We start from the raw sequence: 57,227 nt of genomic DNA, 5'->3' as shown, positions 1-57,227 counted from the left end.
AGCGGACGTCGCGGCCACCCGTACGCGCATCGAGTAGTGGCGCTCATCGCCGCCGGAAGTACTCGCTCGGTGGCACGCCGAGCGCCTTGCGGAACATCGCCGCGAACGCGCTCGGGCTGTCGTAGCCGTGCTCGAGCGCGAGTTCGAGGATCGGCATGCCGGCCGCGAGGCGCGGCAGGCTCAGCAGCAATCGCGCATGGCGGCACCATGCGCCGTGCGTCATGCCCGTCTCGCGCTTGAACGTGCGGGCGAGCGTGCGCTCGTTCATGTGCGCGTCGCGCGCCCACGACTGCAGCGTGACGGCCAACGACGGGTCGTTGATCAGCTGCGTGCACAGCGCGGCGAGTGCCGGATGGCGCGGCATCGGCACATGCAGCGACAGCAGCGGCGCGATTTCGATCTCGTCGAGGATCAGCGAGGGCAGGCGCGGGACGGGCGGGATTCGATGTGCCGCTGCCGCAGGTCGACCGCTTACGGCAGCGCGCATCCGTTCCGCTACGCGAGCGATGCGGGATTCGGCGCCGCTCTCCTCGCATGCACGCGCAACGCCAGCCAGCATACGCCGACGCCGAGCCCGCCGACGATGCCGCCGAACGTGCCGATCCACGCGAGTCCGAAGTCGCGCGCGATGTGGTTGCCCAGCAGCGCCCCTGCACCGATCCCGACGTTGTAGAGCGCGGAAAAGATCGAGACGGCGAGATCGGTCGCGTCCGGCGCCAGTTTCAGCACCCATGCCTGCATTGCAAGGCCGAAGCAGATGATCGCGCCGCCCCAGACCACGGTGTGAACCGATAGCGTGACGACGCTGAGCGCGCTGGGGAACAGGATCAGCAGGCAGGACGCGATGACGACGATCGACGCCAGCAGGAATTGCGCCGGCCGGTGCGGATAGAGGCGGTTGAAGCAGATCGCGGCCGGTATGCCGGCGATGCCGAACAGGATCAGCAGGGTCGTGATGCCGCTTTCGCTCGCATGGCCGACGTGCTGGAGGAACGGTTCGATGTACGTGTACGAAGTGAAGTGCGCGGACACGACGAGAATCGTGAGCAGGTAGAGCAGGATCAGCGTCGGGTTGCGCAGCAGGGAGGGCAGGCTGGCGAGCGAGCCCGTCCGCTGGCTCGGCAGCGCGGGCAGCGTCGTGCGCAGCAGCAGCAACGCGACGCCCGCCGCGCCGGCGATGATCAGGAACGTGACCCGCCAGCCGAACGTCTCGCCCACCACGCGCCCGAGCGGAATGCCGGCCACCATCGCGATCGATGTTCCCGTGGCAAGCAGGCCGAGCGCGCGGCTCTTTTTCTGCGGCGGCGCCAGCCTCACCGCCAGCGAGATGGAGATCGACCAGAAGATCGCATGCGCGCACGCGATGCCCAGCCGGCCGACCATCAGCACCGCGAAATTCCACGCGACGCCGGTCACGACGTGACTGGCGATGAACAGCACGAGCACCCCGGCCAGCAGCTTGCGACGTTCGATCGTGCGGGTCACCAGCGTCAGCGGCAGGGACGTCACGGCCACCGCCCACGCGTAGATCGTCAGCATCAGGCCGACGTCGGTCGCCGGCATGTGCAGGCTGTCGCCGATCGCGCTGAGCAGCGCGACGGGCACGAATTCGGTGGTATTGAAGATGAAGGCGGAGAGCGTGAGTGCCCATACGCCCCACCACGAATGTTCGGAGGAGACCGGTTCGGACGTCGACATGCTGGGTTCCGGCAAGGATCGGGAACCGCCGATTATCGCGTATGACTATTGCAATGCAGAACGCAACGTAATGCCGGGCCATTTCCCGGATTCGTGCAACTCGAACACGAGCTCGGCAATGCACCTACGCACCGCCAGCGCTGCGGGACTGACCGGCAGGGTATTCGACCAGCACAAGCTGACCGGCCGACGGATCTCCGGATCGACGATTCGCCTGGCTGGCGGCCGGTTTCCCGCGTCTCGCGTCGACAGAACGGACGACGGCAGGATTGCATACGCGTCGCCCGTATGCGCGATTTCGAGCTCTGCCGGCAATGAATCGATGTCGGCTGCAATGTTCAATTCGACTCCGGCCTGCGCAAACGCCCGTTCGATCAACAATCGCAGCCCGTTCGGCGAGCTCGGCGCAACGATCGGGAGATTCGCCAGTTGCGACAATGGGCACGAGCCATCGTCTTCTCCCGGCAGGCCGTGTCCGATCACATAAAGGCTCTCGTCGAAGAGGGGGGAAACCGACATGCCGGCGGTCTCGGACTCCCGAAACAGCACGGCGAGATCCAGGCGCCCGTTCAGCAGCAGCTCGCTGATGTATCCGCTCAGGCTCTCGAACATCTGGAACCGAATGCCCGGGTAGCGCTGCCGCAGGCGCTTGAAGAGCGGAACACCCAGGATCGTGGCAATCGTCGTCGGGAACCCGACAGAAACACTCCCGGACTCGGCATTCCCGCCTTCCTTGACGTCACGGCGGATGTGCTCGATCTGCCGCAGTACGTTCCGCGCATGACGATACAGGGTCATGCCGCCGTCGGTCGGCGTGACCCCTTGCGCGCTCCGTTGCACGAGTTGCGTCCCGAGCTCCTCTTCGAGGGCACGGAGCTGCTGACTTAAGGACGGCTGAGCGACCGCGAGAATATATGCTGCCCTGGACAAGCTGCCGCTATCCACGATAGCGACGAAATTGCGCAATTGTTTGAGGTCCATGAAGGCGATGCCGAATCCGATTTTCTATTTACAAAAAGTGAATAAATCGAGCCATTGACTACGCTCGTCTATTTTTGTGGAGGGATATTGGTTTTTTCTATACCCCTATCCAATAACAGTATTTCCGCTCCATCGCTCATTCGGAATATTATGCGCTCTTAAAAAAATTGGCCTGGGAATAATAATGAATGAAACCACGAAAGTCCGAGGAGTCTATGTTCAGCAAGCCGCAAGCCGGGATCGCGAAATCGGGCGTGTTTCGCGCCTGAGCGGGATTGGCGAAGCGTGGCGCAAGCTGATGAACGTGCGAATTGGAGTCATTCCTCTACCCGTTCACATCGTGCTTGCGTTCTCCATATTCGCTTTCGCGGCAATGGGCAAGCTATCGGCCGAACTCGCGCCGATGATTGCCTGTCTCGCGGTTTGCGGCTTTACCTGTTTCGAGCTCGGCAACCGCATTCCGGTATTCCGCAGCATCGGCGGGCCGGTCATTCTGTCGACCATCCTGCCGTCGTACCTGGTGTTCTCGAAGGTGCTGCCGCTCGCGCTGCTGAAGCCGATATCCGAGTTCTGGAAATCCGCCAACATCCTCTATCTGTTCATCGCCTGCATCATCGTCGGAAGCATCTTGAGCATGGACCGCAAGGTGTTGATCGGCGGATTCCTGCGGATCTTCGCACCGCTCGCGGCGGGGTCGATCGTGGCGATCATGGTGGGTGGAGCGGTAGGGACGCTGCTCGGCATGGATCCGTTTCATACGGTCTTCTTCGTCGTGATTCCGGTGATGGCCGGCGGCGTCGGCGAGGGCGTCATTCCGCTGACGCTCGGTTACGCCGCTCTGCTGAATCGTCCGGCCGGCGAATTGCTTGCCCAGGCCCTGCCGGCCGTGATGCTCGGCAACATCTGCGCGATCGTCTTTTCGGGCCTGCTCGACACGCTCGGCAAGCGATATCCCGCTCTGACGGGAAACGGGCAATTGATGCGCGCCGGAGACGACGCGCTGACCGGCGGCAACGTCGGCCAAGACGACACGCGAGTCGATATCGCGGACATCGCCGCGGCCGGCCTGATTGCGGTGTGCCTGTATTTCCTCGGGATGCTCTCGCAAAGCGCATTCGGTTTGCCGGGGCCGGTCGCGATGTTGACGCTCGCGGTCGCCGCCAAGATCGGATACGTGTTCTCTCCGTCTCTCGAGCGAGGCGCAGGATTCGTCTACCGGTTTTTTGCGAAGGCCGTCACGTATCCGCTCCTCTTTGCCGTCGGGGTAGTCATCACGCCGTGGCAAAAGATCGTCGACGCCTTCAACGTTCCCACGATCCTTACCATCGTCGCAACCGTCGCCTCATTGATGGGTGTGGGCTTCTTCGTCGGACATCGCATGAAGATGTTCCCGATAGACGTCGCGATCGTCACGGGGACGCATAGTGGAATGGGCGGCACAGGAGACGTCGCGATACTTGGCGCGGCGAATCGGATGCGTTTGATGCCGTTCGCCCAGATCGCAACCCGCATCGGCGGCGCGATCACGATCACGATCAGCCTTCTCGTGCTCGCCCGGATCGTCTGATACAACGCAGCAATCCCGGGAGAGTACCGAAATGCATCCGCTTGAAGGGGTTACCGTGATAGCGCTCGAGCACGCGATCGCGGCGCCATTCTGCTCGCGTCAGCTCGCGGATCTCGGCGCACGCGTGATCAAGATCGAGCGACCGAATGCAGGTGATTTCGCTCGTGCGTACGACGAGCGCGTATCGGGCATGTCTTCGAGCTTTGTCTGGGCGAACCGCTCCAAGGAGAGCCTGACGCTCGATCTGAAACAACCCGTCGCGCACGAAGTGCTGATGCGTCTCCTCGCCGGCGCCGACGTGTTTATCCAGAATCTTGCCCCTGGGGCCGCCGATCGCCTTGGTCTCGACTACGAAACCCTGAGCGCGAGCTTTCCCGATCTCATCGTCTGCGGGATCTCGGGCTATGGTCCGGACGGGCCCTATCGCGACAAGAAGGCCTACGATCTGCTGATCCAGAGCGAAGCGGGTCTCCTGTCGATCACAGGCACGCCGGATTCGCCTGCAAAGGCGGGATGTTCGATCGCCGACATTGCGACTGGAATGTATGCGTACACGAACATCCTCTCTGCGCTGTTCAACCGTCAAAGGACCGGGCGCGGGTGCCGTATCGACGTTTCGATGCTCGAATCGATGGTCGAGTGGATGGGTTTCCCGATGTATTACGCCATCGACGGCCAGCCCCCGCCTTCGCGATCAGGCGCATCCCACGCGACGATTTTCCCGTACGGGCCGTTCGCCACCGGAGATGGGAAGACGGTCATCCTCGGTTTGCAGCATGAACGGGAATGGAAGGCGTTCTGCAGCGATGTGCTCGATCTTCCGCTGCTCGCCGATGACCGTCGGTTCGCATCGAACTCGCAACGTATCGAGCATCGCGCGGAGCTGGCCGCCCTCATCACGGAAACCTTTTCGTCCCTGACCGCGGAAGAATTGACCAATCGGCTGGACGCGGCCGGCATTGCAAATGCACATCTGAACGACATGCAGGAAGTGTGGACGCATCCGCAGCTTGCGGCCCGGAATCGCTGGGCAAGTGTCTCGACTGAAAAAGGGCTCGTCCCGGTTCTCCTGCCGCCTGGCGCGGATGCGTCCAGCCCGCCTGCGCTGCGTGCCGTTCCATCGCTCGGTGAGCACACCGATGCAATCTTGGGAGAGCTTGGCTTCACCGGCAGCCAGATTCGGCAAATGCGCGCAACGAGCGCAATCTGACAGACAGAGGGAGAGAGATACATGCGGTCCCGTTCCTGGCTATTTGTTCCGGGGAATCGCCCCGATCGTTTCGCGAAGGCGGTGCAGTCCGGCGCCGACGTTGTCGTGATTGATCTGGAAGACGCCGTTCCATCGGATGAAAAGGCGGTTGCACGAGCGGAGATTCAACAGTGGCTATCGCCAGCGGCTCGTGCCGTCCATGTTCGAATCAACGCCGACGAAACCCCGTGGTTCGACGAGGATGTCGCTGCGTTCGCGTCCGATGAACGCGTCTGCGGCCTCGTCATTCCAAAGGTGGAGTGTGCCGATGCCATCCGCCGCGCAGTCGGGAATGCGCACCCGGCATTGAGGGTCGTGCCGATCATCGAAACCGGCCGCGCCTTCGCGTCGTTGAACGAGATCGCGCGCGCGCCGCACGTCGACCGACTCATGTTCGGAACCATCGACTTTCAACTCGATGTCGGAATCGAAGGCGACGGCGACGAACTGCTGTACTTCCGATCAAAGCTGGTGCTCGTCTCCAGAATTGCCGGCATCGCGCCACCCATCGACGGTGTCGTCACGTCGATCAACGATGCCGGTGTGCTGGAGCGCGACGCTAGACGGGCCCGCAGCCTGGGCTTTCGAGGAAAGGCGTGCATTCACCCGGCGCAGATCCGGGCCGTGCATGCGGGGTTTGCCTATTCCGAGGCGGAAATGGAATGGGCGCATCGAGTCGTAGGGGCGGCTCGGGCAAGTGGCGGAGAAGCGATCGTGGTGGATGGAAAGATGGTCGACAAACCGATCGTTCTCAAAGCCATCGAAATCGCGGCGGCATCCAGCCAATGACGCACCGCCGAAATCGCAATGGCCGAATGGCGGCGAATTGAAAGAGTTTATTAATTCAGGGGAAGTGATATGTCTGCCTATCTGGATCTGAAAACCAGGATACGAACGCTTCAAGCCCAGGCTGAAATTGCGCGCAAGAAGGAAGTGCAGGGTGCCGTAAATGAAATTCAGAAAATAATTGCCGAGTTCGATCTGAGACCCGAAGATCTGTTTGCTGATATTCAACGCAGGTCACGCCGGGTCAAGCGTCGCGCTCCGGCCACGGCAAAATATCGTGACCCTGTATCCGGCGCCGTCTGGAGCGGACGCGGACGGGCGCCTCGCTGGATCGCCGGCCGCGATCGTGAGTTGTTTTTGATCGAGACGTCGTCATAGAGGAATACAGATTTTGTGCGATCGAGCAGTCTGACCGTCAGAGGATTCACACGCACCGCTCCGTGACAATTTCCGACGTCAGTTCCAAATATGGATTGGCGTCGCTCATAGCCGCTTCGACCGCCAATGCAGGCGCTTGGAAGGCAGTGGCTGCGGCGGCCTTGTGCTCGTGTCGTCGGCGCAACGGCTTGCGGGGCATTGCGCGCTCGACGCGCGCGCAGGGGCCTTCCTCGGCGCCGTCGATTTCGCGCCGCCGCCAACCGCGCCGTTCCTGCGCCGGCGGCGGCCATCGGGTGGTGTTCGGCTCGTCGGTGTCCAGATCGCGTTCATACAGTTCAGCATTGTCGTCACTCCCCGTGTGATTGGCGAAGCCTCGTGCGTTGCGCACGACGCGGCGATCGCCGATGCGGACGCCGCCCCGCGTCGATCGGCATGGAATAAAAGGTGCCGTGAGCGCATCTCGCCGGAGTAGCGCCCGCGGCGAAGCCACCGGCCAATAGAGAGAGCCAAACGGGAATTTGGCGGTGGTGTGAAGCGTGGAAAGAGAAAGCGGCCCTCGACGGGAGCGTGGTTGTCGAAGGCCGTAAGCCCGTCTGGCTTATCCGAGGCACGCGGCTGGATCTGATCGCGTGTCCAGACGGGACTCCGGGGGAGTCCGGGATGGGCGAGGCGTCGCGCGAAGAAAATGCCTGATGCATCATACGTTTCTTTGTCGAATCAATTTGCCGATTCGCTATGGAGAGCGAATCAATGCGAATCTGGCAAGGCTCGTTGAACCTCGATCGAGCGATGGTCCGCCGACCGGCCGGTCGGCGGACATGGAAACAGCCTCAGCCTTTCAGCTTGACCCACACCTTGTCGCGCAGCGCCATCGCGGCCGGTGAGCAGATCTTCATCGGCTTCAGGCGCTTTTGAAACTCGGGCGGCGGGTTGATCGTCGGGTCCTTCTGCAATTCGGGCGTCAGGAACTGCGTCGAGCCGACGATCGCATCGTGATAGCGATTGAAGTTCGATGCCTCGGCAATGTTGCGCGGCTCCATCATCCAGTTGATGAAGCGATACGCGTTGTCGCGATTCTTCGCCGCGCTCGGGATGACGAAATTGTCGACGTATTGATGCACCCCTTCCCGCGGATACATGAAGACGATGGTCGGCAGCACCTTGTGATACTTGGCCGCGTCGGCGCTCCAGTCGTGATTCATGATGACTTGCCTGGACTGGAAGCGCTCGACCACGCCGTCGTTCGCGTAGGCGAGCAGCGACGGCTTCTGCTTCTCGAGCACCGCGAGCACACGCTTCGCGTCTTGCGGGTTCTCCGAGCATTCGTCCTGCCCGAGGTACCACGAGGCCGCCATGTACAACTCCTCCTGGACGTTCAGCGCGACGATCTTGCCCTTCAGGTATTCCGGCGGCTCGAAGAAGGTCTTCCACGTGTCGGGCAGCACCCCGTTCGGGACGCGCGACGTGTCGTAGACGAGGCCGGTCGTGATCACCTGGTACGGCATCCCGTAATCGCGATTCGCGTCGCCGGCAGGATGGGCGTACTCGGGCCGGATGTTTTTGGCGTTCGGCAGTTTGGTCTTGTCGAGCTTGTCGATCAGGTTCTGCTTGCCCAGCATCGATACGTAAAGGTCCGAAACGATCACGACGTCGTAGTCGCTGCCGCCGGCCTTCATCTTCGTCGCCACCGCGGCATCGCTGTCATACGCGGTGAGCGTGACGTCGATCCCGGTTTCCTTCTTGAACTTCTTGAGCAGCTCCACCGGGTAATAGCCCGGCCAATTGCCGAAACGCAGCACTTGCTCGGCTTGCGCGGATTGCATCATGGCCATGCCGGCCAGGACGACGGTTGCTACGATCTTCATGCTCGCTCCAGGATTGACAGTTGTTTTTCGCTGTTGGCCGCCCGCGAAAGCCAGACCGACAGCAGCGCGGCGCCGAACGAAAAGAACAGCACGATCGTCGCAAGCGCATTCACGTTGGGTTTGACGCCCCGCGTAATGAGGCCGTAGATGTACATCGGCAGTGTCGTCGTCGCCGTCCCCGACAAGAAGTACGTCGTCACGAAATCGTCGATCGACACGACGAACGCGAGTGCGAAGCCTGCCGCGACCCCGGTGCGGATCAGCGGCCAGACGATCTGCCGAAACACGCGCCAGCGATTGGCGCCAAGGTCGGCCGCGGCCTCGAGATACGACGGGTCGATCCTCGACAGCGAGCCGCGAATCGGCAGATACGCGAACGGGAGACAGAAGACCGTGTGACCGAACACGATCGTCCAGAAGTTGAGCTTGACCGCCACGATCGAAAACAGGATGAGCGTGCCGAGCGCGAGCACGATCTCGGGCACGAGCAGCGGCGACGCGACCAGGATTCCCGTGAAGTGCGCGGTTCGCCGCGTGTTGTTCCATAGATGGAGTGCGGTGGGAATGGCGATCAGTGACGACATCGTCGCCGCGAGGGCGGCGATCGCAAAGGACGTGCGGGCGGCCGCGAAAGCGGCGGCGTCGTGCAGCACGGTCACGTATCCGCTCAGCCCGAATCCTTGCCATACGGTCGCCGATCCGCCGTTGTTGAAGCTCAGCGCGACCAGCGCGACGATGGGCGCGTACAGGAACAGGAAGAAGACCCAGGCGAGCGGGCGCAGTCCCGGGAACTCAAGCATAGTGCGCACGCCGGCCTCCCGTCCTTGCATTCATGAGCACGCGTTTCGCCAGCACGCAGAGCAGCACCAGCGCGTACATCGCCATCGCCAGGGACGCGCCGAGCGGCCAGTTGTGTGCATCGCCGAACTGGAGATTGATCAGGTTGCCCAGCATCATCGACTTCGCGCCGCCCAGCATGTCCGGAATCAGGAACGCGCCGAGTGACGGCACCAGCACCAGCATGCACCCGGACACGATGCCGTGCCGCGCCGAAGGCGCAATGATCCGCGTGACCACCGTCCAGGGTGTCGCACCGAGATCGAATGCGGCGTCGACGATGTTCCAGTTCATGTGTTCGAGGCTCGTGAAGATCGGGAGCACCATGAACGGGATGAATGCGTAGACCAGTCCGATTACCGTGGCGATGTCGGTATACAGGATCGTGGGAACGTGGGTGCCGAACAGGCCGCCGAGCACCGTCGAGATGACGCCGCCGCTCCTCAGAAGCAGGATCCACGCATACAGGCGGACGATCAGGCTGGTCCAGAACGGCACGGTGACGAAGATGAGCAGCCACGTCCGGCGACGGGCGGGTTGCATCGCGATATAGAGCGCGGCGGGGAAGCCGAGCGCGAGGCACCCGATGGTCGCTGCGATCGACAGCGCGAAAGTCCGAACGGCGATTGCCGCGAGCCCCGTGTTGAGCGTCCAGTTGCCGTCGAAATCCTGCTCGAACAGAATCCGCCAATAAGCATCGGCGCTGAAGCTTCCCCAACGCACGCCACCCCATTCTTCCGGCGCGGAAATCGACGCGAATGCGATGACGGCCATCGGGAACACGACACCAGCCACGAGCAGCAGCAGCGCAGGCGCGGCCAGCGACTGCCCGAGCCAAGCGGAATTCACCCGGAACCGGGGCAGGAATGCAAAATCGGTCGCGCTCGGTCGAGGTTCCGTCGCCCCGGACACATGGTTTCTCATAACACGTTCGGCCCGCTTTATTATGCTTCGCAACAGGGTTCGTTCGCTTCGCCCCGGTGGTTTTGTATTCAGATCATGTCGATCGTACTTTTGCGGTTTTGTCCCGGATAGTCAATAGGCACTTGGCGACATTCTTAGGCATTTCACGACAAACCGAGCATATACTCTCGTGAAATCCGGCACCCGATACCGATGCATTCGGATGGAGCACGCGATGAACGGCTCGATGGATTCAACACTTGACCCTGTCGATGAAATTCAAACTCCGGTTTCGCTTCACACCGTCTCGATCGTCGTCGATCTGCTTGGCGAGGCCGGCATCGCTGCGGAGGCGGTATTGCGAGGCGCCGATATCTCCGTTCAGCAGCTCGAGAACGACGAAGTGTCGATCACGTATGCGCAGGAGCTCGCCGTGCTGGAGAACGCCAGGCGCCTGTCGCGGGACCCCGCGCTTGGCTTGAAGATCGGGCAGGCGATCCACGTTTCGATCGGCGGGGTGCGCGGCTACGCGATGCAATGTGCGCCGACCTTTGGCGAGGCATGGCAATTCGCATGCGACCATCCGCTTACCGGCGAGTCGTATTTCAGAATGAGAGTGGAAGAGCATGGGGATCTGGCGTCGATCGTCGTGGACGGATATCGCTTCAACGAAAACCTGCGGCGGTTGAATACGGAAATCTGCGTGGCCGCGATTCGGACCGAGTCGGAAGACATGCTCGGTTATCCGGCGCCATTTACGAAAATTGAATTTTCTCTGCCAAAATCAAAAGTCCCGAAACGAACGTTCAAGAAAATATTCGGCTGCCCGGTCGAATTCAATGCGCCGCATACCCGGATCATTTTTCCAGCCTGGTTGCTGATGTCGAAGCTCCGGTTCTCGAATCGGGCGGTCTTCCGGCAATTGTTGCCGCGCTGCAATCAGCTGGAATGGCAGCTGGCCAATCACGCGAAGCAGTCGATCACGGCGCGGGTGACCCAGCTCCTCTATCAGTCGTGGGCCCGATACCGAAGCCTGAATGCGGTTGCCGACGCGCTCGGCATGAATGCGCGCACGCTGCAGCGCCGGCTCGAGATCGAAGGCGCGAACTTCAATGCGCTGGTGAAGAGCGTGATGATCGATCTCGCGAAGAACTTCCTGCAGAACCCGGCGATCGCCTTGTTCGACGTCGCCGAAAAGCTGGGCTATTTCGACGTCGCCACGTTCAGCCGGGCGTTTGCCCGCATTTCAGGTGAGAAACCCGGCGCCTACCGGAAGATGCTGTTGTCGGGGCAACGAGAGGGGTTGTAGCAGGGGGGCGGCTGCCTGGTCCGCCAGCCTTCAATCCCGGCATTGACTGGTCGGATGGCTTTCGCAAATTCCGGAACATCGCGCGCAGCAAAGCTGCTTGAAATTTCGGGTTCGAATTCATAGCATTGTCGAAAGCCATGCTCGCCAGCGCCACAAGCAGAACAGCACCGATCAAGGACAGGAAAAACGGGCCGCAGCCGCCGCGCATGTCCACATTCCGGGGAATCATGAACGCGCGCTCCACTGCGCAACGGCAGCCTGATGCCGCTGTCCCGATCTCCCTGCAAGCGGCGCATGCGAACACGCGCCGGACATTGATCCGCGTTTTCCCTGATGCAGAAACGGCGGCGCAGGCCGATGTTGCAGGCAAGGCGTGAGAATTCAATACGAGGGCCATCATGACGACGCCGGCAACCCACAGCGCAACAGGCGGCAGCACGACAGTCGATGCGACGCAGCCGGCCGACGAGTCGCCCGCCGCGCCGGTGATCCTGCTGGTCGACGACGAGCCCGCGGTGCTGTCGGCGCTCAAGCGCCTGCTCAGGCCGGCGCGCTATGAGGTGCTGACCGCCGACGGCGGCGAGGCCGCCCTCGAGGTGCTGGCGTCGACCGAGGTCGACCTGATCGTGTCCGACATGCGGATGCCGGGCATGAGCGGCGCGGCGTTCCTCGCCCGCGCGCGGGACTTGCAGCCCGACACGATGCGCATCCTGCTGACCGGTTATGCGGAGATCGCGTCGGTCATGCAGGCCGTCAACGACGGCGGCGTCTATCGCTACCTGAACAAGCCGTGGGACGATCACGACCTGCTGCTGACCATCGAACAGGCGCTGGAGCAGCGCCGTTTGCGGCACGAGGCGGCGCGGCTGACGGCGCTCACGCAGGCGCAGAACGAAGCGCTGCGCCGCTTCAACACGGAACTCGAAACGCAGGTTCGCGCACGCACGGAGGAGCTCGGCCAGACCGTGATGTTCCTCGAAGCCGCGCAACGCGACCTGAAAAGCAGTTTCACCGCGATGGTCCAGGTGTGCGCGAGCATGATCGAGATGCGCTGCGGGTCGGCCAGCGGGCAGTCGATGCGCATCGGCGAAATCGCGCGGCATCTCGCGTCCGCGTCCGAGATGTCCAGCCTTCACGCGCAGGACGTCTATTTCGCGGGGCTGCTGCATGGCATCGGCAAGCTGTCGCTGCCGGACGAATTGCTGCACAAGCCGCTGAGCCGCATGACGACGGACGAGGCGCGGCTGTTCCAGCAGCATCCGCTGCGCGCGCAGATGGTGCTGACGCCGGTCGCGCAATTGCACAAGGTCGCGTCGATCGTGCTGCACCAGTACGAGCGCTTCAACGGGCGCGGCACGCCGGACGGCCTCGCGGGCATCGATATTCCGCTCGGCTCGCGGATCGTCGCGATCGCGCGCGATTTCGAAGGGCTGCGCAACGGCGACATCGGTGCGCCGCATTCGGTCGAGCAGGCGCTCGACGCAAGGCGTTCGCAGGCCGGCGTGCGTTACGACCCGCAGATCGTCGAACGCTTCGTTGCGCTGATGCAAAGGCCCGCGACATTGGGCATTGCATCGTCCGTGTCGGAAGTGAAATCCGGGCAGCTGCGCGAAGGGATGCAGCTCGCCGACGACCTGCGCACGCATCGCGGCGTGCTGCTGATGACCAAGGGCAGCGTGATGTCCGCGCACCAGATCGAGCTCGTGCGCCGCTTCGAAGCTCGGGAAGGGACGCCGTTCGACATTCTGGTGCTTGCCGCCCCGAGCGCGCGGGAGCCTGCGCCGGCGGCCGGCGGCCCGGCCGGGTAACGGCGGCGCGTTGCATGACCGGAAGCACGACCTGCCGCACCACGCGGCAACGGCACCTTCACCTGACCGGGCGCGACCATGCACGGCACCTACAATCTTCCGCTCGTCCTGCTGTCGGTCGCGATCGCGACGCTGGCCTCCTATACGACCCTCGACCTCGCGGCCTTCATTTCGCTGCTCGACAACCCGAAGCTCAGGCGCATGTGGCTGGGCGGCGGCGCGGCGGCGATGGGCACGGGCATCTGGTCGATGCATTTCGTCGGCATGCTCGCGTTTTCACTGCCGATTCCGCTCGGCTACGACCTGGTCGAGACGGGCGCGTCGCTGGCGATTGCCGTGCTCGTGTCGTACTTCGCGCTGAGCGTGGTGACGCGCGCCACACTGACGCGTTCCCGGCTGCTTGCGGGCGGCGTGCTGATGGGCGGCGGGATCGCCGGCATGCATTACGCGGGGATGGCCGCGATGCGCATGGAACCCGGCATTCGCTACGATGTCGCGCTGTTCGCCGCGTCGATCGGCATCGCGGTGATCGCGTCGACCGCCGCGTTGTGGATCGCGCAGGCGCTGCGCACGCGGCATGCGGGATTTGCGATCGCGCGACGCGCGGGCGCGGCCACGCTGATGGGCATCGCGATTACCGGCATGCACTACACGGCGATGGCGGCCGCGCATTTCGCGCCGGACGCGCGCTGCGGCGCCGCGAACGGGGTCGACACGCCGTGGCTCGCGACGACGGTCGCGCTGTTCACGCTGGCGATCCTGATCGTGACGCTGATGATCTCGCGCTTCGACGCGCGCACGATGTTCCTGCGCGGCATCACCGACATGCTCGAGGACCTCGTGCAGGTGCGGACGGCCGAGCTCGAACAGGCGCTGCGCCGGTACGAGCTGACGACCGAGACGCTGCAGCGCACCCGCGCGCACATGGCGCGCGAGATCGACGAACGCAAGGCCGCGCAGGCGCGGCTCGAACAGGAGAAGGACGAGCAGCGGCGCCTGTTGCATGCGCTCGAGGAAACCCACGTGCAGCTGCTGCAGTCGGAAAAGCTCGCATCGATCGGCCAGCTCGCGGCCGGTGTCGCGCACGAGATCAACAATCCGATCGGGTTCGTCAGCGCGAACCTCAATACGTTGAAGACGTGGGTGCGCAGCCTGCTCGACGTGATCGCCGCGCATGAAGCCGCGCTGCCGAGGCACGACGCCGAAACCCGCGTTGCGCTGGCGGCCGCGGGACGCGCGGCGGACCTCGACTACGTGCGCGGCGAGATCGCGACGCTGATCGACGAGTCGATCGACGGCGCGCTGCGCGTGCGGCGCATCGTGCAGGACCTGCGCGATTTCTCGCGTCCGGCCAGCGACGAGTGGAGCGTGGTCGATCTTCGCGCGGGGCTGGAAAGCACGCTCAACGTCGTCCACAACGAACTCAAGTACAAGGCCGAGATCGTGCGCGATTACGGCGACGTGCCGCAGGTCGAATGCCTGCCGTCGCAGTTGAACCAGGTCTTCATGAACCTGCTGGTGAACGCGGCGCACGCGATTCCCGAGCGCGGCGTGATCACGATCCGCACGTCGAGCGACGGCGAGCAGGTGTCGATCGCGATCAGCGATACCGGCACGGGCATGACGCCCGACATCGTGCGGCGGATCTTCGATCCGTTCTTCACGACGAAGCCGGTCAGGCAGGGCACGGGGCTCGGTCTGTCGGTGTCGCACGGGATCGTCGAGCGCCATCGCGGCACCATCGACGTGATGAGCGAGCCGGGGCGCGGTTCGACTTTCTCGATCCGATTGCCGATCCGGCATGAGCGCGACGAGGCGAATGCCGCCGTGTTAAGGGATGAGGCGTGAATGTTCGGCTTGTATCGCGTATTGCGCAACTAACGGTCTAGCCGCCCCTAACCCGCCAACCGCGCCCCGGATTCCCGGGGCGCGGTAAAGGCTTGCCATCCGGCGGGGAGGGCTTCCGAAACGTCATGGTAGGACGTGCCCCATGCTGTATCATTCCGAGCCGTTAGCAAAATGAAGCGTGCGAGGGAACGAGCCTCACGCCGGCAGTAAGTCATGGCATTTATTAACGGGCTGCCATGAATAATTGATTCAAACAAAACACAAATAGTATTGAAAGTGCGTGAGACCAGAGATTTACCGCTTGTCGTCGATCTCGACGGCACGCTGACAACAACCGACACGCTGGCTGAATCCGTCATCCGTGCCGTCCGGCGCAAGCCGGCGAGCCTGCTGCGATTTCCGTTCTGGCTCGCCAGCGGCCGCAGCACGTTCAAGGCCAGGATTGCGGAGCAGGCCGATCTGCGCGTCGAACATTTGCCTTATCGAGCGCCGTTGGTCGAGTATCTCGAACAGGAGCAGCAGCGAGGCCGCAAGATCATCCTCGCGACGGCCGCGCATCGCTCGATTGCGGAGCGTGTCGGCGAGCATCTCGACCTGTTCGACGAAGTCATCGCGACCGATGGCGAGACCAACCTGAAAGGCGAAGCGAAGCTGGAGAGCATTCGCAAGCACGTCGGCGAGCGTTTCGTCTATGCGGGCGACAGCAAGGCCGATCTTCCTGTCTGGGCCGCGGCGCAGGGCGCGATTCTCGCGGGCGCCGCACCGGCCGTGACCGCGACGATTCGCGACACAGTTCGCGTCGAACGCGAGTTTTCGAACGAGTGCGCCAACGTCGCGACCTGGTGCAAGGCGCTGCGCGTGCATCAATGGCTGAAGAACCTGTTGCTGTTCGTGCCGTTGCTCACGGCGTTCGCATTCTTCGATGCCGACAAGATCGGGACCTTGGTGCTGGCGTTTTTTGCGCTGTCCCTTGGCGCGTCCGCGACTTACATCGCCAACGATCTGTGGGATCTCGACAACGACCGCCGTCATCCGCGCAAGCGCAATCGCCCGTTCGCGAAAGGCACGCTGTCGATCGCGCAGGGGATAGGCGGCGGCGCCGTCCTGCTGACGCTGGCATTTGCGCTCGCCTGCGCGGTGTCGGCGCAATTCGCGGCGATGTTCGTCCTGTACCTGATGTTGACCACCGCGTACAGCTGGCGGCTGAAGTCGATCGTGCTGCTCGACGTCATCGTGCTGTCGCTGCTGTACACGCACCGAATCGTTGCCGGCGCCGTGGCGGTCGGCATCGCCGTCAGCCACTGGCTGCTCGCGTTCTCGGTCCTCACGTTCCTGAGCCTCGCGCTGGTCAAGCGCTGTTCGGAGCTCGTGCTGCTGCGACAGAGCGACAAGCGAGAGTCCGCCGGTCGCGACTACCGGGTCGGCGACCTCGAAGTGCTGTGGCCGTTCGGCATCGGCGCATCGCTTGCCGCGGTAGTCGTGTTCGGGCTCTTCATCAGCGCCCCCGAAACGGCCGCGCGTTATGCGTCGCCGCATTTGCTCTGGCTCGTGCAGATCGCGTTGATCTATCTGTTCGGTCGGCTGTGGGTCACGACGGTGCGCGGGGCGATGCACGACGACCCGATCGTGCACCTGCTCGAGAATCGCGGCAGCCTCGGGGTGCTGCTCGTGATGGTGGCGATCGTGCTGGTCGCGCATTTCCTGCCGATCCTGTAATTGGAACAATCAATACCCATGACGGAAAAGAATCAAAAGAGAGTGGCGGCGTTCTGCCGTTTCGCGATCGTCTACGTGATGCTGTTCATCTGCGCAGGCAACATCATCAACAGCATGATGCTGAAATGGGGGTTCCGCGACGACCAGGGCGGGGAATTCGCGACCAGCTACAGCTTGGTCGGCATGATGAACGGCGACGCGCCGAAGCCCTGGGTCTATCGCTCGTCGTTTCCGAAGGCCGCGAAATGGCTGGCCGAGCGGATCGATCCGGACAAACAGCAGAAAATCTACCGTTCGATCACGCGCCACGACACGCTGCACAATCTATTTTTTGCGGGCGTGCCGAGCGAGTACTGGACGCCGGCGGTCGCGATCACCTATCACCTGACCTACATCGCGATCGTGTTGTCCGCGCTGTTCGTGCTGCTGCTGGTCTACAAGCTCGCACGCCTGCACGGACTGAATTTCGGCCAGTCGGTCGGCTTTCTCGCCGCATTCAGCTTCATCTATCCGCTGACGTTTCAGCGAGGCGGATACTACTACGATTTCTTCGAGATTCTCGGCGCGCTCGGTGCGTGCTATTTCCTGTTGCGACAGCGCATGGTGGTATGCACGCTACTGATCGCGATCTTCTCGCTGAACAAGGAAACGTTCTTCCTCGTTCCGCTGGCGCTGTTCTTCCTGCATGACAGCGACGTCGCGTTGTCGAAGCGGTTCGGCTGGCTCGCGGTGCAGCTCGCGATCTGCTTCGCGACGCGCCACTTCATCATGAGCGGCTATGCCGCCAATGACGGGGACTTAGTCATCTTCCAGTTGTGGAACAACCTGAAATTCTGGGTGAATCCGGCGTCGTATCTGTCGTTCTACAACCTGATCGGCAAGGGGATTTACACGCCGAGCCTGCAGAATCCGCTGATGCTGGTGCCGCTCGCGGTGTACTTCCGCGCGGCGTGGCGCAATACGCCGGCGCGCTATCGCCGGTACTTCTTCGCGGCATTCGTGCCGGTGCTGCCGCTGTTCATGCTCTTCGGCTACTGCGACGAGTCGCGCAACTTCTCGGTCGTGTTTCCGGCGATCATCCTGATCGCGCTGCATGGTGCAACCCGGTTCGACGCGATCTTCGGCGGTCGGGCAGCGGCCGACCATGGCGGAGCGACGCGTACGCCGCGTGTATCCGGCATTGCCGAGGTGAGGGAGACCGCGTGATGAACTGGCTGATCCTCGCCGCAAGCGGCGCGTTCGGCGGATTGGCAAGCGTGCTGCTGCGCATCGCCGCGGTGCAAGGCGCGGCGGCCGGCGCTTCGGCGCTGTTGCCGTGGGTGCTGCGCGGTGCGGCGATCGGCGCATACGGCGCCGGTTTCGTGCTGTATGCGTTCGCGCTGCGCAAGGCGAACCTGAGTGTCGCTTATCCGTTGATGGTCGCGATTTCGATTCTTGTCGTGCTCGGCTTTACGGCATTGCATGAACACGTGCTGCGTCCGACGCAGGTGGTGGGTGCGCTGGTCATTCTCGTCGGCATCTGGTTGGTGACCCGGTCCACGTAAGACAGCAGCGTGCAGGCCGGCGCCCGGTTCTCGAACCATCGATGATCGCTGCCGTCGATCTGGATCAGTTCGCCCAGACACGCCCGGCGCGCACGCGGCTGATAGACCTTCGGCGGGCGCATCGACAACTTTGAGTCGATCCAGCTCGCGCATCGTCATCGTGATCTGTGCCACGGTCCTTCGCAGACCGACGGCCCGGTTTGCGGGGTTGTTGTTCCTGTCGACGCTGCGCCAGTTCCGCAATCACATCCTCAACGTCGGCTTGCGTGATTTCGCGTTGCTTCTTCTTGCCTGGCTGAGGTTTGTTTCGGTTGGTCTGGGGGCTCCATCGGGAACTGGTCGCTGAGCCGGACTTGACCAGGTCCGACGATCTTGACTACCAACAGGACACGAGTGGCTGATCAGTCATTGAGATGGAAGCCACGGATCCATTACCGTGTGTTGCCGGGCGCCATGCCTGGCCACTCGATCTCATCGACCAAGTATCCTCGATGGCGCAGAAACGCAATCGACCCGTTCGGCCCGCCAAATTTGTCGCATCAGCGCCGGATCGTTTCGCAGCTCACCACGACACCGCACTCGAACAGCAATTCTTCGACATCGCTCAGGCTGAGCTGGAAGCGGAAATACCACCGCACGGCCTGAGCAATGGTGGCCGCAGGAAACCGGCGTCCACGATAGAGCGACGTCGTTTTCATGGCGTTATCCTACGCCAACGTGACAATGCCGGTGCGTCGTTAAAAGACCGCGTACCTTGAGCGAGGGATTGGGCACGCGGACCGGCATGCTGGACTCCAGCTAAAAATGCTTTGCTAGCATTAACGGTTCGGCGTCACCCCGGCGGGCTTGGTGGCGGCGGTGGCGCTGCGCAACTCGCTCATGGTGGACAGCAGTGAGCCTTGCATATCGTCGCCATCCAATGACCAGCTGAACACGCCGCCCAGCTGCTGGGCTTTGACATAGCCCAGCTTGGCGCGGATCACATCCGGTGTGTCATAACTCCAGAACTGCGTGCCGTCATAGCTCCACAGCTGCTTGGTGACGGGATGCACATAACGCGCGCCTGCGCGGCCCGCCAGCACGCGATAGTCCTCGTAACCCGCCTCGTAAGTGCCGGGCGCGGGGCCGGTGGCGCTTTGATACAGGCCATTGCCACTAGGGCCGGCGGCCACGCCGGTCCAGCCGCGGCCATAGAAGGGGATGCCCACATTGATGCGGTTGCGGGCCAGGCCAGCGCTGACCAGGGCATTCACCGCGTCGTCGATATCATAGAACTTGGCGTCGTTCTGGGCCGGATTGGCCGGATCCGGGTAGAGGTTGGAGTGGAAGTTGGTGGGGCCTTGCGCTTCCCAGCCGCCATGGAAGTCATAAGACATCACATTGGCCCAGTCCAGGTAAGCGCCGTAGTTGCTCGGTTCGGTATTGCGGATTTTGTCCACTCCGGCGCCCAGCGCGGCGGAAAGGTAATAGCGACGCTTGTTCTGCTGGCCCAGCGCATCCAGCTGACGGCGGAACTCCGCCAGCAGCAGGGTGAAGTTTTGCTTGTCCGCCGCGCTGTAATGATTGGTGGGCAGGCCACCGGCCACCGGGTATTCCCAGTCGATGTCAAAGCCGTCAAACACGCCCAGCGCCACACCCTGTCCCCCAGCGTTTTCTTGTTGCGGCAGGTTGCCCTTGATGTAGAGGTTGATGCAGGAGGAAACCAGCGCCTGGCGGCTGGCGTCGCTGGCGGCTGCGGTGGAGAAATTCTTGGACCAGGTCCAGCCGCCCAGGGCGATCAGCACCTTGAGCTGCGGATTTTTCAGTTTCAGCTTACGCAGTTGGTTGAAGTTGCCGCGTAGTGGGGTGTCCCAGCTGTCTGCCTGGCCGTCCACGGACTCCGCCGCGGAGACGGTGCGCTGGTAATCCGCCCAGGCGTCGCCGCCATCGCCATTGCCGTTTTCCGCGACCGTGACCATGCCGCACTGACCGTTGGCGTAGACATTGCCAAAAGCGTAGTTGAGCACGGTGAGTTTTTTATCGCCTCCGCTGGCCATCAGGTTTTTCACAAAGTACTGGCGCTGATAAATGCCCCATTGGGTGAAATAAGAGCCCACGTTGTAGCCCACGGTGGGCGTGGGTTCCGGCGGCACGCCGCTGCCTGAGCCGCCGCCGCTGATAGGCGCGCATGAGTTGGCGGCGCGCTGCTGCCAAACGCCCCCTTGGCTGGCTGTAGGCGTTTCCCCTCGCGTCCACCATTGCGCTTGCCAGGTTTGGCCGTTGTACAAGGCGTAATCGCCCGCGTTATAGATCTGGCTGGATTGCCAGGCGCTGCAGCTGGGCAGGGCATAGGCCGCAGAGCTGGCCACGATGAGGCTGCTCGCGCCGATCAGGGGCAGGCACAGGCGGTGAATCGAACGTTGCATTACATTCTCCTTTGCTTTACGGCGGATGCCGGTGATGAAGCCTGGCTTACTTTGGTATGTATTTGGTATTAAATTGGTATCAGTATTGGCCAGGATTTGGGAAATGCAAGGAGAATCTCGGGGCGCTTCAGAAAATCTATGGTCACCCCTTTTTTGCAAGACTGATTTCGATGTCGTTGTTGGCTTGCGTAAGTCTATTCGGCGCCGTTTAGGGGAATGACTCCCCGCGCCACGATGAGATTCGCGCCTGGCGGTCCTAAAACCGGGGGGCAGGTCAGTCTGGCATAGGTGCTTGGAAAACGATTATTTAGAAAAATCCCTCTTGATCGGCTGCAGATGTCAGGGTAATCGATATCCCAAAAAATCCGGCGATGACAATGTGATAACGGTTAAGTCAACCTGAATACGCTGTTGAAGCGCATCGTATTCTTGAACATCGGCACGGATATGCATTTAAATACGTAACAATGTCCACGGCGGGGCCCTGCGCGAGATCCGCGCTCGCATCGCTCTCCATACCCGAAGCAGGGCGCGGAGGGCTGCGAGTCTCGTTGAGACGTCGCAGCCCGAGCACGCTCGAGGGCTGGTTCGACCCCAGCTCATTGCGCGGCTCACGGCCGCCGACGTCGCTACGTGTGCCGATCTGCTCACCCTGATTCGCAAGCGGCGTCAGCGCTGGTATCGCGCGGCGCTGTACTTCGGCCCGCCCGGCGCGCACCTGGCAAACCACGGTCCGTGACGGCCTTACGAGGATGGAGTAGGAGGCGCCACGGGCATCACCCAGCAATGAGTATCAGCCTCCCGAGCGAGATGGCCGACGGCGTGCGGCAGCGGGTCGCCAGCGGCACCTATGCCACGTCAGAAGTAATGAATCCGCAACGCGCTGCGCTGCGCGGGCTCGCCGGCCACAAGCCGAAGTGACCGACCGCCATTCGATTCGGCCGCGCCTTGGCACCCTTGTATCTGGTATCATGTGAACTGCACTCTGGTATCAATTGATACTTTATGGAGGGATCCGACATGTTGCTTGTGACCCCTGAAGCGGTGGCCGACGTGATGGAGCTTCGGCCGGTACCGCATACGCTGGCGGAGCTCGAGGCCCGTGTGCGCGATGGCCTGCCGAAGGCCGCGCTGAAGGCCGGCGTTGAGCACGCGACCGACGGCGCCGATGCGCGCCGCGCGCTGCTGGCACGCATCATCCCCGAGGCAACCTACAAGCGTCGGCGCGACCGGCTCACGCAGGACGAATCCGAGAAGACCGAACGGCTAGCGCGAATCGTCGCGACCGCGGCGTACGTGTGGGATGACGCAGACGCGGCCCGCCAGTTCCTGGCTGCGCCGCACCCGGAGCTCGAGGGGCGTGCGCCGCTGGACGTCGCGCTCACCGAGCTCGGCGCGCGTCGCGTCGAGGAAGTGCTGTGGAAGCTCTTCTACGGGCTTCCGGCATGAAGTTGTACCGCATCGCCGACACGCGGCACACGATCTGGAGCGGCACCGGCGCGATGCTGATCGGCGGACGCTTCAACAGCCCGGGCCGTCCGGTCATTTACGCGGCGCTGACGTTCGCGGGTGCCATGCTCGAGGTGCTCGTCCACGCGCGTATCGGCAGGGTGCCGAAGACGCACGCATGCGTCGAGTCGACCGTGCCCGATGACGTGAGCATCGAACGACACACCGCCGAATCGTTGCCCGAAGGGTGGGACGCCCCGGCGCAGCAGATCGCCCGTCGATTCGGCGACGCATGGCTGACGGAAGCGCGCAGCGCGATCCTGGTAGTGCCGTCGGTCGTCGCGCGCGCGGAATACAACGCGCTGGTGAATCCCGCACACCCGGACGCCGTACGGATTGTAGTTGCGGAACCGCGGCCGGTCGTATGGGATGAACGACTGTTTGTCATGCCGGCGGGCGGCGCATCGTAACCCGGCGGCGTGGCACGCGCCGCGGCGCGACGCCGCGCGCGAAATTCGCGATCGGCGACGGCTACGCGGAAGTCAGCGTTCGTGACGTTGACTGCAGCCGCCCAATATCAACCGGACCCCATTAATGTCAAAGCCAGATTCAAATGTCGTAGCGCCAGCTAAATAGAGATGTCGCATCTTTCATTGGTTTGCCGTCACTCAGCGTAGAAGGTCAGGGGTGAAGCAGCAGGGCGCTGGTGCCCGTTCAGATCGGGCTAGCAGACCGACGACCTGGTTTGCGAGGTTGCGGTGGCGCCTGCCTGCGCTCGGCCAACTCCACGATCACCTGTTCAACGTCCGCCTGCGTGAACTCGCGCGGTTTCTTCGTCCCCGGCCGGCGTTCCGATTGGCGAGCCTCGATGCCTCGGTTCGTGCGTGACGGGGAACCCGACGCCCGCCGGTTGTCACGCTGCGCCTGGATCGCTTCGGCCACTTGCAGCGCATGGCTCAGGCGCTTGTGGTCGATCACCGCGCCTTGATCGACCTCCGCCAGCTTGTCGTACTGCCGGCAGGACAGCACGGCGCCGTCGGCGCGAATCTCGATGCGTCCGTCCGGGTACTCCCACACGTCGATGTAGCGGTGAATCAGCTTGCGGTTCGCCGGCGTGTCGTCCAGCAAGTAGAGCACCCGGTCATACAGCACCGTCAGTGACTTCGTCACGCGACGCGTCTCGCGCCAGGTCAGCAACTGGTCCAGATCCTCGTCGTCCCGCAGCGGCCGGTGCGCGTCGAAGCCGGTGCGCGGCGGCTTCGCAAACCGCGCATTGTAGGCCGCGATGAAGGTGGGCGCGTACGCATTGGCGTCCTCGATGGTGTTGATGCCTCGCAGCCGCATCTCCTTCACCAGCCGGTCCTGCAAGGTCAGATGGGCACGCTCGACACGCCCCTTGGCCGGGCTGCTGTTCGCGCAGAACGTGTCGATGTTCAGCTCGTACATCGCGCGGCCAAAGTGCGTCACGCTGCGGCCGGTCTTGCTCGCAGTCGTGCTGCGGAACACGCTCGCCTTGTCGCTGTAGAGCGCCACCGGCTTGCCGTAGCGTTCCAGATACGCGCGCGTCGCCTCGAAATAGCTGAAGGTCGATTCCGTCGCCGTGAAGTGCAGCATCATCAGCCGGCTGGTCGCGTCGTCGACGTACACCAGCAGTGTGCACTGCGGCGCCCGCGCCTCGAACCAGCGATGCTCGCTGCCGTCGATCTGCACCAACTCGCCCAGGCATGCGCGCCGCGCTCGCGGCTGGTAGACCTTCGGCGGGCGCTGCCGGCGCGGAATCCATAAGCCGGCGTCCGTCATCAGCCGGCGAACTGTCTCTGCTGCAAGTCGGATGCCGTGGCATTCGTGGAGCTTCTCGCAAGCCAAGGTCGGCCCGAAATCCGCGTAGCGCTCGCGGATGATCGCCAAGGCTCGATCAGCCAATCCGGCCGGCAACTGATGATTGCTCGATTGACCTCGCTTGCGCGACACCAGGCCAGCCGCGCCCTGGCTTCGATAGCGGTTCGCCAGCCGTTCCACTTGACGTCGGCTGATGCCGAGCCGTTCCGCGGCCCGCCACGGCATCAGCCGTCCGTCAACGACCGCTTCGACAACTTTGAGTCGATCCAGCTCGCGCATGCTCATCGTGATCGTGTTGGTGTTATTGGCCACGACGGACTCCCGTTTGAGCGTCAGGAGCCGCCGAGCATGAACCAATCAGGCGCCAACTACGACATTTCTATTTGGCTCAGCTACGACATTACTACTTGGTTTCTACAATTAAAACTTCGCTAATTTAGCTTATGTCAAATAACACGAGGAGTATCGACGCGCTCAACGGTCAAACCCTACTTTTTCATAGCGCTCGCTGATTCGCACAACACCATTGCAGTGACATCCCGCAACCGCGAATCAAATTGAGTCTGGCGGCGTGCTTGCCACCGAACACGATAGTGGTACCGCCTCGTTGCCCAACTGGATCGGCCGGACCTGCATCGGCGGCAACCAACCGTCAACTGCTCTGCGCGGCGGTGAAGTCGCCGGGCGGCAATGGTCGGTTCGCCACGTCCTTTGCCTCGGCGCGCGTCAGGCCGAGCGTCTGCAATACCATCGCCGCGGCCCGCTCGGGAAGCCGGCCCTCGTCTCCCACCGGCTTCCTCGCCCCGCCCGCAGCCGCGTCGGCCGCGTAGGACTCCGCCGCGATCGCTGCCAGGATCGTCCCCGTCATCGCGAGCACGCTCATGAACGGATCGCCGACGACGAAGCGGCGTGCCGCGATTCCGTGCTCGCTGTCCCGCCGCAAACGCCGGCCCAGCCCGTGATCGAGCGCACGCGCAGAAAAGCCCTCCCGTATCAGGAACCGTCCCCAGAGCCGCTCGCGGCGCGCGCGCAACAGCGTGTGACGCACGCAGACCGATACGACCTCGGCCGGGTCCGACAAACCGCTCGCAAGACGCTCGAGCCCGTCCGCGAAATCGTCGAACACCCATTCCGTCAGCGCGGCGAAGATGCCGTCCTTCGATTCGAAGTGGTAGTAAAACGAGCCGAACCCCACATCCGCCGCCTCGGTGATCTCGCTGATCGCGACGTTGTCCCTGCCCTTTTCCGCCATCAGGCCGAACGCCGCCCGCAGCAAGCGCATACGTGTCGCCTGCTTGCGCCGGGCACCGCGCGGCTGGCGCTGTTCCGCTTCGCCCGCTGACGCGTTCGGGCGACGCGGCCGGACCGGTTTGTTGTCCACGAGCGCGCCTTCCCTTTCCAAAAGAATTTTTTGCATGGCGCAATTCTAGATTGATCGCTCATACTTGACAACATTATCAGTTATGAGTCTAATCTCGAAAATCGCAGAACCGGTTCCTGTCCAGACACTGTGCCGGACCCACGCCAGCGAGCGTCGGTGACGTGCGGACGGCCCCGTCGGCGCGCTCGGCGGCCATCGCCGCGCGCAAGCCGTGCCATGTCGGCAATCGGAACGAACTGCACATCAAACGTCGGAGTACTGATTGATCGTCATGCGAACCATAGGCGGAGACGCTCGCGCGCGCCTGCATATACCGGGGCGACCCGCCGTGGTCGCCGAACCCTTTTCAGTTGGCCCCCTCACTTGTCTTGGAAACATCGTGAAATCACCCGGTCTTGACGCGCGGACTTCAACGCGCCCGTTTCTGACACGCATCGCGCCGCCGCTTCGGCGAGCCCCGATCGCGTTCGCCTGCTGTGCGATTCTCCTCACGGCGTGCCACTCGCACGAGGCCCCCGCGCCCGAACTGCAGCCGGTGGTCGCGCTGCCGGTTCATGCGGACAACGGCGCAGTGCAGCGCGTGCTGCCCGCGCAGGTTCAGGCGCGATATTCGACGCCGTTGTCGTTCCGGGTCGGCGGCAAGATCGTCGAGCGGCGCGTGAGAATCGGCGACGCCGTCAAGGCCGGCCAGGCCCTCGCGATGCTCGATCCGGCCGATCTGCGCAACACTTTGCTGAACGCGCGCGCGCAGTTCGATGCCGCCGAGCATCGCGTCGCCTACGCAAAGCAACAACTGGATCGCGACCGTGCCCAGGCTCAGGCCAACCTGATCGCGCCCGCGCAGCTCGAGACAACGCAGGACGCGTATGCATCGGCGGTCGCGCAACGCGATTCCGCGCTCGCACAAATAGGGCTCGCGGAAGATCACCTGCGCTACGCGACGCTAGTTGCGGATCACGACGGCGTCATCACGTCGGAGGATGCCGATACCGGACAGAACGTCGAGCCCGGCCAGGCGGTGTTTCATCTGGACTGGAGCGGCGACCTCGACATCCTCTGCGACGTCTCGGAGCGCGATCTGCGCGATCTCTCGGTCGGCCGCACCGCGCACGTCAGCCTGACGGCGCTGCCGGGCAAGGTGCTCGACGCACGCGTGCGCGAAGTCGCGGCGGCCGCCGATCCGCAGAGCCGCACCTGGCGCGTGAAGCTGACCCTGCTGTCGCCGGGCCCGGACGTCCGCTCCGGCATGACCGCCAGCGTAACGTTCGACGGCGCCGCCGACGCCGCCGCGGACCGTGCGATCACACTGCCGGCCACGGCGCTCTTTCATCGCGGCGAAGCGCCGGCGGTCTGGGTCGTTCGCAAAGGCAGCGACACGCTGGAACTGCGCCCGGTAACGGTCGGACGCTACGACGAGCGCACGATCACCGTCACGTCGGGCCTCGCGGACGCAGAGCGCGTCGTGATGCAAGGCGTCCATACGGTCAGCGCCGGCCAGCACGTGCGCGTGGTGCCGCCGCTGCATGCGGGGGACTTCACGTCATGAACGCTCCGGAACACCGGCATTCGAACGACGGCGGTCACGGCGCACAAGCCGATGCCGCGTCGCGCGACGACGGCCGTTTCAATCTCTCCGCATGGGCGCTGAAGCATCAGCAGCTGGTGATCTTCCTGATCGGCCTCGCGACGATCTTCGGCGTGATCGGCTATACGCGCCTCGCGCAATCGGAGGATCCGCCGTTCACGTTCCGCACCATGGTGATCCAGACCTATTGGCCGGGCGCCACGGCGCGCGAAGTGCAGGATCAGGTCACGGACCGGATCGGCCGCCAGCTCCAGGCCGCACCTTACGTCGATAACATCAAGAGCTATTCGCGCCCCGGCGAGTCGATGATCTTCTTTGCGATGAAGGATTCGGCGCCGGTCGACCAGGTGCCGGAAACCTGGTACCAGGTGCGCAAGAAGGTCGGCGACATCCGGGCGACGCTGCCGAAGGGCACCGTCGGCCCGTTCTTCAACGACGAATTCGGCGACGTCTATACCAACATCTATGCGCTCGAAGGCGACGGCTACTCGCCCGCGCAACTGCACGATTACGCGGACAAGCTGCGCACCGTGCTGTTGCGCGTGCCGGGCGTCGCGAAGGTCGACTACTTCGGCGACCCCGCCCAGCACGTATTCGTCGAGATCTCGAACGCGCAGCTGACGCGGCTCGCGATCACGCCGCAGCAGCTCGCGCAGGCCATCGACGCGCAAAACGCCGTCGCGCCGGTCGGCACGATCACGACAGCGGACGATCGCGTGTTCGTGCGGCCGAGCGGCGCGTTCAAGGACACGCAGGCGCTCGCCGACATGCTGATCACGGTGAACGGCCGGACGTTCCGGCTCGGCGACGTCGCGAAGGTCACGCGCGGCTACGACGATCCGCCCGTCACGCAGATGCGTACGAACGGTCACGCGGTGCTCGGCATCGGCGTCACGATGCAAAAGGGCGGTGACGTGATCGACCTCGGCAAGGCGCTCGACGCGAAGGCAGCCGAGCTGCAGGCCGGTTTGCCGGCCGGACTGAAGCTGACCGCGGTGTCGAGCATGCCGCATGCCGTCAAGCACTCGGTGGACGACTTCGTCGAAGCGGTCGGCGAAGCCGTGGCGATCGTGCTCGTCGTCAGCCTCGTGTCGCTGGGCCTGCGCACCGGCATGGTCGTCGTCATCACGATTCCGATCGTGCTCGCCGCGACGGCGCTGTGCATGCACGCGTTCGGCATCGGCCTCGACAAGGTGTCGCTCGGCACGCTGGTGCTCGCGCTGGGGCTGTTGGTGGACGATGCGATCATCGCCGTCGAAATGATGGCGGTGAAGCTCGAGCAGGGCTGGAGCCGCGCGCGCGCGGCGGCCTTCGCCTACACGAGCACGGCGTTCCCGATGCTGACCGGCACGCTCGTCACGGTATCGGGCTTCCTGCCGATCGCGCTCGCGAAATCGAGCACCGGCGAATACACGCGGTCGATCTTCGAGGTGTCCGCGATCTCGCTGATCGTGTCGTGGTTCGCCGCCGTCGTGCTGGTGCCGCTGCTCGGCTACCACATGCTGCCCGAGCAGCAGCATCACGACGGTTCCGCCCATGGGCCGGACGTATACGAGACGGGATTTTACCGGCGGCTTTCCGGATGGATCTCGGCCTGCATCGAGCGCCGCTGGGTCGTGCTCGGCGTGACGGCCGTGCTGTTTGCGATCGCGATGGCGGCATTCACGCGCGTGCCGCAGCAGTTTTTCCCGAATTCGGAGCGGCCGGAACTGCTGGTCGACATGCGCCTGCCCGAAGGCGCTTCGTTCGACGCGACACTGCGTGAGGCCAAGCGGCTCGAGAAGGTGCTCGACGGCCGGCCGGAAATCGATCACGTCGTCGATTTCGTCGGCACCGGTGCGCCGCGCTTCTACCTGCCGCTCGACCAGCAGCTCCAGCAGCCGAACTTCGCGCAGTTCGTGATCACGGCCAAGGACGTCGAATCGCGCGAGCGCTTGTCGCATTGGCTCGAATCGACGCTTGCAAGCCGCTTCCCGACCGTGCGCACGCGCGTCGCGCGCCTCGAAAACGGGCCGCCCGTCGGCTTTCCGATCAAGTTCCGCGTGAGCGGCGACGACATCGCGACCGTGCGCGGCATCGCCGAAAAAGTGGCGGACAAGGTGCGCGCCGATGCCCGCACGCGCAACGTGCAGTTCGACTGGGACGAGCCGGCGGAGCGGTCGGTGTCGTTCGAAATCGATCAATTGAAGGCACGCCAGCTCGGCGTGACGTCGGAAGACGTGTCGGGCTTTCTCGCGATGACGCTGTCCGGCTATACGGTCACGCAGTATCGCGAGCGCGACAAGCTGATCGACGTCGACCTGCGCGCGCCGAAGAGCGAACGCATCGATCCGTCCAGGCTCGCCGGCCTGGCGATCCCGACGCCGCACGGCCCGGTGCCGCTCGGCACGATCGGCCACGTGCGCGACACGCTCGAATACGGCGTGATCTGGGAACGCGACCGCCAGCCGACCGTCACGGTGCAGGCCGACGTCCGTGGCGAAGCGCCGAGCATCGGCGTGACGCGCGACATCGACAGCGCCGTGGCGACGCTGCGCGCCACGCTGCCGGCCGGTTACCGGATCGAGATCGGCGGTGCAGCCGAGGAGAGCATGAAGGGCCAGACGTCGATCAACGCGCAGATGCCGCTCATGATCATCGCGGTGCTGACGCTGCTGATGATCCAGCTCAAGCGCTTCTCGCGCACCTTCATCGTCGTGCTGACGGCCCCGCTCGGATTGATCGGCGTAGTCGCGGCGCTGCTGCTGTTCGGCAAGCCGTTCGGCTTCGTCGCGCTGCTCGGCGTGATCGCGATGTTCGGGATCATCATGCGCAACTCGGTGATCCTGGTCGATCAAATCGACCAGGACATCGCGGCCGGGCAGCCACGCTTCACCGCGATCGTGGGCGCGACCGTGCGCCGCTTCCGGCCGATCATGCTGACGGCCGCCGCCGCCGTGTTCGCGCTGATTCCGCTGTTGCGTTCCGGCTTCTTTGGCCCGATGGCCACCGCGCTGATGGGCGGTATCACGATCGCGACGGTGCTGACCATCTTCTTCCTGCCGGCCCTCTATGCGACGTGCTTCAAGGTGCGCAGCGACGAACGCGAGTCGCGCGCGATGGACGTCGCGTCCTCGGAGACATGCTGATGAATTTCCCCCGTATCACATCGGTGCTCGCCGCGAGCGCAGCGCTCGGCCTGAGCGGCTGTGCAATGGCCCCGAGCAGCACGCCGCCCGCGATGCCGTCGCCGGCGCACTACGGCGCGACGCCTCAGGCGCCGCGTACCGCCGAAGCGGCAGGCGTCGCGCAGCAATTCGACGTCGGCGCCGCGCCCGTCCCGCAATGGTGGCGCCTGTATCGCTCCAGCGCGCTCGACGCGCTGGTCGACGAAGGCCTGCGCGCAAACCCGACGCTGGCCGCGGCGGAAAAGACGCTCGCCGCCGCGCAGGAGGAACTGCGCGCGCAGATCGGCGCATCGACGCTGCCGTCGATCGACGCGAACGCGCAGGCGGCCCGCACGCGCACGCCGGACATCTCCGGCGCAGGCGCGCAAAGCCTGCGCTACAACGTGTTCGTCGGACAACTGCAGGCGCATTACACCTTCGACCTGTTCGGCGCCACGCGCTATGCGAACGACGCGAGCGCCGCGCGCGTCGACGCGCGCGGTTGCGAGCTCGAAGCAGCAAGGCGCGCGCTGGCGGCCAACATCGTCGGCACCGCCATCCGCGCCGCGACGCTCGACCGCCAGATCCTGCTGACGGAGCGCCAGGTCGACGTCGCCGAGGCATCCGCACTCGAAGACCAGCAGCGTTACGCGCTCGGCGCGGTGTCCCACGTGCAGGCGCTGGCGTCGACGCAGGGCGCGGCGTCGCTTGCCGCGACGCTGCCGACGCTGCGCCAGCAACGTGCGAGCGCGGTTCACGCGCTGGCGATCCTGCTGGGCCGCACGCCCGATACGCCGCCGCCGGTCCCCTCCTTCACCGGGCTGTCGCTGCCGGAACACGTGCCCGTGGTCGTGCCGTCCGACCTGCTGAAGGCACGCCCTGACATCCGCGCGGCCGCGGCAGCCGTGAAGGCGGCATCGGCGGACGTCGGCGAGGCGACCGCCCAGTTGTTCCCGAGCCTGTCGCTCACGGCGACGATGGGGCGCGGCGGCTTCAGCTGGCCGGCGCTGTTGTCGGGCGCGGGCGGGCTGTGGGCCGTCGGCGCCGGGCTGTCGCAGCCGATCTTCCACGGCGGTGCGCTGCTGGCTCACCGGCGGGCGTCGCGCGACGCGTACGACGCCGCAGTGCTGCAGTACAAGGCGGCGGTGCTGTCCGCATTCGGCGACGTCGCCGATTCGCTCGCCGCGCTGGACAACGACGCGCAAGCGCTGGCCGCGAACGAACTCGCGGCGCGCGCGGCCGGCGAGGCCTTCCACGAAACGGCGCAACGCCGCACATTGGGTGCCGTTCCGATGTCCGCGCAACGGTCGAGCGAGCAGCTCTATCTGAACGCGGAGCTCGATGCGGTGCGTGCCGCGAGCCGACGGATGACCGATACGGCGGCGCTGCTGCAGGCAATGGGCGAACTGCCGCCCGACACTGGCACGACGGTCGCGGCCCGGCAATAGCCGCTGCTTGCGTCGATGGACCGGCCGCGCGCGTTCGGGCCGCACCGGTCCGCAATCTCGAAGCCCGATGCCCGGCGTACCGCGCATCGCGCGGCGCCGGGCCTTCATTACCCGCATGATCGAGTCCCGATGAAATCCGACAACCTGGTCGCCTGCCACGAATGCGACCTGCTGCTTCAGCGTCCGCCGCGCCTGCGCGCGCTGGCGGCACACTGCCCGAGATGCCGCGCTCGCGTGAGCGGTGCGGCGCACGGCCGCCGCTCGCTCGACCGGCTGTGCGCATTGACGGTCGCCGCGCTGGTGACGTGTTGTGTCGCGCAGGCCTTTCCGATCGTCGCGCTCGATGCGGCCGGCATCGCGTCGCACGCGACGCTCGGCGACGCGGTGCTCGCGCTAGGGTCGAACGGTCAGCCGGTGGTGGCCGCGCTCGTGTTCTGCACGACGATGCTGTTCCCGTTGCTGGAGCTGGCTGCATGGCTATACCTGCTCGTGCCGTTGCGCGCGGGCCGCGTACCGCGCCACTTCGCACAAGTGCTGCGCGGCGTACACCGATTGCGGCCGTGGAGCATGGTCGAGGTGCTGATGCTCGGCGTACTCATCACGATCGTCAAACTGACGAACCTCGCACACGTGCTCGCCGGGCCCGCGCTATTCGCGTTCGCAGGGCTTACGATGATGCTCTGCCTGCTGTCGACGATCGAACCGGCCCGACTGTGGGCAGCGCGCGACGAACTCGTCACACTGCAGCCAGGCGATGCCGACCATACGAACCCGCCTCACCCCGACACGGCGCGACAAGCGGCGCCCCGGGCAACGGCAGGCAGCGGATCGGCGGGCATGACGGCCCGCGCCGCGGGATGGATCGCCTGTCACCTCTGCTCGCGCGTGCAGCCGGCACACACATGCGGCCAGCACTGTACACGCTGCGGATCGCCGCTGCACGCGCGCCGCCCGCACGGGCGCGCTCGTCGCCGCCGCTGCGTTGCTCTACATCCCGGCGAACCTGTTGCCAGTCATGCACGCGACCTCGCTCGGCCGAGCCGAGGACGACACGATCCTCGGCGGCGTCGCGTACTTCTGGACGTCCGGCGACTGGGCGCTCGCCGTCATCGTGTTCATCGCGAGCGTGCTCGTGCCAATGCTCAAGCTCGCGATCCTCGCATTTCAGGCGATCGCCGCCCATCGCGGCATGCAATGGCGGCCGCTCGAACGAGCCCGGCTGCATCGGCTGGTCGAACGCGTGGGCCGCTGGTCGATGCTCGACGTATTCGTCGTCGCGCTCACGATCGCGCTCGTGCATTTCGGCTCGTTCGCCGAGATCACGCCCGGCCCCGGAGTGCTCGCGTTCGGCGCCGTGGTCGTGCTGACCATGTGCGCGTCGATGCAGTTCGATCCGCGGCTCATCTGGGACGGTGCGCCGCGCCCGGCCGCCGCCCATCACCAACTCTGAACCGGCGCAATCGCCCGATTTATTTCGAATTCCCAAACGATGCATCCGTTCGATTTACCGCCACCCGAGATCCGGCCGCGCAGCCGCTGGATCCCGTCTCTCGTCTGGATCGTGCCGCTCGTTTGTGCACTGATCGGGCTGTCGCTCGTGATCCGGACCGTCGCCGCCAACGGCCCGACGATCACGGTCACGTTCGCCAACGCCGAGGGCCTCGAAGCCGGCAAGACCAAGGTCCGCTACAAGGACGTCGATATCGGCTCCGTCCAGACCATCACGCTCACCCCCGACTTCAAGCGCGTGGTCGTCAGCATTCAACTGACGCGCGACGCCGCGGGCTTCGCGAACCGCGACACACGCTTCTGGGTCGTTCGACCGCGCGTCGGCGCCACCGGCATTTCCGGCCTCGGCACGCTGCTCTCCGGCGCATTCATCGGCGCGGATCTCGGCCGCTCGCCGCAGAAACAGACCGATTTCACCGGCCTCGAGACGCCGCCTGCCGTCACATCGGACCAGCAGGGCCGACGCTACCTGCTGCACGGCGACTCGCTCGGCTCGATCGACATCGGCTCGCCCGTGTTCTATCGGCATCTGCAGGTTGGTCAGGTCGTCGGCTTCTCGCTCGACAAGGACGGTACCGGCGTCGACGTGCAGGCGTTCGTGAAGGCGCCCTACGACAAGTACGTCAGCGTCAATACGCGCTGGTGGCACGCAAGCGGCGTCGATCTGCGGCTCGATTCGAGCGGCCTGAAACTCAACACGCAGTCGCTGGCGACGGTGATCGTCGGCGGTCTCGCGTTTCAATCGCCGCCCGGACAACCGGACGCGCCGCAGGCAGCCGACAACGCGCCGTTCCGGCTTGCCCCCGACGAAGCCGACGCGATGCGCGACCCCGACGGCACGCCGCTGATGGTCGTCATGCGCTTCGACCAGTCGCTGCGCGGGCTGTCGGTCGGCGCGCCGGTCGATCTGCGGGGCATCGTGCTCGGTCAGGTCACGAACTTCGGGATCGAGTACAACGAACACACGCGCAACTTCAGCATGAAGGTCACGATGGCGCTTTATCCGTCGCGACTGAGCCGACACAGCGATACGGCGCTGCCCGCGCCCGATACGGCCGGCGGCCACGAACTGCTCGAGCACCTGGTGCTCCAGGGGCTGCGCGGGCAGTTGCGCACCGGCAGCCTGCTGACCGGTCAGCTCTACGTGGCGCTCGACATGTTCCCGAAGGCGCCGCGCGCGAGCGTGGACGCGCGCCGCACGCCGGTGGAGCTGCCGACCGTGCCCACCACGCTCGACGAACTGCAGGTGCAGATCGCCGACATCGCGCGCAAGCTCGATCAGGTTCCGTTCGACCGGATCGGCAACAATCTGAACGGCGCGCTCGCGCATGCGAACCAGTTGTTCGGCCACCTCGACGAGCAGGTCGTGCCGCAGGCGCGCGACACGCTGGCCGCCGCGCAACGCACGTTCAACGCGGCAGAGTCGACATTGCGGCAGGATTCGCCGATGCAGTCGGACGTACATGAGGCGATGCAGTCGCTCACGCATACGCTCCAGTCGTTGAACGCGCTTGCGGACTATCTGGAACGTCATCCCGAATCGCTGCTGTTCGGCAAGAAGGGAGACCGGCAATGAAAGCGCGTTCGTTTGGTCGCCTCCGTATGCCGGCGCGCATCGCGACGTGCGTCGCACTCGCGGTGCTGAGCGCGTGCGCGTCGCCGCCTGTGCGCTTCCATACCCTCGCGGCGGCGGACGATGCGGGTGGCGAAGCCGCCGTCTCGCATCCTGCCTGGCTGATCGACATCCAGGGCGTGCACGTCGCGGCGCCGGCGGACGGCACCCGGCTCGTCGTGCAACGCGGCCCCGATCGGACCGACATCCTGGAGCACGAGCGCTGGGCCGCACCGCTCGGCGATGAGATGCGCGGCGGACTGTCGACGCGCGTCGCGTCCCGGCTCGGCACGATCGATGTTCACCGCGTCGCCCACCCGGACGGCGCGCCCGTCTACCGGGTCGCGGTGGACGTCCAGCGGGTCGAGTCGTGGCCGGCGTCGCACGTGCTGCTCGACGCGACGTGGAGTGTGAGTTCCGGGTCCGGACAGCCGGCACTGACGTGCCGCAGCATCGTTCGGTCCGGTGCGTCGACGGGCTACGATGCACTCGTCGACGCGCATCGTCGCGCGCTCGATGCGCTCGCGCTCGGGATCGCCGCGGGCATTCGCGCGGCGGCCGCGCACGCCGCGCCGCCGGCCGATTGCCGCGCGGGCGCACTCGGGCGCCCGATCGCGCCCCCCGCTGTCGATCGCGGCGCGCCGGACGCCCTCGACGATTGAATCGGCGCCGTGACGACGTGACATTTCGCGCGGCGCGATATTGCGCCGCTTCAGCCATTTCCACCGCACGGACAGCACAGGATGAAACCTGCCCGCCTCACCCGCATGCAGCGCCGGCTCGACACCCGCGAACGGCTCATTGCCGCCGCTCGCGAATGCTTCATCGCGAAGGGCTTCGCCGATACGACCGTCGAGCATATCGTCGAGCGCGCGGGCTATACGCGCGGCGCGTTCTATGCGAACTTCGGGCACAAGCGCGAGCTGTTGATCGAGATCCTGCGCCGCGACCGCCCGCGATTACTGACAAAGATGCGGCCTGCAGCGCACAAGCACCGGGGCTCCCGCGCGGTCGACTCCGCGGACATCGCCGCCGGCTGGGAGTGTTTCCCGCTGTGGGTCGAGGTGCACCTGTACGCGCTGCGCGATGCCGGGTTACGGCAGATCGTCGACCGGCTGCACGCCGAGCCGGCGCCACCGACTGCGGCAAGCGGCGCGGCAGACACCCCGGAGCGCATGCCATCGTCGGCCGAATGGGCGGCGGTGCTCGGCGTTGCGCTGTTGCGTGCTGGTGCGTAGGGTCTGTTTACATACGGAACGCACGGCACGAAGAGCTGACCCAGGACACCGCGATGCGTGCGCCGGCTGAACGGCGCACGCCGGGCTCATGGCGTCACCGAGCCGTCTCGGCCGCTTCCACGACCGGCAGCGGCCGGCTCGCGATCTTCTCGGCTTCCGCGCGCTTGAGCCCCAGCGTATGCAGCAGCGTCGCCGCCGTGCGTTCCGGAAAATGCTCTCCGCTGAAGCCGAGTTCCTCGAGGACACCGGCCGCCGGTGCACCCGGAGCGACGAAGTTGAGCTCGGCGGCAATTGCGGTCAGCACCGTACCGCCAACCGAAAGGAAGCCTATGAATGGGTCGGCGACCACGAAGCGCTTCTCGGCGATGCCGCGCTCGATATCCCGCAGCAGGCGCTGACCCAGGCCCATCGTCAGGACGCGCGCCGAAAAGCCCTCGCGTATCAGGAAGTGTCCCCACACCGGCTCGCGCCGCGCGCGCATCAGCGTATGCCGCACCGAGACGGAAATGATTTCCGCCGGGTCGGACAAGCCGCTGGCCAAGCGATCGAGCGAATCCGCGAACTCCTCGAATACCGATTCGACGAGGGTCGCGTAGATCGCCTCCTTCGATTCGAAGTGGTTGTAGAACGAGCCAAAGCCGACGTCGGCGGCCTCGGTGATTTCGTTGATGGCGACGCCTTCCATGCCCTTCTCCGCCATCAGTCTGAGCGCGGCGTCCAGCAGGCGGGCACGGGTCTCCCGCTTGCGGCGCGCGCCACGCGGCTCGCGCTCTTCGGCGACCGCGGGACTGGTTGCCTCCGGAGCGGAGCGCTTTGGTGTCCGGCGACTCGGTGTATTCGTCATGACGTTTCCGATCCTTGTTCGTGCCCAAGTATAGATTCAAATGTCTACATTGACAAAGTCATCATCTATGACTTTAATGTCACCAAAGGCGGCCGAACACGGCCTGATGAACCGATCGAACGACGAATGGAGATACGGTGGAGACACACATGCACACGGGCGCCAGCGCGTCCATTCACGACAGCTCGCTCTCGTCGCCGGAGTGCGGGCTGCCTTCGATGCTCGGCGCACTGATCGCAGGATTCAGGCCAGTCGGCGCCGCATCGGGCCATTTGTCGGCGAGTCGCGGCACCGGCGACGGGGAGCGCCGCTCCGATGCGAAATCGACGATCGACCTCGCGGCATTCATGGTCCGGCCAGTGACTTCGTGCGACGGTGAGATTGCATGCCTGCCGTTGCGCGGCAAGCCCCTCGATGCGACGGCGCCTGCCTTCGCGATTGCCATTCGATCTGCCTGATTGTCATCCGCCATGAAGCTGACCACCCCACAACCGGCTCGCCACCCTCACCCCACAACGAAGGCATCGGCGCTCGCCTATCTGATCTTCGATCGCCCCGATCTCGACGAGGCAGAGCACTTTCTGAACGACTTCGGCCTCCAAACGGTGCTGCGTGACGACACGCTATTGCTGCTGCGCGGAACGGGCACCGCACACTTCTGTTATGTCGTTCGCCTCGCGCCGAAGGCCCGCTTCGTCGGCTTCGGATTGCGGGTCGACAGCCGAGCCGATCTGGAGGCGCTCGCCAAGGTCCCTGGCGCGTCGGAGGTCGAGGCATCGGATTGGCCCGGCGGCGGCCTCCGGGTGCGGCTCGTCGATCCGTCGGGTTTTCGGGTCGACGCGATTGCGGGCCAGACACTGGCCGACACGTTGCCGCATCGCGCTCCGCTCCCGTTCAACTCGGTCGACACGCCCGTGCGGATCAACGAAACGCAGCGGCCGCCGGCGAGCGCGCCCGAGGTCATTCGGCTCGGACACGTCGTGCTCGAGCTCGCCGACTACCAGGAAACCTGCGCGTGGTACACGCGGCATTTCGGGTTCATTCCCAGCGATGTCCAGGTGCTGCCGGACGGCTCGCCTGCGGTTGCGTTCATGCGGCTCGATCTCGGCGACAGGCCGGCCGACCACCATACGCTCGCGCTCGCCCAAGGGTTCGTGCCGACTTATAGCCACAGCGCGTACGAACTGGTCGACGCCGATGCCGTCGGCATGGGCCAGCGCATGCTCCGCGACAACGGGTGGGCGCACGCGTGGGGCATCGGCCGGCACATTCTCGGCAGCCAGGTCTTCGACTATTGGCAGGACCCTTGGGGCGACAAGCATGAACACTACTGCGATGGAGACATGTTCACGGCGGACGTGGCGACGGGCGTGCACGCGGTCAGCCGTGAAGCGATGTCGCAGTGGGGCCCGACGATGCCGCGCAGCTTCACGAAGCCCCGGCTCACGCCGTCGAGCCTCGCGGCGCTGTTTCGCAACCTGCGCCGCAGTCCCGATCTGACGGTCAGCAAGCTGCTGACCCTGGCGAAGCTGTTCGCCTGATCCCCAACCGCCCATTCGACTCACGAGAGACCATTCATGTCACTGCATGTCCTGCACTACCGGCATCAGGGGCGCGCCCAATGGGGCGTGGTCGCCAATGGCGCCGTCACGCCGATACCCGGCGACTTCGAGACAACCGCGAGCTTTCTCGCGGCGAATCCGGTTGAACGACTCGTCACGCTCGACGGATCGAAGATTCCGGAGTCGGACGTGGAGTGGCTGCCACCGGTGACAGCCAACCAGCAATTCGTTTGCCAGGGCGCCAACTATCGCCAGCACATGATCGAGTCCGGCATGAATCCCGACGCGAAGTCATTCAACATGATCTTCACGAAGGCGACCAGCTGCATCGTCGCAGCCGACTCACAGGTCGTGAAACCGCGGCACGTCCGGTTTCTCGACTACGAAATCGAGCTCGGCCTCATCCTCAAACGCGACATCACGTCTCACCAGCAGATCACGGACAAGAACCTGCACGAGTACGTGGCCGGCCTCGTGATCGTCAACGACTATTCCGCACGCGATATCCAGATTCCCCAGATGCAGTTTTACAAGGGCAAGAGCTTCCGGACGTTTGGCCCGGTCGGCCCATATCTGTGCCTGCTCGAGCGGCGTGACTTCCCGAAGCTGAAGGCGCTCGACCTGACGTTGACCGTCAACGGCGCGGTGCGCCAGCAGGACTCGACATCGAACCTCGTCTATGGTCCAGCGGAAACGTTGACCGAATTGTCGGGCGTGCACGACCTTCGCGCCGGCGACCTGCTCGCGACCGGCACGCCGGCCGGATGCGCACTCAGCATCCCGTCGCCGCTCAAGCAGCGGGCCGTTGCGCTTTTTCCCGAATCCGTCAAGTGGAAGATGTTCATGAAGGTTCAGGCCGCACGCCCGCAGTATCTGAAGGCCGGAGATATCGTCGAAGCCCGGATCGCGAGCCGCGATGGAACGATCGATCTGGGCGTGCAACGCAACGAGATCGTGGACGAGGCAGCATGAACGGCATCGCGACCCGGAACGACGTGCTGGCGATCGAAGCGCAGGGCCTTCCGCCCGACCTTCCGACCAGCACATACGAGATGATCTGCGCCGGTGCGGCCATCGATCCGTCCGCCCCCGCCCTCTCCTTTTTCATGACCGCCGACGCGCACCGCGACGCCGAGCGCTGGACCTATCGCGAGCTGGTTCGTGACATCACGCGCACGGCCAACATGTTCACGCGCCTCGGCGTGAGCTCGCATTCGGTGATCGCTTATGTGCTGCCCAATCTTCCCGAAACGCATTTCGTGATCTGGGGCGGGCAAGCGGCCGGCATCGTATGCGCGATCAATCCGCTCCTCGAAGGCGAAGCGATAGGCAATCTGCTCAAAGCGGCCGGTGCCAGCATACTCGTGACGCTTGCGCCATTTCCCGGGACCGATCTCTGGCAAAAGGTCGCGGATATCCTTCATGAGGTCGAGCCGCTGCGGCATCTCGTGCTGGTCAATCCGGCCGATCGTGTGCGGGGCATGGCGCAGTCGGCGGCACGCACGCTCCAGCACGACGCGTGTGCGCGGCTGTACGGCGACGGCGGTTTGCGCAGCGCGGTGCCTGCGCACATCCAGATCCACGACTTCGGTACGGCAATCGCGTGCGAATCCGGTACAGCGCTCGACAATGCGCGCCGCATTCGACCCGGCGACATGTCCTCCTTCTTCTGTACCGGTGGAACCACCGGGTTGCCGAAAATCGCGATGCGCAGCCACGGCAACGAAGTGGCGAATGCATGGAGCGCCGGGCGGTTCTTCGGCGACAGTATCGGCCCCGGCAAAGCGACTTTTTGCGGCTTGCCGCTCTTTCACGTCAACGCCGCGATGGTGACCGGCCTCCTGCCTTTCTCGCGCGGCGCCCATGTCGTGCTCGGCACACCGCAGGGTTACCGAGGCGACGGCGTCGTCAAGCGTTTCTGGGAAATCGTCGAACATCATCACATCAATTTCTTCAGTGGCGTCCCGACGCTTTATGCTTCTCTGCTCGACGTTCCTGCCGACGATCATGTCATCGACTCGCTCGAATACGGCCTGTGCGGCGCCGCGCCGATGCCGGTCGGCGTCTTCAGGGCCTTCCAGGAAAAAACGGGCATCCGGATTCTCGAAGGTTACGGGCTCACCGAAGGCGCATGCGTAAGCAGCGTCAACCCGCCGACCGGCGAGCGTCGGCTGGGATCGATCGGGCTCCGCATCCCCTTCCAGGCGATGAAGGCAGTCGTCGTGGACGATGCGGGACGGTATCTGCGCGACTGCGCAGCCGACGAGGAGGGGCTGCTCGTCATCTCCGGGCCGAACGTCTTCACCGGCTATACGCGTCCCGACCAGAACAAGGCCCTGTGGCTCGATCTCGGCGACGGCAAGCGCTGGCTCAACACCGGCGACCTCGGCCGCTGCGACAGCGACGGTTACTTCTGGCTGACCGGCCGCAAGAAGGAGTTGATCATCCGCGGCGGACACAATATCGACCCGGCGACGATCGAGGAACCACTGCATCGACACCCGGCGGTCCAGATCGCAGCGGCGATCGGGCGCCCCGATGCCTATGCCGGTGAGTTGCCGGTCGCGTATGTTCAGCTCAAGCCGGGCATGACCGCTACCGAACACGATCTGGAAGTGTTCATGCAGCAGGAGATCGCTGAACGCGCCGCCCTGCCCAAGCATGTCCGGATCGTCGAAGCGATCCCGCTCACCGGCGTCGGCAAGATATTCAAACCGGAACTCAAGCGCCGAGAGACGAGTGACGCACTCCGCGCGGCATTGGACCAGGGCGGAGCTCCCGGCGCATCAGTCAACGTCTCGACCGGTGATTCCGGCGGAATGTCGGTCTCGGTCGAGCTGAGCGATCCCGGGCTCGAGACCGCGGCGCGCTTCGTGCTGGGGCGTTTTCCGTTTGCGTTCTCGATCTCGTTCGCCGCGAAACCAATTCGATCGCCCGGTCCGACGGAAACAGATCCGCGGTGACGGAGGCGCGCGACTAGCCGAGACAACAAAAATTCCGAGAGCGGCTCGTCATGATCGATAAGGTATCCAAATTATATGCAGTTCCTGAATCGGACCGGGACAGAGGAGACAAAAATGAATTTCACGCGAACGATGCATTTTGCAGGCGTGGCGGCTTGTATCTGCACGGCTGCACTTGCCGACCATGCAGATGCGCAGACGGCCGGAAGCATCACTACATCGGTTGGATGGCTGCACATCTCGCCGCAGGGCAACGCGACGCCCCTGACGGTGCAAAGTGTGGGCGGCGTATCGGTGAATCAGCAAATGGCGGGTACCGGGGCGCATGCCAGCTCGACGGATACGATGGGAATCACCACCGAGTACTACGTGACCGACAACGTTGGTGTCGCCATGCTGTTTGGACTGCCACTGAAAGTCAATCTGGTCGGTGACGGGACGTTGCAGAAGTATGGCACCCTCGGCACGACAAGGCCGATGCCGCCCGCCATCGAACTTCGATATCACCTGTTTTCAGCCACATCGAGATTCCGTCCGTACGTAGGGCTTGGCGTCAACTACACGTGGTTCACCCAGGTTCGGGCGACCAATCGCCAGTTCGTCTCCGACAGCTTTGGGCCGGGTGGCTCGGCGCGCGCGACACTCAGTTCATCGTGGAACCCGGTGTTCGAGCTCGGGGCGAGTTACGCGATGACCAAACATTGGTCTGTCGGAGCTTCCGTCGGCTACATGCCGGTGAAGACCCACCTCACGTTATACGGACAGACCGCGACCGGGACGCAGATCGTTTCCACATCGACGCTCCGACTCCACCCCGTCAACGTTTTCCTGAACGTCGCTTATACGTTCTAGCGGGTGCGACCCGATGCCAGCCCCCCGCATGGAAGCAACACTTTGGATCGAACGATGAAACGACAGGCTCTCAAGACCATTCTTTTTGCATTGCCCAAGGTTCTGGACCTGACGGCGCGCCGCTTCCCCGCCTATCGCGATCGCCTCGAGGAGCGCAATCTCGTCGCGTGGATCGGGCTCATGGATCAAAGCATCGGTCGCGCCATCGAGTTCAGGAATGGCCGTATCCGGTCGCGCGCCGGCAAGCATCCGCGGCCCGACGTGCGCATGGCCTTCAAGGACGTCGCCACCGCCCTGAAGTTCCTTTCCCCGAGCCCGGACCAGGGCGAAATCGTCCACGCCGCCAAGAACTTCAAGGTGGTCACCGAGGGCGAGGACGAACTGCTGGTTTGGCTCATGCAAACCCTGAACATGATGCGCACCGTCGGCCTGACGATGGGCACGCCCATGCGCGACGGCACCCGACGCTACACGACCTGTACCAATGGCGGGCCCCTGTTCGTCTACGTCAAGGATGGCCGCATCGTCCGCGTGACGCCCATCGAGCTGGACGATACGGATGCGTCAAGTTGGGTGATCGAGGCACGTGGACGCCGCTTCAGCCCGCCACGGCGTGGACTGGTCGCGCCCCACGCGTTGACCCTCAAGTCGCTGGTCTACTCCGACAAGCGCATCCTTCACCCGATGAAACGGGTCGACTTCGACCCTGACGGCGAGCGCAATCCGCAGAACCGCGGCAAGTCCGGCTATGTGCGCATCAGCTGGGACGAGGCCCTGGACATCGTCGCCAGGGAGATCAACCGGCAGAAGCGTGTCCACGGCCCCGGTTCCATCACTTTCCCGATGTCGTCCCACCACCAGTGGGGCAACGTCGGCTACTACCTCAGCGCGCTGACGCGATTCGCCAACCTGATCGGCTTCACCCGGGTCGCCGCGAATCCGGACAGTTGGGAAGGCTGGTACTGGGGCGCCATGCATCATTTCGGCAACTCGATGCGCGTCGGCGTGCCCTCCGGCTATGGCGGCCTCGAGGATGGTCTCAAGGAAGCCGAAATGATCGTCTTCTGGTCCTGCGACCCCGAAAGTACCAACGGGGCCTACGCAGGATTCGAGGGAACCCCACGCCGCCTGTGGGCCAAGGAGCTCGGCATCGAGTTCGTTCACATCGACCCGCACTGCAATCCCACCACACAGCTGCTGGGCGGCCGCTGGATCCCGATCCGGCCGCAAACCGATGCCGCCCTGGCTACCGCCATCATGTACGTCTGGACCGTGGAGGGCCTTTACGACAAGGATTACGTCGCGACGCGGACGACCGGTTTCGACGATTGGAAAGCCTACCTTCTGGGCGAATCCGACGGTACCCCCAAGACTCCCGAGTGGCAGGAGCGCGAGACCGGCGTGCCGGCCAAGGATGCCCGCGCACTTGCCCGCCTATGGGGCAAGAAAAAGGTTCATCTCGCCGTCGGGATGACCGGCGCGGGATTCGGTGGCGCGGGCCGCGGGGCGACCGGGGCGCAATGGGCGCGCTGCATGATCATGATGATGTCCATGCAGGGCTGGGGCAAGCCGGGGGTGAATTTCGGCTGCCTCGAAATCGGCGTCCCGCACGATCTCCAGTTCTACTTCCCTGGCTACGCGGACGGCGGCATTTCAGGCGACCTGGCGTGGACCGCCAATGCGGTGGACAACTACCAGCGCATGCCGCATATCCTGACCATGAATCCCGTCAAGCAGATGGTGCCGCGACAGCAGATGCCCGAGGCGATTCTCAACGGTCACGCCACCGGTTATCTCTGGGACGGCATGTCCCAGGAAGCCCAGTTTGCGCCGTTCACCTATCCGATGCCCGGCTATTCGCCGATCCACATGATCTATCGCTACGGCGGATCCGCGTTCAGTACCGTGACGAATTCCGGACGCTGGACGGAGGCCTACCGGCACTCGAGCATCGAGTTCGTCGTCAATCAGTCGATCTGGATGGAAGGCGAAGCCCAGTTCGCCGACATCATCCTGCCCGCGTGCACTTCGCTGGAGCGTTGGGACATTGGGGAATGGGCGAATTCGGGTGGCTACGCCCACCATGGGTATGGCACGGTCAACCATCGCATGCTGACGCTGCAGCACAAGTGCATCGAACCCTTGGGCGAGTCCCGCTCCGACTACGACATTTTCACTGCCATCCTGACCCGGTTGGGCCTGGGTGGCGTTTTCACCGAAGGCTGTGGCGATCTTGACTGGGTCAAGCGCGTCTTCGACTCGTCGGATCTGCCCGATCACATTTCGTGGCGCGAATTTTGCCGCAAGGGCTATTTCGTCGTGCCGCCCGAAAAGCCCGAGCTGCGTCATCCCGTGGACATGCGTTGGTATGCGCAAGACAGGAAGAAGGACCTGCCGGAACCTCATCCGCTGCCGTCACAGTTCTCGGAACGGTTCGGCAGGGGGCTGCAGACGCCGAGCGGCAAGCTGGAGTTCGTGCCCGAGTTGCTGAAGCGACACACTGCGGACAATCCCGACCGGCCACCGCTCAACCGATATATCCCCTCCTGGGAGGGTCTGCGCTCGGACCTGGCTCGTCGCTACCCGCTGCAGTTGATCGCCACCCACAGCCGCTACAGCTTTCATACCCATTGCGACGGGAAAAATTCTGCAGTGAACGGCATCGACGATCATCGCGCGCTGATCGCGGGGCACCGGTTCTGGCTCCTGAGGCTCAATCCGGCTGACGCCGCCATTCGACGCATTGCGCATCGCGATCTCGTCAAAGTACACAACGACCGCGGCGCCGTGATCTGTGCGGCCGATGTCTCGCCCCTGGTGAACGCTGGCGTGGTGAAATCGTACGAGGCGAGCGCTGAATTTCAGCTGATCGAAATCGATGGCGAGCAAGTCGAGATTGGCGGTTGCATGAACATGCTGACCCCCGACCGGCCGCAGACCTCCGGCACCAGCAGCATGAGCCCGAACTCCTGCCTGGTGCAGGTCGAGAAATGGCGCGGTGCCGAGGCGTTCATGCTCGGTCGCGCAGCGTGAGGAATTTCAGATGAGCAAGTGGAACCTGATTATCAAGGTCGGCCGTTGCGAAAACTGCCAGAACTGCGTGATCGCCGCGCGTGACGAGCACGTCGGCAATGACTTCCCCGGTTACGCGGCACCCGCCGCGGCCAGCGCCGAGAGCCCCATCCGCATCTTGCGTCGTGTACAGGGTGATTCGCACATGATCGAGACCACTTATCTGCCGGTCATGTGCAACCACTGCGACGACGCGCCCTGCATGCGGGTGGGCGGTAGCGCCATTCGCAAGCGCGCCGACGGCATCGTCATCATCGATCCGGACAAGGCGCGAGGCCGAAAAGACATCGTGAAGGCGTGCCCCTACAAGGCGATCGTCTGGAACGAAGAACTGCAGCTGCCCCAGATCTGGATCTTCGATGCTCATTTGCTCGACCAGGGTTGGTCCCGCCCGCGTTGTCAGCAGTCGTGCCCCACCGATGTCTTCGAGACGGTCAAGCTCGATGACGCGGCGATGGCCGAGAAGGCCCGGCGCGAGGGACTCAAGGTATTGCGACCCAACCTGGGCACGAAGCCCCGCGTGTGGTATAGCGGCCTTGAGCGCTGGGAAACGTGCTTCGTCGGCGGAAGTGTCAGCGTCCAGGCAGGAAACGTGGTCGAGTGTGTCACGGATGCGGCCGTCGCCTTATATGCAGGTAATCTGCAGGTTGCCGAAACCGTCTCGGACGGCTTCGGCGATTTCCGGTTCGACGGCCTGGCCAAGGGCAGCGGCCTTTACCGAGTCAAAATCCGACATGCCCTCGGCAACGCTTGGCGCGAGTGCGAATTGGGCGACAGCGCGTACCTGGGCGAGATCAGGCTCGGTCAGAGCCGCTCGGCCCACTCGACAGTGCCGAGTTCGCCGGACACCGTATGCGCTCCGGCGTCACGACGCGATGGGCGTCAGGCACGCGTTCCCGATGAACGCCTGAAGTAAGCCTGTGCCAGGGCAACCCAATACCGGACGCCGGCCGGAATGATGTCGTCGTTGAAGTCGTATTTCGGGTGATGCAGCGCCGGTGAGGCCGCGCCGTCCTGCGCATTGCCGATCAGCACATAAGCGCCCGGCCGCTCCTCCAGCATGAAGCCGAAGTCTTCGGACGTCATGTTCGGCGGCACGTCGCGGCCGACATGCGCGTCGCCGAACGTGTCGCGAATCACCGCTTCGCACAGCGCCGTCTCCGCCGGCGTGTTGACCGTCGCCGGGTAGTACTGAAAAAACGCCACGTCGACCTGCGCGCCATGGGCGCGGGCCAGCCCCTCGCACATGAGCTGGACGTCGCGCTGCAGCTTCTGCTGCAGCGCCGACGACAGCGTGCGGATCGTGCCGCGCAGCTCGGCGGTGTCCGGAATCACGTTGTCCGTCGTGCCCGCATGGAACATGCAGACGGAAATGACCGCCGGGTCGACGGGGTCCTTGTGCCGCGCGGCGATGGTCTGACACTGCAGCACCATCGAGCACGCGAGCGGCACCGGATCGATACCCAGATGCGGCTGCGCCGCGTGCGCGCCCTTGCCCGTCACCGTGATCCTGAAGCGCGAACCCGCGGCCATGATCGGGCCCGTGCGCAACCCGAAATGCCCGGCCGGCAATCCGGGCCAGTTGTGCATGCCGAATACCGCTTCCGTCGGGTATTGCTCGAACAGCCCGTCGTCGATCATCCTGCGCGCGCCCGCGCCGCCCTCTTCGCCCGGCTGAAACACGAAATGGACGGTGCCGGGCAACTGCGGCAGTTCCTTCAGCATGCGTGCGGCGCCGAGCAACATCACGGTATGGCCGTCATGGCCGCACGCATGCATGATCCCGTGCGTGCACGATGCATGCGCGAAGTCGTTGGCTTCGTGGATCGGCAACGCATCCAGATCCGCACGGAGCACGATTCCGCGCCCGGGGTCCGCGCCGGGCAGGCTCGCGACGACGCCCGTGCCGCCCAGCCCGCGCGACACCGCATAGCCGAGCGCCTCGAGCTCGCGGGCGACGACGTCGGCCGTCCGGTGTTCTTCGAATCGCAACTCGGGATGCGCATGCAGGTCGCGGCGCAAGGCCGCCCAGTGTGCGTAATGTGCTTTCAGAGACGTCTCGGGGATGTCGGGGTAGTCCAATTTCGGCACCTTCGGAAAGTAGACGGCTTCCATTCTGTACTGCGCCGCGTTCGCGCGCAGCGGCTGCGTCAGTCGTAAAAGCCGACGATCGACTTGATCTCCATGTATTCCTCCATCCCTTCGATCCCGTACTCGCGGCCGTTGCCCGACTGCTTGTACCCGCCGAACGGCGCCTGCGGGTCCCATGCCGGGTAGTTCAGATGCACCTGCCCCGCGCGGATGCGGGCGGCCACCGCGCGTACGCGTTCCTTGTCGGTGCCCTGCACGTGCGCGCCGAGCCCGTAGACCGTATCGTTCGCGATCGCGACCGCTTCGTCGACGGTGTCATAAGGCAGGATCGCGAGCACCGGGCCGAAGATCTCCTGCTGCGCGATCGCCATGTCGGTGCGCACCTCGGAGAAGATCGTCGGCCGCGCATAAAAGCCGCGGCCGAGACCCGCCGGCCGGCCGGAGCCGCCGGCGATCAGCTTCGCGCGTTCGTCGATGCCCACGTCGATCATCTGCGCGACCCGCCCGAACTGCGCGCGATTGGCCAGCGGGCCGTGCGTCGTGGCCTCGTCGAACGGATCGCCGACCACCATCCGCTCCATGGCCGCGACGGCCAGCTCCTCGACGCGGCCCAGGACGCTGCGCGGCACGATCATGCGGGTCGGCGCGCTGCACGATTGCCCCATGTTGCGGAACGCGGCGGCGACGCCCGGCGGGATCGCACGCGACAGGTCCGCATCCGGCAACACGATATTCGGCGACTTGCCGCCGAGCTCCTGCGCGACGCGCTTGACGGTCGTCGCCGCCGCCTGCGCGACGAGCACGCCGGCGCGCGTCGATCCGGTGATCGACACCATGTCGACCTCCGGGTGCGACGCGAGCGACGCGCCCACTTCCGTTCCACTGCCGCTCACGAGATTGAATACGCCGGCAGGCACGCCCGCATCGGCGACCACCTCCGCGAACAGCAGCGCGCTGAGCGGCGACAATTCGCTCGGCTTCAGCACCACCGTGCAGCCTGCCGCGAGCGCCGGCCCGACCTTCGCGGTGATCTGGTAGATCGGCCAGTTCCACGGCGTGATCAGCGCGCACACGCCGATCGGCTCACGCACGATCGCGGTTGTCCCGCGCCGTTTCCGGAACGGATAACTGGCCAGATTGTCTCGCGCGACGCGAATATGTTCGGCCGCGAGCGGCACGTGCGCGCCGCGGGCATAGCCGATCGGCGCGCCCATTTCCAGCGCGAGTGCCGTGGCGAACAACTCGGCGCGCTCCAGCATCAACGCGTGCACACGGTCGAGCAGCGCCGCGCGTTCTTGCGGCGACGTCGCGGACCAGCGTTCGAACGCATTGCGCGCGGCCTGCACCGCGCGGTCGGCGTCGCGCGCGCCGCCGAGCGGGATCTCGCACAGCGTGTCCTCGGTGGACGGGCTGACGACCGCGAATCGCTCGGCGCCGTCGGGCCACACCCAGTCGCCGTCGATGAAAAAGCGATCCAGCCTTCCGGCTGCCATCAGGTGACGAACCGGTGAATCGATGGGTGAATGCATTGCAGCGTGTCCTTGAGTCGATACCAGGCGCCGCGAGACGGCCTCGAACTAGAAATCCGCGACCTTGCCCCATGCGGACTCGCTGAACCGGCCGGGCCGGTACGGCGTCGGGTCCACGATCGGTTGCGCGCCCGTGGCAAGATCGGCGATCAAGTGCCCGGCGCCCGGGCCGATCCCGAAGCCGTGCCCCGAAAACCCCGCCGCGAGGATCAGCCCCGGTACGCCCGGCACTTCGCCGATGCCCGGCACGCCGTCCGGCGTGCTGTCGACGAAGCCGGCCCACGCGTGCGTGATCTTCGCTTCGCGCAGTTCGGGCAACAGTTCGGACGCGCGGCGGTACGTTTCGGCGACGGTCGGCATGTCGGGCTTCGGATCGAGAATGCGTACGGCTTCCATCGGCGTCGGCGCGTCGAGGCGCCAGCGCTTCAACGTTTCATGACCGCCGCGCACGCCTTCGAGGCCGCCCGGCAGCAGGTTGCGCCAGCGTTTCGCGAACATCGGCACGAATTGCGGCGCGAAGCGCAGGAACTGCGGCGTCAGGTCCACGCGCGCGCGGCCGCTGATCGCCAATGCGTAGCGTCCGTCGCAGCGGCGCGTGATGGACACGCCGGACGTGTACATCGCATCCGGCAGCGGCGTGTCGACGGGCGACACGCTCAGGATCGACTGACGGATCGACGCCTGCGGAAACCGGATGCCGAGCTGGCGGCAGAACGACGACGCCCATGCACCGCCGGCCATCACGACCGTTCGGGTCTTGATGACGCCGGCTTCGGTGACGACGCCCGCGACACGGCCGGCTTCGAGCTCGATGCCGCGCGCCGCGCAGTGCTGGTGGACACTGCCGCCCAGCTTGATCAGCGCGGCGGCCACGGCCGGCGCGGCCTTGCCCGGATCGGCCGTGCCGTCGGTCGGCGAGAACACGCCGCCCTTCCATTGCCGCCCGGTTGCCCGTCCGCGCTCGGCGGCCTGCTTGCTGTCGAGCATGTACGTGGTCACACCGGCGGTCTTCGCGAATTCGCCCCAGCTGGCCCAGCGCGACAGCTCGGCCTCGTCGTTGCTGAGATACAGCAGCCCGCAGCGATGAAAGCCCGTGTCCTCCCCGGATTCGGCGGCGAATCGTTCCCACAGATCGATGCTCTTGCTCGCCATCGGCAACTCGCGCGCATCGCGGTTCTGCTGGCGACACCAGCCCCAGTTGCGGCTCGACTGCTCGGCGCCGATGCGCCCTTTCTCGACGAGCGCGACCGATATGCCGCGGCGGGCCAGATAGTAGGCGGTGAAGACGCCGATGATGCCACCGCCGATCACGACGACGTCGGCCGCGGCCGGCGGCGTGGACAAGGTTTCGATATGGCGCAGCGGAGGGGACATGCTCAGTCTCGTTCGGTTGATACGCGGACGTTTTGCACGACGTAGAACTTCGCCACGCGTTCGCTGCTTTCCCACCCGATCGACGCGCCGCGCGGCACGAACAGCGCATCGCCGGTACCGAGCGACTGCGCGCTGCCGTCGGGCGCCGCGAACCGGACGCCGCCGTCCAGCAGGAACATGAACTCGTTCGCGCGATGCGGCCGGACGATCCGGTGATAAGGCGTCGAATCCCAGGTACCCGCGCAGCATCCGGCGCCGTCGTCGGTGAACACGTTGTCGCTGCGGCATTGCGGCGCGGGGCCGAGCAGCACCTCGGCCGGCAGCGTGGCGGACGGCTTGAAGTCCGCGTCGGCGCGCAGCTCGAAGAGGCCGTGTTTCGTCGGTTGCGCGCACGCTGCCGCGCAGAACATGACGAGCACGCGCGCTTGCGCGGCGATGCGCAGTGCGGTGCCGCCGCCGATGACGGCGCCTTGCCCCGGGCCGAGCACCAGCGGTGCGGCGCCGGCCGCTTCGAGCGTCAGCTCGCCCTGGACGACGACGACGGTTTCGATGTGCGGATAACTCGGGACGTCGAGCTTGCCAACGAAACGGATACGTCCGGCGGCCATCGCGTCGGGGCCTTCCCACGCGATCTCGCGATGTCGCGCGAAAGGATCGCGCTCGCCGAACGCCTGCGTGCGGAAGGCGGTTGCATTGGTTGTGTCAGCCGTGCCGTCGGCCCGGTGCAACACGAAAACTGCGGTCATTTCTGCTCCTGCCAGTGCGCGACGAGGTTGTCGAGAATCCGTCGCACGGTATCGGAAATCGTTGTTCGCGGACACCGTCCGCGCTTGCGCCTACGCAATGTGACACGACCCTTCGCGGCGTTCGGCGCGCAGGCGCGTCGATGGCGCTCGCACCGGCGCGCCGCCCGTTCGGGCGACCACGTAATCGCGCGGCGTGATGCCGAGCACGCGCCGGAAATGCCGGCACAGATGGCTCTGATCGAAGAAGCCGACGTCGGTCGCGACGACCGACGGCGCGAGACCGGCACGCAACAGGTCCTGCGCGCGCCGTATCCGCACGAGACACAGATACCGGTGCGGCGACAGCCCGGTTTCACTGCGAAAACGCGCGGTGAAACGCGACACGCTCAACCCGGCCACCGCCGCGAGCGTGTCCAGGTTCAGCGGCTGCGCGAACGACGCGTCGATCGTGCGCAGCACGTCGCCGATCGCCGGCGAGACCGGCCGCGGGACATGGAGCGGGCAATCGAATCGTGTGGTCATGTCGAATCCTCCCGGGGCAGCCGCTTCAATGCAGGAAATCCTGCATCCGGTAGTACGCGCCGACGAGCGGCAAGAACCACGCGTGCCCGAAATGGCCCGGTATGGCCGGCCATTCGAGCTCGCGCCACGGGTTCGACGCGGCCGCGCCATACAGCACGTCGGCCATCACGCGGCCCATGTGCACCGACATCTGCACGCCGTGGCCGCTGTAGCCCATCGAGTAATAGAGGCCGTCGTGCTGGCCCGCGCGCGGCAGCCGGTCGGCGGTGATGTCGACGAGCCCGCCCCAGCAGTAGTCGAGCCGCACGTCGGCCAGTTCCGGGAAGTAGCCGGCCATGCCGGCGCGCAGGATGTCGCCGCTCTTCGCGTCGGAGCGCGGGCTCGACATCGCGAAGCGCGCGCGGCCGCCGAACAGCAGCCGGTTGTCGGGCGTCACGCGGAAGTAGTTGCCGATCTGGCGCGACGTCACGTATGCGCGGCGATGCGGCAACAGCCGGTTCAGCTGCGCGTCGGGCAGCGGCTCGGTCACGACGATGAAGCTGCCGACCGGCGCGATGCGCCGCCGGAACCATGCGAACGGCCCGTGCTGCGATGCGCCGGTCGCGACCAGCACGCGATCGGCGACGATCGTGCCGCGGGCGCAGGTGATCCGGTGGCGCTCGCCGTCCAGCCTGTCGAGCTGTGTGACGGCCGCGTGCTCGTACACGCGCGCGCCGGCGCGCACGGCCGCTTGCGCGAGCCCGACGCCGAACTTGCCCATGTGCATCTGCGCGCCGTTGCGCTGCAGGAGTCCACCGTAAAAGCCGTCGGACGCGATTTCATCGCGGATCCGCGACGGCTCGATCAGCTCGATGTCGGGATCGACGTCGCGCCGCAGCACGTCGAACGTCTTCGCCAGTCCCTCGAAATGCTGCGGCTTCGCGGCGAGCTTCAGCTTGCCGGCGCGCCGGAAATCGCAGTCGATCGCCTGTTCGGTCACGATCGTCTCGACGCTCTTCACCGCGCTTTCGTATGCGAGATAAAACTGCTTCGCCTGCACGGCGCCGATGCGCGCGGCCAGCGACGCGTAATCCTGCGCGACGCCGGTATTGCACTGGCCGCCGTTGCGGCCGGACGCTTCGCCGGCGACCTGCGCGGCTTCGAGCACGACCACCGAGACGCCGCGCTGCGCGAGTGCGAGCGCCGCCGACAAGCCGGTGAAACCGCCGCCGATCACGACGACGTCGGCCCGCCCCTCGACGGGCCCAACGCTGCCGGCGCGAAACGCGGGGCGGGTATCCAGCCAGTACGATTCCAGTTTCATCGGATCCTTCTCGAGCATTCCTGCGACAGCGATCGGCGATCGCCCATTGAAAGCCATTTAATCACCGTCAAAAACTGCAGGTGCCGCGTATTCGCGCACGGCACGCGTACAAATTGCCGTTTTGCGCGACCGCCGCGGCACACTATGCGGAAGGCCGCTCGCCGCGGCCGGCGACCGCGATGAATGAATGGCGCGGCACGCTACTGGCGCACCGGCTGCACCGGTGCGACGCCCTCCGCCGGTTGGGCCTGGAAGCGCGCGAGATCTTCCTCGCTGCGATGGCACAGCACCTGCGCACCGTTCCCGAGCGTGCGCAGCGACGGGGCCGTGCGGTTGCACACGCCGTCCACGCGCATCGCGCAGCGCGACAGGAACGGACACAGCTCGGCCTCGTTCTCGCGCGCGCCGATCGGCACCAGCGGCCGGTGGCAGCGCTCGGCCGCATCGTCGAGCCAGCCCGCGCGCAGTTCCGGCGCGGACGACACCAGCAGATGCGAATACGGGTGATAAGGCGGCGCGCACAGCGCGTCGCGGCTGCCCGTCTCCACGCGGCGGCCCGCATACAGCACGACGATGTCGTCGCTGATCGCGCGCACCTTCGCGATGTCGTGCGTGATGAACACGTACGACACGCCGAGCTTCGCCTGCAGGTCGCGCAGCAGCTCGATGATCGCGGCGCCGACGACGGTGTCGAGCGCCGACGTGACCTCGTCGCACAGGATCAGGTCGGGCTCGGCCGCGAGCGCGCGCGCGAGGTTCACGCGCTGCTTCTGCCCGCCCGACAGCTCGCCGGTACGCCTCGAGGCGACCGCCTGCGGCAGCCGCACGAGTTCGAGCAGTTCCGCGACGCGCTGCCGCGCACGCGCGCCCTTGATCCCGTGGTAGAACGCGAGCGGCCGCGCAAGCGTGCGCTCGACGGTATGCACCGGGTTCAGCGCGGTATCGGCGTTCTGGAACACGATCTGCACGCGGCGATGCTGCTCCTTGGTGCGCTTGACGATATCGCGCGCGAGCGGCTCGCCGTCGAGCAGGATCGCGCCGCCGGTCGCCGGCACGAGGCCCGCGATCACCTTCGCGAGCGTCGTCTTGCCCGAACCCGATTCGCCGATCACGCCGACGGTCTGCCCGCGCCCGATGCGCAGGTCGACTTCATGCAGGATCACCTTCGCGGGCCAGCCGTTCGCGGTGCGCCCGCCATAGCCCGCGATCGCGCCGCGCACGTCGAGCAGCGGCGCGGGCGCAGCGGGCACAGGCTTGCCGTCGCGTTCGGCATCGTTCGGCGTGACCGCCGCGATCAGGCTCTGCGTGTACGGATGCGTCGGCGCATGCAGGATCTGTTCGGTGTCGCCCGCCTCGCGGATCACGCCGTCGCTCAGCACGACGATCCGGTCGGCCATCTGCGCGACCACGGCCAGGTCGTGCGACACGTACACCGCACTCATCCCGCAGCGCCGGATCACGCTCTTGAACGCCTGCAGCACGTCGATCTGCGTGGTCACGTCGAGCGCGGTGGTCGGTTCGTCGAGGATCACCAGCTCCGGATCGGTGATCAGCGCCATCGCGGCCATCAGCCGCTGCAGTTGGCCGCCCGACACCTGGTGCGGATAGCGCTTGCCGATCGCCTCCGGCTCCGGCAGCGCGAGTGCGCGGAACAGCTCGACCGCCTTCGCCTGCGCGTCGCGCTTCGTCATCGTCTTGTGGATCAGCGCGCTCTCGATCACCTGGTCGAGAATCGTGCGCGACGGGTTGAACGCGGCGGCGGCGCTCTGTGCGATATACGCGACCTTGCGGCCGCGCAGCGCGGCCAGCGCCTGAGCGGACAGCGTGCAGACGTCCGTGCCGCCGAGCTTCACCGAGCCGCCGGCGATCCGGCATCCGGTGCGCGCATGGCCCATCAGCGACAACGCGATCGTCGTCTTGCCGGAGCCCGATTCGCCGATCAGCGCGAGCACCTCGCCGCGCCCGATGTCGAAGTCGACGCCGTGTACGATCGTCGTTTCATCGCCGCCCGGCCGGCCGCCGACCACGCGCAGCCCGCGCACCTCGACGAGCGGGTTGGATTCGTGTCGCATCAGTGTCCTCCGGCGGCGCCGGCCGCGCCCTTGCGGCGGCCGCGATGCGGCAGGCCGTCGATCATCAGGTTGACGCCCACCGTCAGCATCGCGATCGCGATCGCGGGCATGATCGCGACGGCCGAGCCGTCGCCGAGGCTCGCGATGTTCTCGCGCACGAGCGAGCCGAGGTCCGCGTACGGCGGCTGCACGCCGAGCCCGAGAAAGCTCAGGCCGCTCAGCAGCAGCACGACGAACGTGAAGCGCAGCCCGGTGTCCGCCAGCATCGGGTGGATCATGTTCGGCAGCATCTCGACGCACGCGATGTACAGCGCGCTTTCGCCGCGCGCCTTGGCCACCTGCACGAATTCGAGCGTGCTGATGTTGACGGCCAGCGCGCGCGCGATCCGGTACGAGCCGGGCATGTAGCTGATCGCGGCGGTGAGAACGAGCAGCGGCAGCGACGAGCCGAACGCGGCGACGAGCATCAGCGCGAACATCTTCGACGGAATCGACGTGAGCGCGTCGAGCAGCCGGCTCATCGTCTCGTCGACCGCGCGGCCCGACACGGTCGCGAGCAGCCCGAGCGTCGTGCCGGTCACCGCGGCGAGCAGTACCGCGGCCAGCGCGAGCAGCACGGTCAGCCGCGTGCCGTACAGGATCCGGCTCAGCATGTCGCGGCCGAGGAAGTCGGAGCCGAACGGCAGCTTTGCGCTGAACGGCGCGAATACGTCCGGTGTGACGATCGCGCCGACGTCATGCGGCGCAATCAGCGGCGCGAACACCGCGACGAACAGCATCAGGCCGGCCATCGCCAGTCCGACGCGGCCGCCGGTCGTCAAGGCGATGCGCACGGCGCGGCGCTTGCGCGGCTGGTCGGGAGCAGGCGCGGCAGGCGGCGTCGTGCCGCCCCATGGCGGTGGCTGATCGCCGGATGGCGGCAGCGCGCTGCTGCGTTGTACGGGTTCGAACGGTTGCATGGGCGGCATCTCGGAAGAAAGACGAAACACTCAGGTGCGCAGTCGCGGGTTCGACACGATCGAGCACAGGTCGGCAAACAGCACGAGCGTCAGGTAAGCGACGCAGAAGATCAGCGTGCACGCCTGGACCAACGGGAAATCGCGGTTGCTGACGGCGTCGACCATCAGGCTCGCGAGGCCCGGATAGTTGAAGATCGTCTCGACGACGATCACGCCGCCGAGCAGATACGACAGGCTCAACGCGATCGCATTGGCGATCGGGCCGATCGCGTTCGGCAACGCATGGCGCAGCACGACGCGCGCGGGGCTCGCGCCCTTGAGCACGGCCATCTCGACATACGACGCGCTCAACTGCTCGATCACCGCGGCGCGCGTCATCCGCGCCATCTGCGCGATCACGACCGCGCACAGCGTCAGCACCGGCATCGCATAGGCACGCAGGAAATCGTGCAGGCTTTCGATCGGGCCGCTGTACGACAGCGCGGACAGCCAGTGCAGCTTCACGGCCAGCACGAGCACGGCGACCGTCGCGATCAGGAATTCCGGCGTCGCGACGAGCGACAGCGTGCCGAGGCTGATCACGCGGTCGATCGCCGACTCGCGCTTGACTGCCGCGACGATGCCGAGCAGCAGCGCGATCGGCACCGACACGGCGGTCGTGATCGCCGCGAGCGTGAGCGACTTCGGCAGGCGCCCGCCGATCAGCTCCGACACCGGCATGTCGCCGGAAAACGACCGGCCGAAATCGCCGTGCAGCAGCCCGGCGAGCCAGTGCAGGTAGCGCACGTGCGCAGGCATGTCGAGACCGAACTGCTGGCGCAGCGCGGCGACCGTCTCCGGCGTCGCCGACTGGCCGAGCGCGGCCTGCGCGGCGTCGCCCGGCAGCAGGTTCGTGATCGTGAAGATGATCGCGGACACGATCAGCAGCGTCAGCGCGGTGACCGCGATGCGCCGGCCGATCAGCCCGATGAGAATTCGGTTCATGGAGCGGCACTCCCGAAAAAACCGCGCGTGGCCGGCGCGGTCGCCCGCACCGGCCGCGCGACGGCGGCCAGCCACAACGTCAAGCGTTCCACCACACATGCTCGGCGAACATGAAGCCCATCATCCCGCCGGTCGGGATCGAACCGAGGCCCGCGAGCCGCTTGTCGTATCCGTCGAGGAAGCTGATGAACGCCGGAATGCCGACCCGGCCCTGCTGCGCGACGATCATCTGCATCTCGCCGTACATCTGCTT

General features: G+C 65.2%; 49 protein-coding genes and 4 pseudogenes (2 of these 53 cut by a window edge). 30 read left to right on the top strand and 23 right to left on the bottom strand.

Features of this window, described 5'->3' with window-relative positions; all coding sequences use genetic code 11:
- Position 1 carries a 1-nt sliver of an SDR family oxidoreductase gene (locus WT26_RS01305; RefSeq protein ID WP_059624369.1) on the top strand. 743 nt of this gene lie to the left of the window's left edge, so a 1-nt sliver of its 744-nt coding sequence is all that appears in the window; its start codon lies beyond the left edge, outside the window; only part of the stop codon is in view: it crosses the left edge, with 1 base visible at position 1.
- A gap of 42 nt (positions 2 to 43) precedes the next feature.
- On the opposite strand, the pseudogene WT26_RS01300 reads toward WT26_RS01305, so the two are convergent.
- The 3 genes and pseudogenes from WT26_RS01300 to WT26_RS01290 form a co-directional block, all read right to left on the bottom strand.
- Positions 44 to 427 (bottom strand): annotated as a pseudogene (locus tag WT26_RS01300) (helix-turn-helix domain-containing protein); the annotation flags it as partial.
- Between the two features lie 68 nt (positions 428 to 495).
- Positions 496 to 1,698: a sugar transporter gene (locus WT26_RS01295; RefSeq protein WP_069272001.1), complete on the bottom strand. Its 1,203-nt coding sequence runs from the start codon at positions 1,696 to 1,698 to the stop codon at positions 496 to 498.
- A gap of 45 nt (positions 1,699 to 1,743) precedes the next feature.
- Positions 1,744 to 2,679, bottom strand: coding sequence for a LysR substrate-binding domain-containing protein (locus tag WT26_RS01290; protein WP_060118894.1), 936 nt, complete (start codon positions 2,677 to 2,679; stop codon positions 1,744 to 1,746).
- 184 nt (positions 2,680 to 2,863) lie between these two features.
- On the opposite strand from WT26_RS01290, the gene WT26_RS01285 reads away from it, so the two are divergent.
- From WT26_RS01285 to WT26_RS35065, 4 genes are all read left to right on the top strand, one after another.
- Entirely contained in the window at positions 2,864 to 4,246 is a 1,383-nt protein-coding gene (locus WT26_RS01285) for a 2-hydroxycarboxylate transporter family protein (RefSeq protein ID WP_230461554.1), read from the top strand.
- Between the two features lie 31 nt (positions 4,247 to 4,277).
- Positions 4,278 to 5,456: a CaiB/BaiF CoA transferase family protein gene (locus tag WT26_RS01280; protein WP_069269523.1), complete on the top strand. Its 1,179-nt coding sequence runs from the start codon at positions 4,278 to 4,280 to the stop codon at positions 5,454 to 5,456.
- A 21-nt stretch (positions 5,457 to 5,477) separates the two neighbouring features.
- On the top strand, positions 5,478 to 6,284 hold the full coding sequence (locus WT26_RS01275) for an HpcH/HpaI aldolase/citrate lyase family protein (RefSeq protein WP_069269522.1): 807 nt from the start codon (positions 5,478 to 5,480) through the stop codon (positions 6,282 to 6,284).
- 69 nt (positions 6,285 to 6,353) lie between these two features.
- Positions 6,354 to 6,659 carry an H-NS histone family protein gene (locus tag WT26_RS35065; RefSeq protein ID WP_080411471.1) on the top strand — a complete coding sequence of 102 codons (306 nt, stop codon included), beginning with the start codon at positions 6,354 to 6,356 and terminating at the stop codon, positions 6,657 to 6,659.
- A 46-nt stretch (positions 6,660 to 6,705) separates the two neighbouring features.
- Here the strand turns inward: WT26_RS35065 and WT26_RS37005 are convergent, their stop codons facing one another.
- From WT26_RS37005 to WT26_RS01255, 4 genes are all read right to left on the bottom strand, one after another.
- Positions 6,706 to 7,047: a hypothetical protein gene (locus tag WT26_RS37005; protein ID WP_155123026.1), complete on the bottom strand. Its 342-nt coding sequence runs from the start codon at positions 7,045 to 7,047 to the stop codon at positions 6,706 to 6,708.
- 442 nt (positions 7,048 to 7,489) lie between these two features.
- Positions 7,490 to 8,524 carry an extracellular solute-binding protein gene (locus tag WT26_RS01265; protein ID WP_059804421.1) on the bottom strand — a complete coding sequence of 345 codons (1,035 nt, stop codon included), beginning with the start codon at positions 8,522 to 8,524 and terminating at the stop codon, positions 7,490 to 7,492.
- Entirely contained in the window at positions 8,521 to 9,324 is an 804-nt protein-coding gene (locus WT26_RS01260; RefSeq protein WP_069269520.1) for an ABC transporter permease, read from the bottom strand. Before WT26_RS01260 ends, WT26_RS01265 begins: the two co-directional genes overlap by 4 nt.
- On the bottom strand, positions 9,317 to 10,210 hold the full coding sequence (locus WT26_RS01255) for an ABC transporter permease (protein WP_069269519.1): 894 nt from the start codon (positions 10,208 to 10,210) through the stop codon (positions 9,317 to 9,319). The genes WT26_RS01260 and WT26_RS01255 overlap by 8 nt, the downstream gene beginning before the upstream one ends.
- Before the next feature lie 289 nt (positions 10,211 to 10,499).
- On the opposite strand from WT26_RS01255, the gene WT26_RS01250 reads away from it, so the two are divergent.
- From WT26_RS01250 to WT26_RS01225, 7 genes are all read left to right on the top strand, one after another.
- Entirely contained in the window at positions 10,500 to 11,573 is a 1,074-nt protein-coding gene (locus WT26_RS01250; RefSeq protein ID WP_196222125.1) for an AraC family transcriptional regulator, read from the top strand.
- Positions 11,574 to 11,698: 125 nt separating this feature from the next.
- Positions 11,699 to 11,950, top strand: coding sequence for a hypothetical protein (locus tag WT26_RS37000; RefSeq protein WP_155123024.1), 252 nt, complete (start codon positions 11,699 to 11,701; stop codon positions 11,948 to 11,950).
- A gap of 21 nt (positions 11,951 to 11,971) precedes the next feature.
- A complete protein-coding gene (locus tag WT26_RS01245) occupies positions 11,972 to 13,381 on the top strand; it encodes an HD domain-containing phosphohydrolase (protein WP_069272000.1) in 1,410 nt (469 codons plus the stop codon).
- A gap of 78 nt (positions 13,382 to 13,459) precedes the next feature.
- Positions 13,460 to 15,229, top strand: coding sequence for a histidine kinase (locus WT26_RS01240; protein ID WP_069271999.1), 1,770 nt, complete (start codon positions 13,460 to 13,462; stop codon positions 15,227 to 15,229).
- 276 nt (positions 15,230 to 15,505) lie between these two features.
- Positions 15,506 to 16,945, top strand: a complete 1,440-nt coding sequence (locus WT26_RS01235; protein ID WP_059724489.1) for a UbiA family prenyltransferase — start codon at positions 15,506 to 15,508, stop codon at positions 16,943 to 16,945.
- A gap of 18 nt (positions 16,946 to 16,963) precedes the next feature.
- Positions 16,964 to 18,151 carry a hypothetical protein gene (locus tag WT26_RS01230; RefSeq protein ID WP_060118887.1) on the top strand — a complete coding sequence of 396 codons (1,188 nt, stop codon included), beginning with the start codon at positions 16,964 to 16,966 and terminating at the stop codon, positions 18,149 to 18,151.
- Positions 18,151 to 18,489 (top strand): small multidrug resistance protein, encoded by a 339-nt coding sequence (locus WT26_RS01225; protein WP_059804406.1) that lies wholly within the window; start codon positions 18,151 to 18,153, stop codon positions 18,487 to 18,489. The genes WT26_RS01230 and WT26_RS01225 overlap by 1 nt, the downstream gene beginning before the upstream one ends.
- Here the strand turns inward: WT26_RS01225 and WT26_RS38990 are convergent.
- The 3 genes and pseudogenes from WT26_RS38990 to WT26_RS01215 form a co-directional block, all read right to left on the bottom strand.
- Positions 18,462 to 18,608 (bottom strand): annotated as a pseudogene (locus tag WT26_RS38990) (ISNCY family transposase); the annotation flags it as partial. The gene WT26_RS01225 and the pseudogene WT26_RS38990 overlap by 28 nt on opposite strands.
- Before the next feature lie 423 nt (positions 18,609 to 19,031).
- A pseudogene (locus WT26_RS01220) lies at positions 19,032 to 19,187 on the bottom strand (IS6 family transposase); the annotation flags it as partial.
- A gap of 120 nt (positions 19,188 to 19,307) precedes the next feature.
- A complete protein-coding gene (locus tag WT26_RS01215) occupies positions 19,308 to 20,894 on the bottom strand; it encodes a glycosyl hydrolase family 18 protein (RefSeq protein WP_060118885.1) in 1,587 nt (528 codons plus the stop codon).
- 457 nt (positions 20,895 to 21,351) lie between these two features.
- On the opposite strand from WT26_RS01215, the gene WT26_RS38985 reads away from it, so the two are divergent.
- The 4 genes from WT26_RS38985 to WT26_RS01205 all read left to right on the top strand — a co-directional run bounded on the left by WT26_RS38985 (position 21,352) and on the right by WT26_RS01205 (position 22,813).
- Positions 21,352 to 21,633 carry a phage integrase family protein gene (locus WT26_RS38985; RefSeq protein WP_155123046.1) on the top strand — a complete coding sequence of 94 codons (282 nt, stop codon included), beginning with the start codon at positions 21,352 to 21,354 and terminating at the stop codon, positions 21,631 to 21,633.
- 47 nt (positions 21,634 to 21,680) lie between these two features.
- Positions 21,681 to 21,815, top strand: coding sequence for a ribbon-helix-helix domain-containing protein (locus WT26_RS38270; protein WP_221625178.1), 135 nt, complete (start codon positions 21,681 to 21,683; stop codon positions 21,813 to 21,815).
- A gap of 99 nt (positions 21,816 to 21,914) precedes the next feature.
- Entirely contained in the window at positions 21,915 to 22,343 is a 429-nt protein-coding gene (locus tag WT26_RS01210; RefSeq protein ID WP_017335769.1) for an antitoxin Xre/MbcA/ParS toxin-binding domain-containing protein, read from the top strand.
- Positions 22,340 to 22,813: an RES family NAD+ phosphorylase gene (locus WT26_RS01205; protein ID WP_059627903.1), complete on the top strand. Its 474-nt coding sequence runs from the start codon at positions 22,340 to 22,342 to the stop codon at positions 22,811 to 22,813. Before WT26_RS01210 ends, WT26_RS01205 begins: the two co-directional genes overlap by 4 nt.
- A gap of 244 nt (positions 22,814 to 23,057) precedes the next feature.
- Here WT26_RS01205 and WT26_RS01200 read toward each other — a convergent pair whose 3' ends face one another.
- Both WT26_RS01200 and WT26_RS01195 read right to left on the bottom strand, forming a co-directional pair.
- Positions 23,058 to 24,467 (bottom strand): ISNCY family transposase, encoded by a 1,410-nt coding sequence (locus WT26_RS01200; protein ID WP_059918601.1) that lies wholly within the window; start codon positions 24,465 to 24,467, stop codon positions 23,058 to 23,060.
- Positions 24,468 to 24,834: 367 nt separating this feature from the next.
- Entirely contained in the window at positions 24,835 to 25,599 is a 765-nt protein-coding gene (locus WT26_RS01195; RefSeq protein ID WP_418219971.1) for a TetR/AcrR family transcriptional regulator, read from the bottom strand.
- Positions 25,600 to 25,942: 343 nt separating this feature from the next.
- On the opposite strand from WT26_RS01195, the gene WT26_RS01190 reads away from it, so the two are divergent.
- The 7 genes and pseudogenes from WT26_RS01190 to WT26_RS01160 all read left to right on the top strand — a co-directional run bounded on the left by WT26_RS01190 (position 25,943) and on the right by WT26_RS01160 (position 36,101).
- Positions 25,943 to 27,109, top strand: coding sequence for an efflux RND transporter periplasmic adaptor subunit (locus WT26_RS01190; RefSeq protein WP_069269516.1), 1,167 nt, complete (start codon positions 25,943 to 25,945; stop codon positions 27,107 to 27,109).
- Positions 27,106 to 30,276 (top strand): efflux RND transporter permease subunit, encoded by a 3,171-nt coding sequence (locus WT26_RS01185; protein WP_069269515.1) that lies wholly within the window; start codon positions 27,106 to 27,108, stop codon positions 30,274 to 30,276. Before WT26_RS01190 ends, WT26_RS01185 begins: the two co-directional genes overlap by 4 nt.
- On the top strand, positions 30,276 to 31,742 hold the full coding sequence (locus WT26_RS01180) for an efflux transporter outer membrane subunit (protein WP_059530005.1): 1,467 nt from the start codon (positions 30,276 to 30,278) through the stop codon (positions 31,740 to 31,742). The genes WT26_RS01185 and WT26_RS01180 overlap by 1 nt, the downstream gene beginning before the upstream one ends.
- Positions 31,743 to 31,871: 129 nt before the next feature.
- Positions 31,872 to 33,192, top strand: a pseudogene (locus WT26_RS01175) (paraquat-inducible protein A).
- A gap of 39 nt (positions 33,193 to 33,231) precedes the next feature.
- Positions 33,232 to 34,827 carry an intermembrane transport protein PqiB gene (locus tag WT26_RS01170; protein WP_069269514.1) on the top strand — a complete coding sequence of 532 codons (1,596 nt, stop codon included), beginning with the start codon at positions 33,232 to 33,234 and terminating at the stop codon, positions 34,825 to 34,827.
- Positions 34,824 to 35,525, top strand: coding sequence for a PqiC family protein (locus tag WT26_RS01165; RefSeq protein WP_069269513.1), 702 nt, complete (start codon positions 34,824 to 34,826; stop codon positions 35,523 to 35,525). The genes WT26_RS01170 and WT26_RS01165 overlap by 4 nt, the downstream gene beginning before the upstream one ends.
- 105 nt (positions 35,526 to 35,630) lie before the next feature.
- Positions 35,631 to 36,101, top strand: coding sequence for a TetR/AcrR family transcriptional regulator (locus WT26_RS01160; protein WP_230461553.1), 471 nt, complete (start codon positions 35,631 to 35,633; stop codon positions 36,099 to 36,101).
- A 94-nt stretch (positions 36,102 to 36,195) separates the two neighbouring features.
- Here the strand turns inward: WT26_RS01160 and WT26_RS01155 are convergent, their stop codons facing one another.
- Positions 36,196 to 36,945, bottom strand: a complete 750-nt coding sequence (locus WT26_RS01155) for a TetR/AcrR family transcriptional regulator (RefSeq protein ID WP_059715350.1) — start codon at positions 36,943 to 36,945, stop codon at positions 36,196 to 36,198.
- Between the two features lie 149 nt (positions 36,946 to 37,094).
- On the opposite strand from WT26_RS01155, the gene WT26_RS35055 reads away from it, so the two are divergent.
- The 7 genes from WT26_RS35055 to WT26_RS01120 all read left to right on the top strand — a co-directional run bounded on the left by WT26_RS35055 (position 37,095) and on the right by WT26_RS01120 (position 46,310).
- Entirely contained in the window at positions 37,095 to 37,403 is a 309-nt protein-coding gene (locus tag WT26_RS35055; protein ID WP_080405946.1) for a hypothetical protein, read from the top strand.
- Between the two features lie 12 nt (positions 37,404 to 37,415).
- Entirely contained in the window at positions 37,416 to 38,486 is a 1,071-nt protein-coding gene (locus tag WT26_RS01145) for a VOC family protein (protein ID WP_069271997.1), read from the top strand.
- Positions 38,487 to 38,522: 36 nt separating this feature from the next.
- Positions 38,523 to 39,479, top strand: a complete 957-nt coding sequence (locus WT26_RS01140; RefSeq protein WP_069271996.1) for a fumarylacetoacetate hydrolase family protein — start codon at positions 38,523 to 38,525, stop codon at positions 39,477 to 39,479.
- A complete protein-coding gene (locus tag WT26_RS01135; RefSeq protein ID WP_069271995.1) occupies positions 39,476 to 41,470 on the top strand; it encodes an acyl-CoA synthetase in 1,995 nt (664 codons plus the stop codon). Before WT26_RS01140 ends, WT26_RS01135 begins: the two co-directional genes overlap by 4 nt.
- A 114-nt stretch (positions 41,471 to 41,584) precedes the next feature.
- A complete protein-coding gene (locus WT26_RS01130; RefSeq protein ID WP_059766217.1) occupies positions 41,585 to 42,322 on the top strand; it encodes an OmpW/AlkL family protein in 738 nt (245 codons plus the stop codon).
- Between the two features lie 54 nt (positions 42,323 to 42,376).
- Positions 42,377 to 45,355 carry a molybdopterin-dependent oxidoreductase gene (locus WT26_RS01125; protein ID WP_069269510.1) on the top strand — a complete coding sequence of 993 codons (2,979 nt, stop codon included), beginning with the start codon at positions 42,377 to 42,379 and terminating at the stop codon, positions 45,353 to 45,355.
- 10 nt (positions 45,356 to 45,365) lie between these two features.
- Positions 45,366 to 46,310, top strand: a complete 945-nt coding sequence (locus tag WT26_RS01120) for a 4Fe-4S dicluster domain-containing protein (protein WP_060114507.1) — start codon at positions 45,366 to 45,368, stop codon at positions 46,308 to 46,310.
- On the opposite strand, the gene WT26_RS01115 is transcribed toward WT26_RS01120, so the two are convergent.
- The 10 genes from WT26_RS01115 to WT26_RS01070 all read right to left on the bottom strand — a co-directional run.
- Entirely contained in the window at positions 46,277 to 47,509 is a 1,233-nt protein-coding gene (locus tag WT26_RS01115; RefSeq protein ID WP_420480921.1) for a M20 aminoacylase family protein, read from the bottom strand. The two genes, WT26_RS01120 and WT26_RS01115, sit on opposite strands and share 34 nt — an antisense overlap.
- Before the next feature lie 35 nt (positions 47,510 to 47,544).
- Positions 47,545 to 49,014, bottom strand: coding sequence for an aldehyde dehydrogenase family protein (locus WT26_RS01110; RefSeq protein ID WP_069271994.1), 1,470 nt, complete (start codon positions 49,012 to 49,014; stop codon positions 47,545 to 47,547).
- 48 nt (positions 49,015 to 49,062) lie between these two features.
- Positions 49,063 to 50,388: an NAD(P)/FAD-dependent oxidoreductase gene (locus tag WT26_RS01105; RefSeq protein ID WP_069271993.1), complete on the bottom strand. Its 1,326-nt coding sequence runs from the start codon at positions 50,386 to 50,388 to the stop codon at positions 49,063 to 49,065.
- Between the two features lie 2 nt (positions 50,389 to 50,390).
- Positions 50,391 to 51,134 carry a cupin domain-containing protein gene (locus WT26_RS01100; protein ID WP_069271992.1) on the bottom strand — a complete coding sequence of 248 codons (744 nt, stop codon included), beginning with the start codon at positions 51,132 to 51,134 and terminating at the stop codon, positions 50,391 to 50,393.
- A 90-nt stretch (positions 51,135 to 51,224) separates the two neighbouring features.
- The gene (locus WT26_RS01095; RefSeq protein WP_069271991.1) at positions 51,225 to 51,656 is read right to left on the bottom strand and encodes a helix-turn-helix domain-containing protein; all 432 of its coding nucleotides are present in this window, start codon (positions 51,654 to 51,656) and stop codon (positions 51,225 to 51,227) included.
- A 25-nt stretch (positions 51,657 to 51,681) separates the two neighbouring features.
- On the bottom strand, positions 51,682 to 52,959 hold the full coding sequence (locus WT26_RS01090; protein WP_069272163.1) for an NAD(P)/FAD-dependent oxidoreductase: 1,278 nt from the start codon (positions 52,957 to 52,959) through the stop codon (positions 51,682 to 51,684).
- A 200-nt stretch (positions 52,960 to 53,159) separates the two neighbouring features.
- Entirely contained in the window at positions 53,160 to 55,031 is a 1,872-nt protein-coding gene (locus tag WT26_RS01085; protein WP_069271990.1) for an ABC transporter ATP-binding protein, read from the bottom strand.
- The gene (locus tag WT26_RS01080) at positions 55,031 to 55,990 is read right to left on the bottom strand and encodes an ABC transporter permease (RefSeq protein ID WP_069271989.1); all 960 of its coding nucleotides are present in this window, start codon (positions 55,988 to 55,990) and stop codon (positions 55,031 to 55,033) included. The genes WT26_RS01085 and WT26_RS01080 overlap by 1 nt, the downstream gene beginning before the upstream one ends.
- A gap of 30 nt (positions 55,991 to 56,020) precedes the next feature.
- A complete protein-coding gene (locus WT26_RS01075) occupies positions 56,021 to 56,974 on the bottom strand; it encodes an ABC transporter permease (protein WP_059524005.1) in 954 nt (317 codons plus the stop codon).
- Between the two features lie 79 nt (positions 56,975 to 57,053).
- Positions 57,054 to 57,227, bottom strand: the final stretch of a protein-coding gene (locus WT26_RS01070; protein ID WP_059524003.1) for an ABC transporter substrate-binding protein. Its footprint extends 1,410 nt past the window's final position; 174 of the gene's 1,584 nt are visible here — the last part of the coding sequence; the start codon falls outside the window, past its right edge — the gene reads right to left on this strand; the stop codon is at positions 57,054 to 57,056.

The organism is Burkholderia cepacia (genome assembly GCF_001718835.1).
Taxonomy (GTDB): Bacteria; Pseudomonadota; Gammaproteobacteria; order Burkholderiales; family Burkholderiaceae; genus Burkholderia; species Burkholderia cepacia_F.
Note: the sequence above shows the minus strand (reverse complement) of the source record. Positions and strands in the feature narration are given on the sequence as shown.

Excerpts from the sequence above, each read along its gene's own strand:
- WT26_RS01225 (WP_059804406.1), top strand. The coding sequence starts at position 18,151 with ATGAACTGGCTGATCCTCGCCGCAAGCGGCGCGTTCGGCGGATTGGCA.
- WT26_RS35065 (WP_080411471.1), top strand. The coding sequence starts at position 6,354 with ATGTCTGCCTATCTGGATCTGAAAACCAGGATACGAACGCTTCAAGCC.
- WT26_RS01140 (WP_069271996.1), top strand. The coding sequence starts at position 38,523 with ATGTCACTGCATGTCCTGCACTACCGGCATCAGGGGCGCGCCCAATGG.
- WT26_RS01080 (WP_069271989.1), bottom strand. The coding sequence starts at position 55,990 with ATGCAACCGTTCGAACCCGTACAACGCAGCAGCGCGCTGCCGCCATCC.
- WT26_RS01165 (WP_069269513.1), top strand. The coding sequence starts at position 34,824 with ATGAAAGCGCGTTCGTTTGGTCGCCTCCGTATGCCGGCGCGCATCGCG.
- WT26_RS01280 (WP_069269523.1), top strand. The coding sequence starts at position 4,278 with ATGCATCCGCTTGAAGGGGTTACCGTGATAGCGCTCGAGCACGCGATC.
- WT26_RS01195 (WP_418219971.1), bottom strand. The coding sequence starts at position 25,599 with ATGCAAAAAATTCTTTTGGAAAGGGAAGGCGCGCTCGTGGACAACAAA.
- WT26_RS01205 (WP_059627903.1), top strand. The coding sequence starts at position 22,340 with ATGAAGTTGTACCGCATCGCCGACACGCGGCACACGATCTGGAGCGGC.
- WT26_RS01110 (WP_069271994.1), bottom strand. The coding sequence starts at position 49,014 with ATGCATTCACCCATCGATTCACCGGTTCGTCACCTGATGGCAGCCGGA.
- WT26_RS01145 (WP_069271997.1), top strand. The coding sequence starts at position 37,416 with ATGAAGCTGACCACCCCACAACCGGCTCGCCACCCTCACCCCACAACG.
- WT26_RS01275 (WP_069269522.1), top strand. The coding sequence starts at position 5,478 with ATGCGGTCCCGTTCCTGGCTATTTGTTCCGGGGAATCGCCCCGATCGT.
- WT26_RS01160 (WP_230461553.1), top strand. The coding sequence starts at position 35,631 with ATGCAGCGCCGGCTCGACACCCGCGAACGGCTCATTGCCGCCGCTCGC.
- WT26_RS01215 (WP_060118885.1), bottom strand. The coding sequence starts at position 20,894 with ATGCAACGTTCGATTCACCGCCTGTGCCTGCCCCTGATCGGCGCGAGC.
- WT26_RS01240 (WP_069271999.1), top strand. The coding sequence starts at position 13,460 with ATGCACGGCACCTACAATCTTCCGCTCGTCCTGCTGTCGGTCGCGATC.
- WT26_RS01095 (WP_069271991.1), bottom strand. The coding sequence starts at position 51,656 with ATGACCACACGATTCGATTGCCCGCTCCATGTCCCGCGGCCGGTCTCG.
- WT26_RS01115 (WP_420480921.1), bottom strand. The coding sequence starts at position 47,509 with ATGGAAGCCGTCTACTTTCCGAAGGTGCCGAAATTGGACTACCCCGAC.
- WT26_RS01155 (WP_059715350.1), bottom strand. The coding sequence starts at position 36,945 with ATGACGAATACACCGAGTCGCCGGACACCAAAGCGCTCCGCTCCGGAG.
- WT26_RS01210 (WP_017335769.1), top strand. The coding sequence starts at position 21,915 with ATGTTGCTTGTGACCCCTGAAGCGGTGGCCGACGTGATGGAGCTTCGG.
- WT26_RS01085 (WP_069271990.1), bottom strand. The coding sequence starts at position 55,031 with ATGCGACACGAATCCAACCCGCTCGTCGAGGTGCGCGGGCTGCGCGTG.
- WT26_RS35055 (WP_080405946.1), top strand. The coding sequence starts at position 37,095 with ATGCACACGGGCGCCAGCGCGTCCATTCACGACAGCTCGCTCTCGTCG.
- WT26_RS01125 (WP_069269510.1), top strand. The coding sequence starts at position 42,377 with ATGAAACGACAGGCTCTCAAGACCATTCTTTTTGCATTGCCCAAGGTT.
- WT26_RS38270 (WP_221625178.1), top strand. The coding sequence starts at position 21,681 with ATGAGTATCAGCCTCCCGAGCGAGATGGCCGACGGCGTGCGGCAGCGG.
- WT26_RS01180 (WP_059530005.1), top strand. The coding sequence starts at position 30,276 with ATGAATTTCCCCCGTATCACATCGGTGCTCGCCGCGAGCGCAGCGCTC.
- WT26_RS01185 (WP_069269515.1), top strand. The coding sequence starts at position 27,106 with ATGAACGCTCCGGAACACCGGCATTCGAACGACGGCGGTCACGGCGCA.
- WT26_RS01090 (WP_069272163.1), bottom strand. The coding sequence starts at position 52,959 with ATGAAACTGGAATCGTACTGGCTGGATACCCGCCCCGCGTTTCGCGCC.
- WT26_RS01285 (WP_230461554.1), top strand. The coding sequence starts at position 2,864 with ATGAATGAAACCACGAAAGTCCGAGGAGTCTATGTTCAGCAAGCCGCA.
- WT26_RS01245 (WP_069272000.1), top strand. The coding sequence starts at position 11,972 with ATGACGACGCCGGCAACCCACAGCGCAACAGGCGGCAGCACGACAGTC.
- WT26_RS01265 (WP_059804421.1), bottom strand. The coding sequence starts at position 8,524 with ATGAAGATCGTAGCAACCGTCGTCCTGGCCGGCATGGCCATGATGCAA.
- WT26_RS01260 (WP_069269520.1), bottom strand. The coding sequence starts at position 9,324 with ATGCTTGAGTTCCCGGGACTGCGCCCGCTCGCCTGGGTCTTCTTCCTG.
- WT26_RS01100 (WP_069271992.1), bottom strand. The coding sequence starts at position 51,134 with ATGACCGCAGTTTTCGTGTTGCACCGGGCCGACGGCACGGCTGACACA.
- WT26_RS01075 (WP_059524005.1), bottom strand. The coding sequence starts at position 56,974 with ATGAACCGAATTCTCATCGGGCTGATCGGCCGGCGCATCGCGGTCACC.
- WT26_RS01200 (WP_059918601.1), bottom strand. The coding sequence starts at position 24,467 with ATGAGCATGCGCGAGCTGGATCGACTCAAAGTTGTCGAAGCGGTCGTT.
- WT26_RS01130 (WP_059766217.1), top strand. The coding sequence starts at position 41,585 with ATGAATTTCACGCGAACGATGCATTTTGCAGGCGTGGCGGCTTGTATC.
- WT26_RS01295 (WP_069272001.1), bottom strand. The coding sequence starts at position 1,698 with ATGTCGACGTCCGAACCGGTCTCCTCCGAACATTCGTGGTGGGGCGTA.
- WT26_RS01105 (WP_069271993.1), bottom strand. The coding sequence starts at position 50,388 with ATGTCCCCTCCGCTGCGCCATATCGAAACCTTGTCCACGCCGCCGGCC.
- WT26_RS01250 (WP_196222125.1), top strand. The coding sequence starts at position 10,500 with ATGAACGGCTCGATGGATTCAACACTTGACCCTGTCGATGAAATTCAA.
- WT26_RS01290 (WP_060118894.1), bottom strand. The coding sequence starts at position 2,679 with ATGGACCTCAAACAATTGCGCAATTTCGTCGCTATCGTGGATAGCGGC.
- WT26_RS01170 (WP_069269514.1), top strand. The coding sequence starts at position 33,232 with ATGCATCCGTTCGATTTACCGCCACCCGAGATCCGGCCGCGCAGCCGC.
- WT26_RS01120 (WP_060114507.1), top strand. The coding sequence starts at position 45,366 with ATGAGCAAGTGGAACCTGATTATCAAGGTCGGCCGTTGCGAAAACTGC.
- WT26_RS01135 (WP_069271995.1), top strand. The coding sequence starts at position 39,476 with ATGAACGGCATCGCGACCCGGAACGACGTGCTGGCGATCGAAGCGCAG.
- WT26_RS01230 (WP_060118887.1), top strand. The coding sequence starts at position 16,964 with ATGACGGAAAAGAATCAAAAGAGAGTGGCGGCGTTCTGCCGTTTCGCG.